Annotated in this window: 65 protein-coding genes, 1 other RNA gene and 1 other annotated feature (1 of these 67 cut by a window edge); of the genes, 25 read left to right on the top strand and 41 right to left on the bottom strand. The window is 54.3% G+C overall.

Annotation, left to right across the window (positions count from 1 at the left end):
- The 5 genes in view from CWM66_RS26360 to CWM66_RS26340 are tightly spaced (at most 45 nt apart) and all read left to right on the top strand, a layout consistent with a single transcriptional unit that may run on beyond the window.
- A protein-coding gene (locus CWM66_RS26360; RefSeq protein ID WP_107147633.1) for a hypothetical protein crosses the window boundary here: on the top strand, nt 1-584 show its 3' portion. Its footprint begins 1 nt before the window's first position; the window shows 584 of its 585 coding nt (coding positions 2-585); its start codon straddles the left edge of the window (only 2 of its three bases are visible, at nt 1-2); it ends in the stop codon at nt 582-584.
- 6 nt (nt 585-590) lie between these two features.
- Nucleotides 591-989 (top strand): hypothetical protein, encoded by a 399-nt coding sequence (locus tag CWM66_RS26355; protein ID WP_107147632.1) that lies wholly within the window; start codon nt 591-593, stop codon nt 987-989.
- Nucleotides 989-3,700: a DUF1983 domain-containing protein gene (locus CWM66_RS26350; RefSeq protein WP_107147631.1), complete on the top strand. Its 2,712-nt coding sequence runs from the start codon at nt 989-991 to the stop codon at nt 3,698-3,700. The genes CWM66_RS26355 and CWM66_RS26350 overlap by 1 nt, the downstream gene beginning before the upstream one ends.
- A 2-nt stretch (nt 3,701-3,702) precedes the next feature.
- Entirely contained in the window at nt 3,703-4,656 is a 954-nt protein-coding gene (locus tag CWM66_RS26345; RefSeq protein WP_233218434.1) for a DUF6453 family protein, read from the top strand.
- A gap of 45 nt (nt 4,657-4,701) precedes the next feature.
- Nucleotides 4,702-5,925 carry a tail fiber domain-containing protein gene (locus CWM66_RS26340; protein WP_107147630.1) on the top strand — a complete coding sequence of 408 codons (1,224 nt, stop codon included), beginning with the start codon at nt 4,702-4,704 and terminating at the stop codon, nt 5,923-5,925.
- Nucleotides 5,926-6,021: 96 nt separating this feature from the next.
- Here CWM66_RS26340 and CWM66_RS26335 read toward each other — a convergent pair whose 3' ends face one another.
- On the bottom strand, nt 6,022-7,185 hold the full coding sequence (locus CWM66_RS26335; protein ID WP_107147629.1) for an acyltransferase: 1,164 nt from the start codon (nt 7,183-7,185) through the stop codon (nt 6,022-6,024).
- 333 nt (nt 7,186-7,518) lie between these two features.
- On the opposite strand from CWM66_RS26335, the gene CWM66_RS26330 reads away from it, so the two are divergent.
- Both CWM66_RS26330 and CWM66_RS26325 read left to right on the top strand, forming a co-directional pair.
- The gene (locus CWM66_RS26330; RefSeq protein ID WP_107147628.1) at nt 7,519-7,758 is read left to right on the top strand and encodes a hypothetical protein; all 240 of its coding nucleotides are present in this window, start codon (nt 7,519-7,521) and stop codon (nt 7,756-7,758) included.
- Nucleotides 7,758-8,141, top strand: a complete 384-nt coding sequence (locus CWM66_RS26325) for a S24 family peptidase (protein ID WP_107147627.1) — start codon at nt 7,758-7,760, stop codon at nt 8,139-8,141. The genes CWM66_RS26330 and CWM66_RS26325 overlap by 1 nt, the downstream gene beginning before the upstream one ends.
- 166 nt (nt 8,142-8,307) lie before the next feature.
- Here CWM66_RS26325 and ssrA read toward each other — a convergent pair.
- Nucleotides 8,308-8,670, bottom strand: a transfer-messenger RNA (tmRNA) gene (gene ssrA / locus CWM66_RS26320).
- 201 nt (nt 8,671-8,871) lie between these two features.
- Nucleotides 8,872-9,354 carry an SsrA-binding protein SmpB gene (smpB, locus tag CWM66_RS26315; protein WP_007370697.1) on the bottom strand — a complete coding sequence of 161 codons (483 nt, stop codon included), beginning with the start codon at nt 9,352-9,354 and terminating at the stop codon, nt 8,872-8,874.
- Between the two features lie 158 nt (nt 9,355-9,512).
- Here smpB and CWM66_RS26310 point away from each other — a divergent pair, with 158 nt between their 5' ends.
- Together CWM66_RS26310 and CWM66_RS26305 are read left to right on the top strand one after the other, a co-directional pair.
- Nucleotides 9,513-9,950: a type II toxin-antitoxin system RatA family toxin gene (locus CWM66_RS26310; protein ID WP_035888475.1), complete on the top strand. Its 438-nt coding sequence runs from the start codon at nt 9,513-9,515 to the stop codon at nt 9,948-9,950.
- Nucleotides 9,940-10,233: an RnfH family protein gene (locus CWM66_RS26305; RefSeq protein ID WP_035888373.1), complete on the top strand. Its 294-nt coding sequence runs from the start codon at nt 9,940-9,942 to the stop codon at nt 10,231-10,233. The genes CWM66_RS26310 and CWM66_RS26305 overlap by 11 nt, the downstream gene beginning before the upstream one ends.
- Before the next feature lie 54 nt (nt 10,234-10,287).
- Here CWM66_RS26305 and bamE read toward each other — a convergent pair whose 3' ends face one another.
- From bamE to nadK, 3 genes are all read right to left on the bottom strand, one after another.
- Nucleotides 10,288-10,629, bottom strand: a complete 342-nt coding sequence (gene bamE, locus CWM66_RS26300) for an outer membrane protein assembly factor BamE (RefSeq protein WP_007370700.1) — start codon at nt 10,627-10,629, stop codon at nt 10,288-10,290.
- Between the two features lie 148 nt (nt 10,630-10,777).
- A complete protein-coding gene (recN, locus tag CWM66_RS26295) occupies nt 10,778-12,439 on the bottom strand; it encodes a DNA repair protein RecN (protein ID WP_107147626.1) in 1,662 nt (553 codons plus the stop codon).
- Between the two features lie 86 nt (nt 12,440-12,525).
- A complete protein-coding gene (gene nadK / locus CWM66_RS26290) occupies nt 12,526-13,416 on the bottom strand; it encodes an NAD(+) kinase (protein ID WP_035888376.1) in 891 nt (296 codons plus the stop codon).
- Between the two features lie 122 nt (nt 13,417-13,538).
- Between nadK and grpE the strand changes: the two genes are divergently transcribed.
- On the top strand, nt 13,539-14,135 hold the full coding sequence (gene grpE / locus CWM66_RS26285) for a nucleotide exchange factor GrpE (RefSeq protein WP_007370704.1): 597 nt from the start codon (nt 13,539-13,541) through the stop codon (nt 14,133-14,135).
- Between the two features lie 41 nt (nt 14,136-14,176).
- Here the strand turns inward: grpE and CWM66_RS26280 are convergent, their stop codons facing one another.
- Complete coding sequence (locus CWM66_RS26280; RefSeq protein WP_035888378.1) at nt 14,177-15,463, bottom strand: HlyC/CorC family transporter; 1,287 nt, start codon at nt 15,461-15,463, stop codon at nt 14,177-14,179.
- Between the two features lie 18 nt (nt 15,464-15,481).
- On the bottom strand, nt 15,482-16,270 hold the full coding sequence (locus CWM66_RS26275; RefSeq protein ID WP_007370706.1) for an inner membrane protein YpjD: 789 nt from the start codon (nt 16,268-16,270) through the stop codon (nt 15,482-15,484).
- Nucleotides 16,271-16,438: 168 nt separating this feature from the next.
- Between CWM66_RS26275 and ffh the strand changes: the two genes are divergently transcribed.
- The 5 genes from ffh (at nt 16,439) to rplS (ending at nt 20,197) form a co-directional block, all read left to right on the top strand.
- The gene (gene ffh, locus CWM66_RS26270) at nt 16,439-17,800 is read left to right on the top strand and encodes a signal recognition particle protein (protein WP_035888381.1); all 1,362 of its coding nucleotides are present in this window, start codon (nt 16,439-16,441) and stop codon (nt 17,798-17,800) included.
- 392 nt (nt 17,801-18,192) lie between these two features.
- Entirely contained in the window at nt 18,193-18,441 is a 249-nt protein-coding gene (gene rpsP, locus CWM66_RS26265; protein WP_007370708.1) for a 30S ribosomal protein S16, read from the top strand.
- Between the two features lie 18 nt (nt 18,442-18,459).
- Complete coding sequence (rimM, locus tag CWM66_RS26260; RefSeq protein ID WP_007370709.1) at nt 18,460-19,008, top strand: ribosome maturation factor RimM; 549 nt, start codon at nt 18,460-18,462, stop codon at nt 19,006-19,008.
- A gap of 30 nt (nt 19,009-19,038) precedes the next feature.
- On the top strand, nt 19,039-19,806 hold the full coding sequence (gene trmD, locus CWM66_RS26255; RefSeq protein WP_007370710.1) for a tRNA (guanosine(37)-N1)-methyltransferase TrmD: 768 nt from the start codon (nt 19,039-19,041) through the stop codon (nt 19,804-19,806).
- Between the two features lie 43 nt (nt 19,807-19,849).
- Nucleotides 19,850-20,197: a 50S ribosomal protein L19 gene (gene rplS / locus CWM66_RS26250; RefSeq protein WP_002914145.1), complete on the top strand. Its 348-nt coding sequence runs from the start codon at nt 19,850-19,852 to the stop codon at nt 20,195-20,197.
- Between the two features lie 155 nt (nt 20,198-20,352).
- On the opposite strand, the gene CWM66_RS26245 is transcribed toward rplS, so the two are convergent.
- The 29 genes from CWM66_RS26245 to CWM66_RS26110 all read right to left on the bottom strand — a co-directional run bounded on the left by CWM66_RS26245 (nt 20,353) and on the right by CWM66_RS26110 (nt 39,217).
- Complete coding sequence (locus CWM66_RS26245) at nt 20,353-20,544, bottom strand: ogr/Delta-like zinc finger family protein (protein ID WP_071531981.1); 192 nt, start codon at nt 20,542-20,544, stop codon at nt 20,353-20,355.
- 74 nt (nt 20,545-20,618) lie between these two features.
- Complete coding sequence (locus CWM66_RS26240) at nt 20,619-21,761, bottom strand: contractile injection system protein, VgrG/Pvc8 family (protein WP_107147625.1); 1,143 nt, start codon at nt 21,759-21,761, stop codon at nt 20,619-20,621.
- A complete protein-coding gene (locus tag CWM66_RS26235; protein ID WP_035888383.1) occupies nt 21,758-22,219 on the bottom strand; it encodes a phage tail protein in 462 nt (153 codons plus the stop codon). Before CWM66_RS26235 ends, CWM66_RS26240 begins: the two co-directional genes overlap by 4 nt.
- Nucleotides 22,216-23,928 carry a phage tail tape measure protein gene (locus tag CWM66_RS26230; protein WP_035888385.1) on the bottom strand — a complete coding sequence of 571 codons (1,713 nt, stop codon included), beginning with the start codon at nt 23,926-23,928 and terminating at the stop codon, nt 22,216-22,218. The genes CWM66_RS26235 and CWM66_RS26230 overlap by 4 nt, the downstream gene beginning before the upstream one ends.
- Nucleotides 23,921-24,040, bottom strand: a complete 120-nt coding sequence (locus tag CWM66_RS26225; RefSeq protein WP_061493592.1) for a GpE family phage tail protein — start codon at nt 24,038-24,040, stop codon at nt 23,921-23,923. The genes CWM66_RS26230 and CWM66_RS26225 overlap by 8 nt, the downstream gene beginning before the upstream one ends.
- 32 nt (nt 24,041-24,072) lie before the next feature.
- On the bottom strand, nt 24,073-24,354 hold the full coding sequence (locus tag CWM66_RS26220; protein WP_035888387.1) for a phage tail assembly protein: 282 nt from the start codon (nt 24,352-24,354) through the stop codon (nt 24,073-24,075).
- 62 nt (nt 24,355-24,416) lie between these two features.
- Entirely contained in the window at nt 24,417-24,935 is a 519-nt protein-coding gene (locus CWM66_RS26215) for a phage major tail tube protein (RefSeq protein WP_007370716.1), read from the bottom strand.
- A 12-nt stretch (nt 24,936-24,947) separates the two neighbouring features.
- Nucleotides 24,948-26,129, bottom strand: coding sequence for a phage tail sheath protein (locus tag CWM66_RS26210; RefSeq protein ID WP_007370717.1), 1,182 nt, complete (start codon nt 26,127-26,129; stop codon nt 24,948-24,950).
- 129 nt (nt 26,130-26,258) lie between these two features.
- The gene (locus tag CWM66_RS26205) at nt 26,259-26,852 is read right to left on the bottom strand and encodes a tail fiber assembly protein (protein WP_007370719.1); all 594 of its coding nucleotides are present in this window, start codon (nt 26,850-26,852) and stop codon (nt 26,259-26,261) included.
- A complete protein-coding gene (locus CWM66_RS26200) occupies nt 26,852-27,931 on the bottom strand; it encodes a phage tail protein (protein ID WP_007370720.1) in 1,080 nt (359 codons plus the stop codon). Before CWM66_RS26200 ends, CWM66_RS26205 begins: the two co-directional genes overlap by 1 nt.
- A gap of 197 nt (nt 27,932-28,128) precedes the next feature.
- Entirely contained in the window at nt 28,129-28,725 is a 597-nt protein-coding gene (locus tag CWM66_RS26195; RefSeq protein ID WP_107147624.1) for a tail fiber assembly protein, read from the bottom strand.
- Complete coding sequence (locus CWM66_RS26190) at nt 28,725-29,783, bottom strand: phage tail protein (RefSeq protein WP_007370722.1); 1,059 nt, start codon at nt 29,781-29,783, stop codon at nt 28,725-28,727. Before CWM66_RS26190 ends, CWM66_RS26195 begins: the two co-directional genes overlap by 1 nt.
- A 154-nt stretch (nt 29,784-29,937) precedes the next feature.
- Nucleotides 29,938-30,888, bottom strand: a complete 951-nt coding sequence (locus CWM66_RS26185) for a phage tail protein (protein WP_007370723.1) — start codon at nt 30,886-30,888, stop codon at nt 29,938-29,940.
- Between the two features lie 154 nt (nt 30,889-31,042).
- Complete coding sequence (locus CWM66_RS26180; protein ID WP_007370724.1) at nt 31,043-31,651, bottom strand: phage tail protein I; 609 nt, start codon at nt 31,649-31,651, stop codon at nt 31,043-31,045.
- Complete coding sequence (locus CWM66_RS26175) at nt 31,644-32,552, bottom strand: baseplate assembly protein (RefSeq protein WP_007370725.1); 909 nt, start codon at nt 32,550-32,552, stop codon at nt 31,644-31,646. Before CWM66_RS26175 ends, CWM66_RS26180 begins: the two co-directional genes overlap by 8 nt.
- A 4-nt stretch (nt 32,553-32,556) precedes the next feature.
- Nucleotides 32,557-32,904, bottom strand: a complete 348-nt coding sequence (locus tag CWM66_RS26170) for a GPW/gp25 family protein (RefSeq protein WP_007370726.1) — start codon at nt 32,902-32,904, stop codon at nt 32,557-32,559.
- Entirely contained in the window at nt 32,901-33,536 is a 636-nt protein-coding gene (locus CWM66_RS26165) for a phage baseplate assembly protein V (RefSeq protein ID WP_035888404.1), read from the bottom strand. Before CWM66_RS26165 ends, CWM66_RS26170 begins: the two co-directional genes overlap by 4 nt.
- An 87-nt stretch (nt 33,537-33,623) precedes the next feature.
- On the bottom strand, nt 33,624-34,091 hold the full coding sequence (locus tag CWM66_RS26160) for a phage tail protein (protein WP_079517515.1): 468 nt from the start codon (nt 34,089-34,091) through the stop codon (nt 33,624-33,626).
- Nucleotides 34,054-34,299: an Rz1-like lysis system protein LysC gene (gene lysC / locus CWM66_RS29365; protein ID WP_233218433.1), complete on the bottom strand. Its 246-nt coding sequence runs from the start codon at nt 34,297-34,299 to the stop codon at nt 34,054-34,056. Before lysC ends, CWM66_RS26160 begins: the two co-directional genes overlap by 38 nt.
- A complete protein-coding gene (lysB, locus tag CWM66_RS26155) occupies nt 34,187-34,612 on the bottom strand; it encodes an Rz-like lysis system protein LysB (protein WP_107147623.1) in 426 nt (141 codons plus the stop codon). The genes lysC and lysB overlap by 113 nt, the downstream gene beginning before the upstream one ends.
- A complete protein-coding gene (locus CWM66_RS26150) occupies nt 34,609-35,118 on the bottom strand; it encodes a lysozyme (protein WP_007370732.1) in 510 nt (169 codons plus the stop codon). The genes lysB and CWM66_RS26150 overlap by 4 nt, the downstream gene beginning before the upstream one ends.
- A complete protein-coding gene (locus CWM66_RS26145) occupies nt 35,102-35,323 on the bottom strand; it encodes an HP1 family phage holin (RefSeq protein WP_007370733.1) in 222 nt (73 codons plus the stop codon). The genes CWM66_RS26150 and CWM66_RS26145 overlap by 17 nt, the downstream gene beginning before the upstream one ends.
- The gene (locus CWM66_RS26140) at nt 35,314-35,517 is read right to left on the bottom strand and encodes a tail protein X (protein ID WP_079517518.1); all 204 of its coding nucleotides are present in this window, start codon (nt 35,515-35,517) and stop codon (nt 35,314-35,316) included. Before CWM66_RS26140 ends, CWM66_RS26145 begins: the two co-directional genes overlap by 10 nt.
- Before the next feature lie 198 nt (nt 35,518-35,715).
- The gene (locus CWM66_RS26135; RefSeq protein ID WP_035888419.1) at nt 35,716-35,901 is read right to left on the bottom strand and encodes a hypothetical protein; all 186 of its coding nucleotides are present in this window, start codon (nt 35,899-35,901) and stop codon (nt 35,716-35,718) included.
- 71 nt (nt 35,902-35,972) lie between these two features.
- Nucleotides 35,973-37,946, bottom strand: a complete 1,974-nt coding sequence (locus tag CWM66_RS26130; protein WP_107147622.1) for a replication endonuclease — start codon at nt 37,944-37,946, stop codon at nt 35,973-35,975.
- Complete coding sequence (locus CWM66_RS26125; protein ID WP_007370737.1) at nt 37,947-38,168, bottom strand: TraR/DksA family transcriptional regulator; 222 nt, start codon at nt 38,166-38,168, stop codon at nt 37,947-37,949.
- Complete coding sequence (locus CWM66_RS26120) at nt 38,168-38,395, bottom strand: DUF2732 family protein (protein ID WP_007370738.1); 228 nt, start codon at nt 38,393-38,395, stop codon at nt 38,168-38,170. Before CWM66_RS26120 ends, CWM66_RS26125 begins: the two co-directional genes overlap by 1 nt.
- Nucleotides 38,396-38,462: 67 nt before the next feature.
- Nucleotides 38,463-38,801 carry a DUF5347 family protein gene (locus CWM66_RS26115; RefSeq protein WP_007370739.1) on the bottom strand — a complete coding sequence of 113 codons (339 nt, stop codon included), beginning with the start codon at nt 38,799-38,801 and terminating at the stop codon, nt 38,463-38,465.
- 38 nt (nt 38,802-38,839) lie between these two features.
- Nucleotides 38,840-39,217: a hypothetical protein gene (locus CWM66_RS26110; RefSeq protein ID WP_007370740.1), complete on the bottom strand. Its 378-nt coding sequence runs from the start codon at nt 39,215-39,217 to the stop codon at nt 38,840-38,842.
- A gap of 115 nt (nt 39,218-39,332) precedes the next feature.
- Here CWM66_RS26110 and CWM66_RS26105 point away from each other — a divergent pair, with 115 nt between their 5' ends.
- From CWM66_RS26105 to CWM66_RS26075, 7 genes are all read left to right on the top strand, one after another.
- The gene (locus tag CWM66_RS26105) at nt 39,333-40,181 is read left to right on the top strand and encodes a phage repressor protein CI (RefSeq protein WP_007370742.1); all 849 of its coding nucleotides are present in this window, start codon (nt 39,333-39,335) and stop codon (nt 40,179-40,181) included.
- 6 nt (nt 40,182-40,187) lie between these two features.
- Entirely contained in the window at nt 40,188-41,237 is a 1,050-nt protein-coding gene (locus CWM66_RS26100) for a site-specific integrase (RefSeq protein WP_107147621.1), read from the top strand.
- A gap of 188 nt (nt 41,238-41,425) precedes the next feature.
- Nucleotides 41,426-41,836, top strand: coding sequence for a DUF2946 domain-containing protein (locus CWM66_RS26095; RefSeq protein ID WP_035888430.1), 411 nt, complete (start codon nt 41,426-41,428; stop codon nt 41,834-41,836).
- Nucleotides 41,837-41,898: 62 nt separating this feature from the next.
- Nucleotides 41,899-43,263 (top strand): PepSY domain-containing protein, encoded by a 1,365-nt coding sequence (locus CWM66_RS26090; RefSeq protein ID WP_107147620.1) that lies wholly within the window; start codon nt 41,899-41,901, stop codon nt 43,261-43,263.
- A 180-nt stretch (nt 43,264-43,443) separates the two neighbouring features.
- On the top strand, nt 43,444-44,514 hold the full coding sequence (aroF, locus tag CWM66_RS26085; RefSeq protein WP_007370746.1) for a 3-deoxy-7-phosphoheptulonate synthase AroF: 1,071 nt from the start codon (nt 43,444-43,446) through the stop codon (nt 44,512-44,514).
- Between the two features lie 9 nt (nt 44,515-44,523).
- The gene (tyrA, locus tag CWM66_RS26080; RefSeq protein WP_007370747.1) at nt 44,524-45,645 is read left to right on the top strand and encodes a bifunctional chorismate mutase/prephenate dehydrogenase; all 1,122 of its coding nucleotides are present in this window, start codon (nt 44,524-44,526) and stop codon (nt 45,643-45,645) included.
- A gap of 66 nt (nt 45,646-45,711) precedes the next feature.
- A complete protein-coding gene (locus CWM66_RS26075; RefSeq protein ID WP_107147619.1) occupies nt 45,712-46,584 on the top strand; it encodes an SMP-30/gluconolactonase/LRE family protein in 873 nt (290 codons plus the stop codon).
- Here the strand turns inward: CWM66_RS26075 and pheA are convergent.
- From pheA to bamD, 4 genes are all read right to left on the bottom strand, one after another.
- Nucleotides 46,581-47,741, bottom strand: a complete 1,161-nt coding sequence (pheA, locus tag CWM66_RS26070) for a bifunctional chorismate mutase/prephenate dehydratase (RefSeq protein WP_071921202.1) — start codon at nt 47,739-47,741, stop codon at nt 46,581-46,583. The two genes, CWM66_RS26075 and pheA, sit on opposite strands and share 4 nt — an antisense overlap.
- 19 nt (nt 47,742-47,760) lie before the next feature.
- Nucleotides 47,761-47,886, bottom strand: a sequence feature (Phe leader region).
- Nucleotides 47,835-47,885 (bottom strand): pheA operon leader peptide PheL, encoded by a 51-nt coding sequence (gene pheL, locus CWM66_RS29135; RefSeq protein ID WP_194138581.1) that lies wholly within the window; start codon nt 47,883-47,885, stop codon nt 47,835-47,837. (Overlaps the previous feature by 51 nt.)
- Before the next feature lie 102 nt (nt 47,887-47,988).
- Nucleotides 47,989-48,327, bottom strand: a complete 339-nt coding sequence (gene raiA, locus CWM66_RS26065) for a ribosome-associated translation inhibitor RaiA (protein ID WP_007370750.1) — start codon at nt 48,325-48,327, stop codon at nt 47,989-47,991.
- 265 nt (nt 48,328-48,592) lie between these two features.
- Nucleotides 48,593-49,330, bottom strand: a complete 738-nt coding sequence (gene bamD, locus CWM66_RS26060) for an outer membrane protein assembly factor BamD (RefSeq protein WP_007370751.1) — start codon at nt 49,328-49,330, stop codon at nt 48,593-48,595.
- Nucleotides 49,331-49,461: 131 nt separating this feature from the next.
- On the opposite strand from bamD, the gene rluD reads away from it, so the two are divergent.
- From rluD to clpB, 3 genes are all read left to right on the top strand, one after another.
- Nucleotides 49,462-50,442, top strand: coding sequence for a 23S rRNA pseudouridine(1911/1915/1917) synthase RluD (gene rluD / locus CWM66_RS26055; RefSeq protein WP_007370752.1), 981 nt, complete (start codon nt 49,462-49,464; stop codon nt 50,440-50,442).
- Nucleotides 50,439-51,170 carry a purine nucleoside phosphorylase YfiH gene (gene yfiH / locus CWM66_RS26050; RefSeq protein ID WP_035888442.1) on the top strand — a complete coding sequence of 244 codons (732 nt, stop codon included), beginning with the start codon at nt 50,439-50,441 and terminating at the stop codon, nt 51,168-51,170. Before rluD ends, yfiH begins: the two co-directional genes overlap by 4 nt.
- 129 nt (nt 51,171-51,299) lie before the next feature.
- Nucleotides 51,300-53,873, top strand: coding sequence for an ATP-dependent chaperone ClpB (gene clpB / locus CWM66_RS26045; RefSeq protein WP_071921201.1), 2,574 nt, complete (start codon nt 51,300-51,302; stop codon nt 53,871-53,873).
- The last annotated feature ends 410 nt before the right edge of the window (nt 53,874-54,283 follow it).

Genomic DNA, 54,283 nt, shown 5'->3' with positions numbered 1-54,283 from the left:
TGCTCTATTCCCCGTTTTCTGATGCGATGGTGGACTGGCTGTCACGCGACAGGGTGACGGCGCTGATCGCCGCTAATATTCAGTTTGAATCCGGCACCGTCTATGTGCATTCAGGCACCGGCCAGATTGTGCTTAACGGCTTTGTTTATTACGGCATGGGTAAGATGGGCGCGGTTGATGATGTGGGGGAAACCAACTCGACAAGCCCGTCGCAACTGAAACTGACGCTTTCAGGCCTGGATCTTTCCCTTTTCGCCACCACGCTGAATGAGCGCTGTGTGGGGCGCCAGGCAAATATTTACCTGGTTGTGATGGATGATGGCGGCGTGGTGCGCGCGGCGGATCTGATCTTTCAGGGGAAAGTCTCCAGCACCGGCGCGACCGCCGGGGAAACGAATGCCCTGCAATATACGGTCAGCAATATCTTTGAGGACTGGCAGAGGCCTTTCCCCGATCGCTATACCGATGAATCCCATCAGGCCGCGCAGCCCGGCGATCGCATCTTCCGCTATGTGGCGCAAATGGCCGAGCGCTCAATCTACTGGGGAAGCAAGAAAGATGCTCCCGGTTTTACTTATTCGTGAGGAAGCATGAAGCATCCGGACTGGCATAACCGATTAATTGCCGTGATGAAGGCCGCTGAAAAGCGGCCTTTTTTATGGGGCCAGCATGACTGCTGCCTGTTTGCGGCGGACTGCGCTGAAGCCATGACCGGGGAAAACTTTGCCACCGGCTGGCGCGGAACCTACGACAGCGAAACGGGCGCGAAAAAAGCGCTGTTACGTGGCGGCGGCTCGCTCGAAAAGGTCCTCGCGAAATACCTTGATGAGGTTCCGGTGAAACTGGCCCAGCGCGGGGATATTGCCATCGTGGAAAACAACGGCGCGCGGTGCGCTGGTGTCGTTTATTCCGGCATGGTGTGGGTGCCGGGGAACACCGGCCTTGTCAGCCTGCGTGTGAAGCCGTTAAGTGTATGGAGGGTGCGATAATGCCCGCTGCGATCCCGATCGTTGCAACCATTGCCGCAGGCGTTGCGGCATCACAGGGCGCTTATGCCATTGCTATTGCCATCACGGTGGCCGCCCAGGTGGCAACCCAGCTGATGACAAAGAAGCCCTCGCTGGATGCCTACCGTGATACGTCCGAGCGCAAACAGGTACTGCGTGCTGCCGCCAGCCCAAAGACCGTTATCTATGGCCGTACTATGTCCGCCGGTACGCTTTTCTTTTCCGAAGAGCAGGCCGGTGAGCAGACCGATGGCGAATGGCTGCATATGGCGATTACGCTGGCCGGGCATCCTGTTTCAGGCATCGGTGCGATTTATCTCTCTGATGACGATATCGGCACATTCGGCGACAGCGTCAGCTATGAAGTGCATATCGATCGCCAGACTGCCGACCCGTTTATGCTGGCTAACTGCCCGTCATGGAAACCGGACATGATCGGCAAGGGCATTTCGTGGTTGCGTATCTCCATGAAATTCAATGCCGAAAAATTCCCGGCCGGGATACCCAATATCAAGGTCGAAAAGCTGGGGCGGAAGGTCTACGACCCGCGTACCGGGCAGACGGTTTACAGCAATAATGCCGCGCTGTGCATTCTCGATTATTACCGCAATTACCTCAAAGTGGCTGACGCTGAAATCAACTGGGATCAGTTTCAGGAGGCCGCAAATATCTCCGATGAAGTCGTTATCAACGGCGACAGCACATCCGAAAAGCGTTACACGCTCAACGGTGAATTTGATCTCAGCGAGAATAAAGCCAGTATCCTCGAAGCCATGCTGGCCTGTTGCGCCGGTGAGCCCACCTACACAGCCGGGAAGCATGGCATTCTGGTCGGTGCCTATTACGGCCCGGCGACGGAGGTTATCACTGAGGATCAGATTGCCGGTGATATCGAAATCATGCCGGAGGTCGCGCAGGCCGATCGGGTGAATACCATCAAAGGTACTTTCATCGATCCGCTGCAGGGCTATTCTGAGGTCGATTTCCCGTCGGTGTCAGTGGCTGAATGGGTGGCGGAAGACGGTGTGGAAATATCGCAGGATATGTCCCTGCGCTTTGTCACGTCCGAATTTCAGGCCCAGCGCCTGGCCGATATCAGGCTGAAGCGTACCCGCATTTCCCGCACGATGAATATTCCGCTTAACCTGAGCGGGTACCGCTATCGGCCGGGCATGTATGTGAAAGTTAATTTACCTTCCCTCGGTATCAACAACGTTGAAATGCGCGAGACGGACTGGAAATTCGGTCTCAATAATGGCGTTCAGCTCACGCTCAAGCAGGAAACCGCAGACGTGTGGAGTGACGCTGTTGGCAAACCCATCGAACGGCCGCCCTTCACGCAGCTCCCTGTTGGCGGCGTGGCGCAGCCGCAAAACCTGCAATATACGGTCGAGGAAATCGGGCAGGTGGTGCAGGGCGTGCTGTCCTGGCAGAACGTCGGGCAGTTTGCCTATAACAAAGTGATTATCCGGCAGGGCGGGACGATGGTACTTTCCGTGCAGGTGCCCGGTTCATTTACCCGGCTGACAGGCCTGCCGCGAAACACCTACACCGCGCATGTGATTGCCGTTAACCAGATGGGCGCACAGTCGCCGGAAGCGTACCTGGAGTTTAACATTCAGGCACCGCCGCCGCCGTCACGCGTGGATGTTGAACAGGGTTTCTTTGCCATCACGCTTATCCCGCGCCTGGCTGAACTGGTCAACGTTTCCACTCAGTTTGATTTCTGGACGTCCGGGGAAATACCACTACCAGATGCCAGTGAGGCGACGGTGGAAAATGGTGCCACGCGCGCCGGTATCGGCACCACATGGACGAGTAACGGATTAAAGGTCGGGCATACCTATTACTGGTATATTCGCACCATCAACGCGTTTGGTACCTCTGCTTTTTTGACCGTTGCGGCTGAATGCTCCATGGATACCGGAAGCCTGATCGATATTATCGATGAAGGGATCCAGAACTCTGACGCGTTCAAACTGATCCAGGATGGCGTCAATACCAGTCTTGAAGGAGTCATGCAGAATGCGCTGGCCGCACACGGCGCCGTTGAGCATCAGTTTCAGCAATTTGGCGAAGTCAGGGCTGATGTGCTCACCGTCAGGGAGACCGTTGCCGATCTGGATGGTGCCTATGCTGCCCTGTCTGATTATGTCCAGGCGCAGATCGGGCCTGACGGGAGCCTCGTTGCTGCGGTTAATCAGAAGATGACCGCCGAAGTTAGCATCGACGGGACCGCGAAAGCCTCCTACGTGACTAACCTCGGCATTGTCCGCAATGGCGTGAAGTACAGCACCGGTTTCGGTATGTCGATAGAGCCGGATGGCAGCACCTACAAATCCACGGTAGTTGTCGCCGCCGATCAGTTCGGTGTGTATTCCGGTAATAACCCCGGCAACTGGCAGGCGGCCTTTTTTGTCTATAACGGCCAGGTGTTTATTCGCAGCGTACTGATTCAGGACGCGTCGATAGACTTCGCCAAAATCACCGACACGCTACAGTCCTCAAATTATGTGGCGGGAGTGAGCGGCTGGAAACTGGGCAAATCCGGTGATGCTGAATTTCACGGAAGGGTATACGCGACCAGCGGGCAGTTCTCTTTCAACGGCACAAACAACACCGTGGTGCTCGATGATAACGGCGTGACCGTTAATCTGAGTGGCGGCGGTATGATCCGTCTGGGGAAATGGTGATTATGCCGCAGGGTTTACTTATCGATCTCAACGATGGCGGCCCGCGCATGGAAATTACCGCCGGGCTTCGCTGTCCTTCGTTTGGCATGGTGATCCCTGAACAATGGGACGTGAATCAGTACCAGATACCGAACTACGTTTCCGGAAGCCAGGTGGTGCTGATGCCGCGTAACACCGTTTTTATGATGTATAGGGGGACGAACCTTATCCCGACCATCGGCATGCTGTCCGGGTACTCGGTTTCCGGCAGCACCATCACGCTGAATACCTGGTGGAGCGATGGCTGGGACAGGCTCCGGTCTTTCAATTCTGCCGTCTGGCAAATTCTGCCCGCTTCCCAGGGCGCCGGGCTTTTAATCCAGAACAGCACCGACTTTCTCTCGATCACCGACGCCAGCATGGTGGGTGCCTGCATCTGGCGCGGCACAGTCACTTTTACCGGAAGCTGGTCAACGCCGGTTACCGGCGTCTCGCGCGATCAGTATCTCGTATTTGCGAAATGGAGCGCAGACGGTGTCACCATTGATTTTGACGGTCAGACTGTCACGGCATACCAGGAAAGGGACGCTGACGATATTGCAGCGACGGTGACGATGCAGATCGCTATTTTTGCGTCCGGCGTGAATCCCGTTCCCGGTCCCGGCCTGAATATCTTTAAAAACGGCACCTGCGTCTTTTCAACAACGAAGCGGCCATTTGTTTACCGTAATGCCACATTCACGCCGTCATGGAACTGGACCGATATTGGCGACAGCATGATTATGCTGGGCCGGTACGGTTATGACAGCAGAACAGCAGGCGGCTGGGATTTTCTGAAGTGGGCAGGCCTTATCCGCAGCGGGAACAGTGTCCGGTGCGGTCGCGGTAAAACCACTGCAAGATGGACAGATCAATACCCTGTCACCGGGCAACGGCTGACATCGATTGCCATCCCCTGCATCCCGTCAATGTATTAACGGTACCCGGCCACTGCGCCGGGTTTTTTATTGTCCGGAGCCAATATGTCAGCAGGAACAATCACACTAACTCATAATTCCACAGCAGTAGTCGGTAACGGAACGTCGTTTCTTACAGAACTGGCCGCCGGGGATCATATTGTTACTACTGCCGGGGGGCTGGCGTATACCTTACCAATCCTCTCCGTAAACAGTAACACGTCAATAACATTAGTGGATTTCTTTACAGGGGCAACTCAGGCTGGGGCGGGCTGGTACGCACTGCCAAGGATCGCAATGAGTCTGGTCAACGCCGCGATGGTGGTACAGAACACAGAGGCATTGCGTGGGCTTAACTTCGATAAACAGAACTGGCAACAGCTTTTTAGCGGTACTGGTACTATCACAGTAACTTTACCTGACGGTAGCACGTTTACAGGGCCAGCGTGGAATTCATTCACAACTCAACTGAATTCATTATCTACTCAGGTTAATGCTAAAGCCGCGAAGGGCGCGAACAGCGACATTACCAGCCTGAGCGGGCTGACGACGCCATTATCAAAAGCGCAGGGCGGTACCGGATTAAATAGCCCATTTGGAACCATTGCCGGCTCTTTTTGCGAAGGTAGTGATAGCAGGCTTATGACGGTTGCCGGTAAAACAGGTGGTGAAATATCTTCTGCTATCTCTGCCATCGGCAACATTTCAGGTCGCCGAAAAACAGCAACTGAGCCGACAAACTCAGGCACGCAGTTAACTGGTTATCCGATTGAGTCCATCCATGCCATTGCGGGTGTGGATCGTGCTATTGCCAGTCTGGTAGGTAACTACACGTGGGGACAGACAAACGCCTTTGGCACGTTGAATGTCGGGTTATACACGGCATCCGGATCTTTTCTGAGGGGTTCCACTTATACATTTGACGGTGGCGGTTCTGCAACTGCTCCAGGACAATGGGTAAACAACTCGGATGAACGCATTAAAACCAATATTCAGCGCATAACTGATCCGCTGGATAAAATGATGCGATTGCGGGGCGTATCGTGGGATCGTCTCGACGGTTATGCTGGTGGTCTTGGCTTTATCGCTCAGGATGTGCAGAAGGTTTTTCCCGGTAGCGTTTATGTGGGGCAGGACAGGACATTAACTGATGGCACTGTCGTCGAAGGCGTTCTTGGCGTGGACACTTCAGGTGTCGCGGCTGCATTGCATCATGAGGCAATTCTTGCGCTTATGTCCCGCATTGATGAGCTCGAAAAGAAAATTGATATACTTCAGTTAGGTTCATGAGCTAAAGGACTGAACCATTAACAATGGGGGGAGACTCCCCCATTTATTACATTTTGCTATGTCTCCAACCATTTTTCATCATGCAGGTAAATTATTTTATCTCTCAATGTGTGAACATATCTTTTTCCCTAATTTAATAAATGGTTGTTCAATAAACTTATGCAAAATCGCTGAAATATAAATAGCTAAAATCATCATGCTTATAAATTTAACAAAACCATTGCTTAATGGAATTGCCATTAATTGGACCTGCAGTTGCATCTGCATTTTACCAATTATTATTTGTAATGGTATATGAACAATATAAAGGGAATAAGAGATAGCGCCGAAGTAGTAAACCCAAGATGGCAACGTTAATTTCTTATACTTATCAATATATAATAAACCGAAGAAAAGGAAAGTAGAAACCCCTCCTGACAATATTCCTTTACTCCAGAATAAACCATGTCCAGCACCATAAGTCGATAACCATGAATTTATTGAGAATATAACCATTCCTATTGCTATATAATAAATAGAAGTTACATTCCAAAAATCATCTTTAACTTTATAATAAAATTCACCAATTATAACTCCGACGATGAAATCTAAAACAATAGGATTTGAAATGAATAGTATGTTGCTAAAAATATTTGTTTTTTTGTACATGGCATCATACGGGAAAACAGATATATTATCCTTGAGTACGTATTGAGTTATTATACAAATAGAAAGTATAACTATTATGCAGATGATACTTCTGTATCTTACTGAAATCAACATTGATATACCAAATATAATATAGAAATATATCTCATAGCTTAAAGTCCAGGCTGTCTGAACAAGGCTGTATCCATAAAACGGAGCTTGAGCAGTGATATCAAGAGGTATCAAAAGAAAGGATTTAATAACTGTGGAAAAACTAGCGATACTACCGAAAAAAGATAATGATCCATAATCAATATAATATAATAAAATTGTAAGTGATAAAACGACGTAATATACAGGATAGATTCTAAATATTCTTTTAACAAAAAAATCCAGCACTGGTCTTTTAAGAACTCGGTTAGTTGAGTAGACCATTATAAATCCACTAATAATAAAAAAAACGTCAACGCTAAAAGAAGCATTAGGAAATAATTTTGGTCCTATATTTGGGTCAGAGTAGACATCATTGAGATATCCACAATAATGACCGAATACAACCATCAGGGCAGCAACTCCACGAAGTAACTGGATAGTTCCCAGCTTATTGCTTTCCTTAACTGAAATATCATGCATTGTAGTTTTTTACCAATATGTGAAAATAAAGGATAATTGTTACACAATACAAAATACTGATTATTTTCACAATAACACAATGATTTTTCTTTAGAAAAAAGTGCTATTTAACATCTCAATGTAACGTTAAAATTCCACTTTGTTGTTATTTTACTCATTCCAAGTGGTGGTGCAGTATTGATTGATCCATCCGAAACATATCGGCTTAATAGCTTTAACATCATAAAAATCAGCTAATTATAAAACTGGCAAAGTTTAGCTCCAGTCAGACACTTGATCGACCTGATAATCAATTGTACTGTATGTATAACCAGTGTCATTGAGACGTAAATCATGCCGCGCAAACCCGATATTTACCACGCCTTTACGCTTGCCGTGCAGAAAAACCCTAAGGGATATCAGTGCCTGCATACCAATGACTTCATCAGGGAACTCGGAAAGCTCAACTGGCACTTTAGCCAGGCCGACGCGAACGAGTGGATCAAGCGCTATCAGCCTGACTTCATCGACAAGACGCCAGACTTCAGCGAGAACCGCCTGTGGATGCTTCGTAACATGGGGAGGGTTCACTGATGGGTTTTCCTTCGCCAGCACAGGACTACATCGAAGACCGGATTTCTCTCGATAAGCAGTTTATCGCGCATCCGCACGCCACCTATTTTATGCGTGCTGGTAACACATACTGGCGCGCCGGTATCACACAGGGGGCGTTGCTCATTATCGATTGTTCGCTGACACCGTGTGATGGATCGGTGGTGGTGTGCAGCCTGGCAGGTGAATTCCACCTGCGCAGATTCCGGCTGCATCCTTACCGGCATTTTGAACGGCTGGATGACGGCCGCGCGGAGAGAATAGATCCGGAAACTGCCGATGAGAACGACGGGATTTTTGGTGTGGTCACGCACGCGGTAAACGATATGCGAACGCTGGAATTTGATGACTGCCCGGTGATGTAAAACGTGGAGATATAAAAAAGCCCGCATTAGCGGGCCTTTTCATGTTTATGGAGCCGCGGCTCCTTTACGTATCCTTTTTTGTCCCTTTGGTGTCCGGTCACCGTCCGGGATAAGTGGCTAACTTACTGTTTTTTAAAACTCTGTCCTGCCACTGTCCATGTATATTTGGTGGAGCTGGCGGGAGTTGAACCCGCGTCCGAAATTCCTACATCCTCGGTACTACATGCTTAGTCCAGTCTTTACATTCGCTTGCCAGCTGCGGACGGACACGCCACTAACAAACTAGCCTGATTAGATTTAACGCTTCAACCCCAGGCAGGGCATCCACGCGATCTCTTTTGGGTTTGACCTCTCTTGATCCCCGTCCTAAGAGCGGAGGCTAGGGAGAGAGGGCTCTCAGCAGGTTATTAAGCTGCTAAAGCGTAGTTTTCGTCGTTTGCGACTATTTTTTGCGGCTTTTTACGAGGCCAACCGCCCCTCGGCATGCACCTTGGGTTTCGCAAATCCCGTCGAATCCAGAATCAGCCCCAAAAGTGTTCGCTGAGTATAACAGATTTATGACGCAGCATACCAGTCCATATCGCGGCAAACGGCCTGATAATGCGAGTTGAGGATATTCTGAGCGGCATTTGTTCTATCGAAGCGTTATTCGAGGAAAAAATTTAGTGGGATAAACAAGAGAAGCCGGAAAGCCGTGTTGCCCTCTCCCGGTGTGAGAGGGCTGTGCGGGTTAGCGCCCGGCGTTTTTCATGATGCGGGCTTTATCCAACTGCCATTCGCGCTCTTTCAGATCGGAGCGTTTATCGTGCTGTTTTTTACCCTTCGCTACGCCAATTTTCACTTTGCACCAGGCGTTTTTCCAGTACAGCGACAGCGCGACGACGGTGTAGCCTTCACGGTTGATGCGGCCGTAGAGGGAATCCAGTTCGCGCTGATTCAGCAGTAACTTACGGGTACGTGTGGGGTCACACACATAGTGGCTGGAGGCAACGGTTAATGGCGTAAAGTTTGCGCCAAACAGAAACGCCTCGCCGTCTTTCAGAATAACGTAGCTGTCGCCAATGTTAGCTTTACCTGCGCGTAAGGATTTTACTTCCCAGCCTTGCAGTGACAGCCCGGCCTCAAATTCTTCTTCGATAAAGTATTCATGGCGGGCGCGCTTATTCAGCGCAATGGTGGCTGAACCTGGTTTATGTGCTTTTTTCTTCGTCATAATGTCGTGAAGCCATCCGGTAATCTGATATCTGAAACTGACCTCATTGCGTCCTGTGAGGTTTAACGCGTTATCTTAGCATGAGTTCCGGCTTAGCGTTTTCCTTTCATCCGACGGAAATGGTATTATTTGACGATTGTGTGAACGCGGAAAACCTTATGCCTCAGATTAGCCGTACTGCGCTGGTGCCTTACAGCGCGGAACAGATGTATCAGTTAGTGAACGATGTGAAATCTTATCCTAAGTTTTTGCCTGGCTGCACCGGCAGCCGGGTGCTGGAAGCCGGGCCGACGCAGATGACGGCGGCGGTCGATGTTTCCAAAGCCGGGATCAGCAAAACGTTTACCACGCGCAATACGCTGGCTGCTAACCAAAGCATTTTGATGCATCTGGTCGATGGACCTTTTAAATCATTGATGGGCGGCTGGAAATTTACGCCGCTCAGTGCCGATGCCTGTCGCATTGAGTTTCAGCTTGATTTTGAATTTACCAATAAGCTGATTGAGCTAGCCTTTGGTCGCATCTTTAAAGAGCTGGCGGCCAATATGGTGCAGGCGTTTACTCTTCGCGCGAAAGAGGTTTACCGTGTCGGGTAAAATTGCCGTCGAAGTGGCTTATGCACTGCCGGAAAAGCAGTATCTGCAACGGGTGACGCTGGAAGAGGGCGCGACCGTTGAGCAGGCGATTCGCCAGTCAGGCCTGCTGGAGTTGCGCAGTGATATCGATCTGAAGGTCAATAAAGTGGGCATCTACAGCCGTCCGGCAAAACTGCATGATGTGGTACATGAGGGAGACCGCGTGGAGATTTACCGTCCACTGATTGCCGATCCGAAAGAGCTGCGTCGCCAGCGGGCAGAAAAAGCGGCGAACAAGTCGTAATGTGCTGTTAACAAAAAAGGTGCTCACTGAGCACCTTTTTGCGTTTCTGCGATCTTAGCTTTTGGTCAGAGCAGGTTTGTTATCCATATTGGTTAACACACCATTGCTGTTGAAGGTCAGCGTCAGCGTCTGCTGTGTGACATCTTCGTGGCCCGGCTGCTGGCGGAACACATAGAACCAGGTGTTGGTGCCAAATGGGTCTTTCATCATTGGCGTACCCAGTGCATAAGCAACCTGCTGTTGCGTCATACCTACGCGGATTTTGGAAACATCGTTTGGTGTCAGGTAGTTCCCCTGATTGATATCAGGGCGGTAAACCACGCGTTCTAAGGTAGAGCAACCAGCGGTCAACATCAGGAGAACCGCTGCGGCAGCAGTCAGCATTTTACAGCGCATAGTGATTTGATTCCTTTTCGGGCCCGAACAATACGTGGCTCATATGTAATATGCCGATGATAATAGACCTTTAGCCAGTTTAAAACCTCTGCGGGCTGGTCTGTTGTCGATTTTGTCGAGAACTCAGACCGTCATATTACCGAAAAGTTTACGCAGCCAGCAGCTCTTTGGCGTTTGCCAGCGCATTGCGCGTCACCTCGCTGCCGCCGAGCAGGCGGGCCAGCTCCTGCAGACGGGCGCGTTTATCCAGCGGTTGCATATGTGTTTCGGTCATCGCGCCGTCGGTCTCTTTGCTGACAAAAAAGTGATGATGGCCACAACCGGCAACCTGCGGCAGGTGCGTAACGCACATTACCTGAGTCGATTCGCCCAGTTGACGCAGCAGCTTGCCGACCACGGCCGCCGTTGGCCCGCTGATACCGACATCCACTTCATCGAAGATCAGCGCCGGGGTTTCCATCTTCCGTGCGGTGATCACCTGAATCGCCAGTGCAATGCGTGACAGCTCGCCGCCGGAGGCAACTTTAGCGATCGGTTGCAGCGGCTGCCCGGGGTTAGTGGTGACGCGAAATTCAATACGATCTGCGCCTTCTGCCGTCAGCGAACGATCGTCAAAATCGACATCAATGACAAACACGCCATGCGGCATGGAAAGTGCGTGCATACTCTCGGTGATCAGTTCGCTCAGTTCCTGAGCATATTTCACGCGCTGGGTATGCAGGGCCTGCGCGCTGGACAGCGCCAGTTGGTGGTGCTGCGTTACCGCCAGCGCCAGCGTCTCCTGGGAGTCGGCCTGATCGTCCAGTAACTGCTGTTCATCGAGTAGAGACTGGTGGAACTGCGGCAGTTCTTCTGGGGAGATATGGTGCTTACGCGCCAGCGAGATCTGCCGGGAGATTCGCTGTTCCAGTTCGTACAGACGATTGGGATCGAGATCTAAGCGGTCGCAGTAATGGCGCAGCTCATCGCTGGCTTCACTGATTTGAATAGCCGCTTCTTCCAGCATATCCAGCACGCCGGAAAGGCGCGAATCCATACCTGCCAGCTCCGTTAAAAGCTGGCGGGCGTTATAGAGTTGGCTTTGCAGGTTGACCTCTTCGCCATCGGCCAGCACGTTCAGCGCGTGCTGGCTGGTGGAAAGCAGCTGGCCACTGTTGGCGAGACGTTTGTATTCTTCGTCGATCTGCTCAAATTCACCCGGCTGCGGGTGGAATTCATTCAGTTCTTTCAGTTGGTAGTGCAGTAGTTCGGCACGGGCGGCGCGCTCCTGGCTTTGCTGCTGATGCTGAGCCAGTTCGCGGCAGCTCTGGTGCCAGGTGCGGTAATGTTCAGCCATTTGCTGAGTGAGCGCATACTCACCGGCATAGCCATCGAGCAGGCTCTTCTGGTGTTCTGATTTGGTTAACAGCTGGTGCGCGTGCTGACCATGGATCTGTATGAGCAGTTGGCCAAGTTCACGGAGCTGAGAAAGCGGTACCGCCGTTCCGTTGATAAAACCACGGGAACGCCCGTCGCTGCTGATGACGCGGCGAAGTAAACACTCACGTCCATCTTCCAGTTGATTCTCTTCCAGCCAGCGCTGCGCTGCGGGTGTGTCTTTCAGTGCAAAGCGGGCACACAGGTCGGCGCGCGGAGCACCTGCGCGCACCATGTCGGCTTCAGCACGACCGCCGAGGCACAGCCCAAGCGCGTCAATGGCAATGGATTTACCCGCCCCGGTTTCGCCGGTAATAGCCGTCATCCCGCTGTGAAAATCGATCTCAAGCTCACGAACGATAGCAAAATTACTGATGGTCAGTTGTGCCAACATGGTTGCTTTCCTGTATGAAAAACCATAACTGTGTTTTCATACAGTATAAACTGGTTTTATATACAGTAAAGCCCTGACGGTGAATTTCAGAACAATTTTTTCGACCAGCCAAGTTTTGAGCTTAATGTATTGAAATAACTGTAATCTTTAGGGTGAACCAGATTCAGGTAATAGTCGCTGCGGCGGATCAGCACATCTTCGCCATCCTGGATCGGCAGCGCAATTTGGCTGTCACAACTGATCTCCAGGTCGCTGCGACGGTTGGAAAAGCGCAAGCGAATGGTACTGCTGCTGTTAATTACCAGCGGGCGGGCCGACAAGGTATGCGGGAACATGGGCACCAGCGTAATTGCATCCAGCGACGGCGTCAGAATTGGCCCGCCGGCAGAGAGTGAATAAGCGGTCGATCCAGTGGGTGTGGAGATGATCAGCCCATCGGAACGCTGAGAGAACGCGAAGATTTCATCGATATATACTTCGAATTCAATCATATGGGCAACTTTTCCCGGGTGTAGCACCACTTCGTTGATAGCGGTGCTGATCCGTTTTTGGCACTCTGGCAGGGAACTCTGCTGGCAGACCTGTACTTCCAGCAAGAAGCGTTTTTCGGCGATATAATGCCCTTCCAGTACATCGGCCAACTGCTGTTGGGCGTTGTCTGGATCGAGATCGGTAAGAAAACCGAGATTACCGCGGTTGATGCCGATCACCTGAATATCATAGCGCGCCAGCGTACGCGCCGCGCCCAGCATATTGCCGTCGCCGCCGACCACCACAGCCAGGTCGGCCTGCTGACCAATGTCCGCCAGTGTGCCGGTCCTCACATTCGTGAGCTGCAATTCCTGGGCAATCTGTTGTTCGACAATGACGTCATAACCTTTTTCGTGAAGCCAGCGGTAGAGCATTTCATGTGTGGTCAGCGCGGTAGGGTGCCGTGGATGCCCGACAATACCAATACACTTGAAATGGAGGGTCATGTTCTGGTGGTCCTTGTGGCGAATGAATGATGACAATCTGTCACGTTCCCTTGAATCCCGGAAACTGATCCCCATAATAAGCCAGGTTAGCGAGATGAATGCAAAAAAACGCGGAGAAATTCATGAGTAGTAAAGAACAGAAAACGCCTGACGGGCAAGCCCCGGAAGAAATTATCATGGAACAGCACGACGAAGTTGAGGCAGTTGTTGAGTCTGACGATTCTGCTGAGCAGGTGGATCCGCGCGATGAGAAAATTGCGAACCTTGAAGCGCAGTTAACCGAAGCGCAAAACCGCGAGCGTGAAACTGTTCTGCGCATGAAAGCGGAAATGGAAAACCTGCGTCGCCGCACCGAACAGGACGTTGAAAAAGCGCATAAGTTCGCGCTGGAAAAATTCATCAACGAACTGCTGCCGGTAGTGGATAGCCTGGATCGCGCGCTCGAAGTCGCAGACAGGAACAACGCCGAAATGGCGCCGATGGTTGAAGGTATCGAACTGACGCTGAAATCGATGCTGGATGTAGTGAAGAAATTCGGCGTTGAAGTGGTTGCTGATACCGATGTTCCGCTGGATCCGAACGTCCATCAGGCGATTGCGATGGTGGAATCCGACGAGATCGCCGCTGGCAACGTGCTGGGCGTGATGCAGAAAGGGTATACCTTAAACGGTCGTACTATTCGCGCGGCCATGGTTACCGTCGCCAAAGCTAAGGGTTAATCCCGTCTGAAACCCTCTCCGCCCGGAGAGGGTTTTTCATTTTATTCGGCCACGCTTTCGCGCAGCGTTTTCACCGGGATCACTTTTACCTGCTTAATCATGTTGTCCTGCACATCGAGAATATCGATGTCGTACTGCTCAATGCGTACGCGCGTGCCAACGGCCGGGATCTCTTCCAGCTCTTCCAGCAGCATGCCGTTAATGGTGCGGGCTTCATCTTCCGGCAAGTGCCAGTTAAAGGCTTTATTCAGTTCGCGCACGCTGGCGCTGCCATCGATTATCACCGAGCCGTCGTTTTGCGGCGTGGCTTCGTCGGCCAGCGCAGGCGACATAGAGGTGGTGAAATCGCCGACAATCTCTTCAAGAATATCTTCTACCGTCACCAGCCCCTGAATATCGCCATACTCATCGACCACCAGCCCGACTTTCTTTTTATTGCGCTGGAATTTCACCAGCTGAACGCTGAGCGGCGTCCCTTCAGGCACATAGTAGATTTCATCGGCAGCGCGCAGCATCACCTCTTTGGTGAACTCGTTCTTTTCGGTCATCAGGCGATAGGCTTCGCGCACGCGCAACATGCTGATGGCGTCATCCAGCGAATCGCGGTACAGCACAATGCGCCCGTGCGGCGAGTGAGTGAGCTGGCGAACAATCGCTTTCCAGTCATCGTTAATATCGATCCCGACAATTTCGTTGCGCGGCACCATGATGTCATCAACGCTCACCTTTTCCAGATCGAGAATCGACAGCAGCATGTCCTGGTTACGGCGCGAGATTTGTGAGCGCGATTCGTTAACAATAGTGCGTAATTCATCTTTGCTGAGCGCACCGCTGACCACCACATCGGCTTTGATGCCAACCATGCGCATCAGCACGCGGGTGACGCCGTTAAGCAGCCACACCAGCGGCAGCATAATCACCTGCAATGGCGCCAGCAGAAAGCTGCTGGGAAAGGCGACTTTTTCCGGGTAGAGCGCGGCAATGGTTTTCGGCAATACTTCGGCGAACACCAGCACCACAAATGTTAGCACGCCGGTGGCAATCGCTACACCTGCGTTACCGTACAGGCGCATCCCGACGATAGTACCTATCGCCGAGGCAAGAATATTGACGAGGTTGTTGCCGATCAGCACCAGGCTAATCAGGCGATCGGGCTTGCGCAGCAGCTTTTCGACGCGCCTGGCCGCGCGGTTACCCTGCTTGGCCAGGTGACGCAGGCGATAGCGGTTCAGCGTCATCATCCCGGTTTCAGAACCGGAGAAATAGGCTGAGACCACGACCATGATAATCAGGGTAATGATCAGCGTCGTGGTAGAGATGTGTTCCAGGGGGAACTCCTTTTGGCGTTAACTCACAAACTGTTGCAGGATACGGCTGCCAAAGTAGGCCAGCGTTAAAATACCCGCGCCCGCAACGTTGAACCAGACAACCCGGCGACCGCGCCAGCCTTCATGGTAATGGCCCCACAGCAGGACGATATAGACAAACCAGGCAATAATAGAGAGCACGGCTTTGTCGATATTTTCCATGCTAAACAGGTTCTTCATATAGAACAGGCCGGTACAGAGCGTCAGCGTCAGCAGTACTACGCCGACCTGGGTGATGTGGAACATCTTGCGCTCAATGACCATTAATGGCGGCATTTCGCTACTGAAAGCCAGCCGTTTGTTCTTCAACTGATAGTCGATCCAGGCCAGTTGCAGGGCATACATCGCTGCAATAATCAGTGTGGCATAAGAGAAGAGCGACAGGCCGATATGCACCAGCATGCCGGGCGTCGCTTCCAGGTGAGTGATGTACTCATTCGGCACGAAAATCGCGAAGGCGAGGTTGATCAGCGCGAAGGTATATACAATCGGCAGCAGCAGCCAGCCGCGGTTTTTCGAGGCGACAATGGTCATCACCGTACAGATCATCAGACTGACCAGCGAACCGACATTCAGCAAGCTGAGGTTTTGCCCGCCGTCGTCCGGAAACAGCCGTTCTTTCAGCCCGAAACCGTGAAAAATAAGCGCGATCACCGCCGAAAGAATAGCCATTTTCCGCCAGCCGCTGTTTTTCTGCAGCAAACCGGGGATGATCAGCGCGATACTGATTGAGTAGGCAACAAGAGCGATCAGAGCAAAAACGGGCATAGGGATGTCGGCAGTTGACTGAAGAAGAAAGAAAAGCAGTATAACGTCAGGCGACGTTGGCTCCAACAGTTGCATCACATACAGGAGCAATGTCTTCATGTTATACTCCGGCAAATTTCTGTAATGCGTCGCCCTGGCGGCCAACCGTATCACCTCAGGCGAGAGACAATGTTTGATAATTTAACCGATCGTTTGTCGCGCACGCTGCGCAATATCAGTGGCCGTGGACGCCTCACTGAAGACAACATCAAAGATACCCTGCGCGAAGTGCGCATGGCGCTGCTGGAAGCGGATGTTGCGCTGCCGGTAGTGCGTGACTTTATCAACCGCGTAAAAGAGAAAGCGGTTGGTCATGAAGTTAACAAAAGCCTGACGCCGGGTCAGGAATTCGTCAAAATCGTCCGTAACGAACTGGTTGCGGCGATGGGTGAAGAGAACCAGAGCCTGAACCTCGCCGCGCAGCCGCCGGCGGTAGTGCTGATGGCTGGCCTGCAAGGTGCTGGTAAAACTACCAGCGTCGGTAAGCTCGGTAAGTTCCTGCGCGAAAAGCACAAGAAGAAAGTGCTGGTCGTTTCGGCGGACGTTTATCGCCCGGCGGCGATCAAACAGCTGGAAACGCTGGCGCAGCAGGTTGAAGTCGATTTCTTCCCGTCTGACGTCGCGCAAAAGCCGGTCGATATCGTTAACGCGGCGCTGAAAGAAGCGAAGCTGAAATTCTACGACGTGCTGCTGGTGGATACCGCCGGTCGTCTGCACGTTGATGAAGCGATGATGGACGAAATCAAACAGGTTCATGCCGCGATTAACCCGGTGGAAACGCTGTTTGTTGTCGATGCTATGACCGGTCAGGATGCGGCGAACACGGCGAAAGCCTTTAATGAAGCGCTGCCGCTTACCGGCGTAGTGCTGACCAAAGTGGACGGCGACGCCCGCGGCGGTGCGGCGCTGTCGATTCGACACATCACCGGCAAACCGATTAAGTTCCTCGGCGTCGGCGAGAAAACCGAAGCGCTGGAGCCGTTCCATCCGGATCGTATTGCCTCGCGCATTCTCGGTATGGGCGACGTGCTGTCGCTGATTGAAGATATCGAGAGCAAGGTTGACCGTGCGCAGGCTGAGAAGCTGGCGAACAAGCTGAAAAAAGGCGACGGCTTCGATCTGACCGATTTCCTTGAACAACTGCGCCAGATGAAAAACATGGGCGGTATGGCAAGTCTGATGGGCAAGCTGCCGGGCATGGGGCAGATCCCGGACAACGTCAAAGCGCAAATGGATGACAAAGTGCTGGTGCGGATGGAAGCGATCATTAACTCGATGACGCTGAAAGAGCGCGCCAATCCGGACATTATCAAAGGCTCCCGTAAACGCCGTATCGCAGCAGGCTGCGGTATGCAGGTGCAGGATGTGAACCGTCTGCTTAAACAATTCGACGACATGCAGCGCATGATGAAGAAAATGAAGAAGGGCGGGATGGCGAAGATGATGCGCGGGATGAAGGGGATGATGCCGCCAGGCTTCCCTGGGCGCTAATAAACGGCCTGGCTTTTTTGCTATTTTATTTTGGTGCCGGGGGTTGCTCGTCATCCTCACGTACTGCGTGCAAAACAAGGATATAAGGCTATCTTGTTTGCCATTTTAGCTCCGGGGTGTGCCCGACAAAACACGAACGTGTTTTGAACGCCCTTTAGGGCGGCCCCGGAGGGCGAGCGGAGCGAGTAAATGCTCACGCACTCCGTGTACGCTCCGCTTTCTGCGCACACGCCGGAACTAAACTGGTTGCACCGATATATGCCTTATTCTCCTTGTTTACTTTATCCTGATTGCAATTTCCCCAAAAATCAGTAAAATTTTCGGGCTTTTAATATGACGCCGGGCTCCGTTCCTCGATGGGGCCTGGTGTTTTATTCACACAAGAGGATGTTATGGTAACTATTCGTTTAGCACGTCACGGCGCTAAAAAGCGTCCGTTCTACCAGGTTGTTGTGACTGACAGCCGTAATGCACGCAACGGTCGCTTCATTGAGCGCGTTGGCTTCTTCAACCCGATCGCTTCCGAGAAAGAAGAAGGCACCCGCCTGGATCTGGATCGTATTCAGCATTGGGTTGGCCAGGGCGCTACCGTTTCCGATCGCGTTTCCGCGCTGATCAAAGAAGCACAGAAAGCAGCTTAATCTGTCACGGTGGTCATGATGAGCAAGCAACAAACCGCAGCGGTCCCTGCTGAGCCAATTATTGTCGGCAAACTGGGGTCTTCTTACGGAATTCGTGGTTGGCTCAGAGTGTTTTCCTCCACCGAAGACGCCGAAAGCATTTTTGACTATCAGCCCTGGTTTATCCAGAAGGCGGGTCAGTGGCAGAGCATTGAGCTGGAAAGCTGGCGCTACCACAATCAGGACATCGTCATCAAACTGAAAGGTATTGATGACAGAGATGCAGCGAATTTGCTGACGAATTGCGAAATCGTCGTAGATTCCTCGCAGTTGCCGGAACTGGAAGAGGGTGACTACTACTGGAAAGACCTGATGGGCTGCCAGGTAGTGACTACTGAAGGTTACAGCCTCGGTAAAGTCGTCGATATGATGGAAACCGGGTCTAATGACGTTCTCGTCATCAAGGCAAACCTGAAAGATGCATTTGGTATCAAGGAGCGGTTGGTTCCGTTCCTCGATGGGCAGGTTATCAAGAAAGTCGATCTCACTACTCAAACCATTGAAGTAGATTGGGATCCTGGTTTTTAAACCTCCGGATATACGGTAAAAGACGGCGCTATGTGGATTGGCATAATTAGCCTGTTTCCTGAAATGTTCCGCGCGATTACCGACTACGGGGTAACTGGCCGGGCAGTAAAAAATGGCCTGCTGAGCATCCAGAGCTGGAGTCCGCGTGATTTCGCTCATGACCGGCACCGTACCGTGGACGATCGTCCTTACGGCGGCGGACCGGGGATGTTAATGATGGTGAACCCGTTGCGGGACGCCATTCATGCAGCAAAAGCCGCGGCGGGTGAAGGCGCCAAAGTGATTTATCTGTCACCTCAGGGACGCAAGCTTGATCAAGCGGGCGTTAGCGAGCTGGCTACCAATCAGAAGTTGATTCTGGTGTGTGGTCGCTATGAAGGGATAGATGAGCGCGTAATTCAAACCGAGATTGACGAAGAATGGTCTATCGGCGATTACGTTCTCAGTGGTGGTGAGTTACCAGCAATGACGCTGATTGACTCGGTTTCCCGGTTTATTCCGGGGGTACTGGGGCACGAAGCATCGGCAACGGAAGATTCCTTTGCTGACGGGTTGCTGGATTGTCCACACTACACCCGACCTGAAGTGTTAGAAGGGATGGAAGTACCGGCGGTATTACTGTCGGGGAACCATGCTGAGATACGTCGCTGGCGTTTGAAGCAGTCGCTGGGCCGTACCTGGCTTAGAAGACCTGAACTTCTGGAAAACCTGGCTCTGACTGAAGAGCAAGCAAGGTTGCTGGCGGAGTTCCAACGAGAGCACGCGCAACAGCAACACAAACATGATGGGCTGGTGTAATACACCCCCGAATATCAGTTTACCCAGGATAAGAGATTAAATTATGAGCAACATTATTAAGCAACTTGAACAAGAGCAGATGAAGCAGGACGTACCTTCCTTCCGTCCGGGTGATACCGTGGAAGTGAAAGTATGGGTTGTTGAAGGTTCCAAAAAACGTCTGCAGGCATTCGAGGGCGTGGTTATCGCTATTCGTAACCGCGGTCTGCACTCTGCATTCACTGTTCGTAAAATTTCCAACGGCGAAGGCGTTGAGCGTGTCTTCCAGACTCACTCTCCGGTAGTTGACAGCATTGCTGTTAAACGTCGTGGTGCTGTACGTAAAGCTAAACTGTACTACCTGCGTGAGCGTACCGGTAAGTCTGCTCGTATTAAAGAGCGTCTTAACTGATAAAACGCACGCGCAACATCCAAAGCGTGTTATAGAACAAGGGGTTAGCGTAATGCTAACCCCTTTTTTATTGGCGATGGCGGCAGAATGGCGGCAGCGGATTGCCGTGGCGACAGGCAAAAAAAAGCCTGCTGGCGCAGGCTGAGGAAAAGCAATTATCGCGTTGAATGGGGAGAGGCTTCTGTCACCGGCGGTCGGACAATGTAGCGCGCCAGCGACTCGTGGGTGACAAATGTGCAGCCACACTGGATGTTCTGACACTGATGGTAGCGCTCTTTGGTTTCGGAACTCAGGTAGCGGCTTGAGCGCGCATGCGCCGCTTGCTGGCATACCGGGCAATGCATCATGGTGGGTTCTCCCTCGTTAACATGCTGCAATAATAAACTTATAACTTGCAAATGCAAACTTTAAATCGCATTTGCTATTTATTCTGCACATCATATTGTCCCTCCTTGATTTTGACCTCCAAATCAAGCTTGCTGACAAACCCATTGTTATCCAGGCTGTGCGTCACTTTTTTAATCGTCCATGCCGTATCGTCAATGACCGTCTTAAAGCCAGAGACCCGCACCGGCGTTTCCGGGGTGATGTCGGTACGTCCCCGCGCCAGCGTGAGGGAAAAGGTGGCCGTATTACGTTGAATGTAATGCCACAGCCCATCAGCTGCCCTTTTCGCTTCCTCTTTGCTGGCATAGACGGTCGACATGCCATAGACGTTATCGGCACTCCCGGCAACGTAAACCGGCTTTTCGCTTTGCTCTGCCGCAGGTGTCACCGCCTGGGGATGCTCTGTACTGGCAGGGGGTTGCGCAGTGGTTTTACGTTGTAACTGCACTTTTTGCGTCTGATTTTTTGGCTTTTTGGTATCAAGCCAGCGCGCCGTCACGCCGGTGTAACTTGAGCGGTCGGCAATATTAAAACTGTGTTTATCACCGTCGCTGCGCTGAATGACAACCTGCGGGAACGCTTCGCCCTTTGCATTCAATCCCCGTCCTGGTTTAATCAGCATCAGTTTGTTCCATTTCACCGTCAGTTCGGCACCGTTACGCACCGCCAGGCGGTGCAGGAAACTGGCGTCCGATTCCATCGACTGGTCGATATGCGCAATCTTAATCCTCTTCAGTGATTCGGCAACGCTGGCTTCCAGCCCGCAGCGTTTAGCAATCTCCTCAACAATGGCGCCCAGCGTGGTGTCATGCCACGACTGCTCATGTTCTTTGTTGAGTTTGCCGTTGAAATCCGCACTGCGTCCGATCACCGTCACCTTATCCGGCGCACCATCATGCTTAACCTGATCGATAACAAACTCACCCAGCCCGACCAGCGCATAGCCCTTTTCGCCGATAAATACGCGGATTTTCGTGTCGCGCTGCGGCAACTGAATATCGCCATCGGCGTCACTCAGCACCAGTGTCAGCGTATCAGCGGTGAAACCACGGTTATCTTCGATAGTCAGGCTGATAAGCCGGGGGGCAATATTTTCGGTGATATCTTTACCGTCCAGCATCAGTAAATAAGCAGGGCTGCTGACCTGCGCCAGCCCATTGGTCAGCGCATCGATCATAGGTCGATCCCCAGCGTTTTTCTTGCCCTGGAATAGAGCTCTTCGCCCTGCTGGCGAATATCGCCGAACATGGCGGCCAGCGACTCATCCACCCGCTTTAAGCTCAGTGTGAAGGAAATTTTGCGGGGCGAACCGTCGCTGTAGTACTCGGAGCCGTTGTCCTTCAGGCTTTCGATAGCAAACATGCCGTAAATGGTTCCCGTTCCGTCAATCAGCGGCCACGCTTTCCCCTGTTCGGCCATTGTGCGCACGACATCCAGCGACTGCAGGCCGCCGGTCAGCTCCGGATAGAGGTCACCGCCAAGAACGATGGTCTCTTCGCCCGGGCCAAGGTACTGAAATGCCGCGCGTTTACCGACGCGGCTATTGGAGGCCCAGTTATATCCGGCCGTGCGGTTCATGGTGGTATAGGGCAGTGTCTGCCGCATAAATACAAAAAGTCCCAGCGCCAGCATCATGGTGCATAACCTCCTAACGCGTTGAATTGCGAGAGCGCATTGTCGCGCTTATTGTTTTCGTACTGTTCGAGCAGCTCCATCAGGTGGCGGCTGTTATCGCTGCCCGGTGAAACATCGCCCTGTAGCGTCACGTTGATATCCGTTCTGCTCTGGTCAACGTAGGAACCACCGCCAGCCGGTTTCGCTGCCTGATAATTGTTAAAGCCAGGCATTGCACTGGTTGGCTGAATGTAGCTCTGGCTGCCGCTGGCATCTGTCGGCGGTTTCGGTACCTCGAGCACCGGTTTTTTGTCGATAATCCCGAGTTTTTCCAGTACCCAATTCAGGCCGCTGCCCAATATTTTTACGCTCTCAATCACCAGCGCGATGGAGCCAGAGAGCATCTGGCCGAAATAGAAACCCGCTTTTGCGCACTGGTTCAGCGTTTCCTGGCTGGCCTGAACGGGGGTAATCAGATCGCTGAAGAGTTGTTTGATGTTCTGCAAGCCGTTGCCGATGAGATCAAACAGCGGTTGTAGCGGCGCAAACAGTCCGGCGAGCGGAGCGAACGCGGCGCCAATCCCGGCCATTACACCGCTAAAGAAAGCGCTGATTGGCTGCCACCAGGTGTAAATGGCCAGCGCGGCGGCGGCAACAATGGCAATCACGCCGACAATCGGCAGCGTGAGCGAACCAAGCACCGCCATAATCCCGCCGCAGACGGTAGTAAAGACGCTGCCAAAAGTGGTCGCAATGGTGATCAGCGTGCTGATACCCGTAAAGACCGGCGCGATAACGCCCGCGACGGTGCCAATCGCCCCGGCAACGCCGACCACGACAGTGGCAATCATGCCGAAGGTTTGCACCAGCCCCTGGTTGTTCTGCACCCACTGTTGCAACTGCCCCAGATAAACCGTTGCCGTTTGCACCAGCTGGCGCAGGGAGGATTCTTGCGTACTGAAAATATCCACGCTCAGCGACTGATAAGCACTTTGCAGTGCCTGTAAATCGGTACCGAGATTGCCCGCCTGCGCGCTTACCGCACTTGCCGGGTTACTTACTTCGCTTTCAGACTGCGCCGGCGCGCTATTTTTCAGCGATTGCTCATAGCCCGGCTGCAGGAGTTTTTTGCCGATGTTGAAGCCAGAAGTGGCGACGGCCATTCCGGTTTTGCCCACCGCGGAGACTTTCCCGGCGATGCCCTGAATCGTTTGCTGGCCCGCCTGGATTTTTTCCGCGCGTTTTTGCCGGGTCTTCTGTTTCAGCGCCTGCTGCTGCGTGACAAGCTGCGCGCGATGATCGCTGATCTGGCTTTGCAGTTGCAGTTTCGCCGCCGCCGGTGCATTCGGCTCAATGCCTGCGCGCAGCAGCGTTAAACGGTGGTCGATCACCGCTCCGCGTGCCGTTTCGTGCTGTTGCGAAAGCGCGGTTGCACGCTCCTGCGTGAAGTTTAGAATGCTGGCGTGGCTGCGCGTCGGCGGGCCTTGCTCCGTCAGCTTTTGCGCGCGCAACTGCACGGTTTGCAGGCGCAGGCTGAGTGCCGAAAGGGATTTTTCGGCCTGCGTTAAACCCTCAACCTGGGCAAGCTGGCTGTACAACCCGCGCAGATTTTTCTCCGTCTCTTTGATACCCGCAGCAAGCGAAACATTCGCCGTTTGCAGGTTTTTAAACGGGCGCGTCGCCTGGTCAACAGCCGTGAGCAGTGCGTCAATATTTGTGCTGTTACTCATGTGTGTTTCCGCTTCGCTGAAGCGCCTTTTCGCGCCATGTGATGAGTTCGCTCAGACTCAGGGGGTAGAGTTCTGATGGCGGCCAGTGAAAAATCACCGCGATATCCGCCATCAAATCGTCAACCGACAGGTTGGCCGGAAAACTTACTGTACCGAAACCGGCGACAAAAAACCGACCACCTTGCCTGCCAGCGCGACCATATCCGCCAGATCCAGCGCCGCCACTTCCTGTTCGGTCAGGGAAGGCGAGGTGATACGCGGCAGCACTTTAATCAGCGCATCCACTTCAGCATTCGCCACTGCCGCCAGGCTCAAACCGCGCAGGGTGCCGGCATTCGGTTTCATCAGGGTAACGGCGTTGATAAGCTGTTCGCCGCGTTTGATCGGCGTTTCCAGGGTAACGACGTTATCAGTTTCGTTGCTCATAAAATCCTCGTGATTGCGTTAGCGAAGGGAAGTCCCGGCCAGACTGGCTGACCGGGCAGGGGTTACAGGCCGATATTGCGGCGGTGCTGTTCGAGACGATCGACGCCGTTCACTTTTTCGATCATGTTGATGGTGTCGATTTCCACCAGTTCCTTGCCATCCATCGTCAGTTTGAAATAAGTACAGACGACAGAGATTTTGGACTCGGTATCTTCGCCCGGCTTGTTCTCGCCGGTGTCGATCTCTTTCTGACGACCGCGCATCACCACTTCAACGGCGACCGTTTCACCGGTGTCATCGCGCTGGTAGGAACCAGCAAAGCGGATCGGCACCGCATCGGCGCTGGTTGCGCCATACAGTTCCCAGATAGCCTCATCCGGGAAGCCGCCCAGCGACCACTCCATTGCCATGGCGTCGTCATCAAGACCCATATCAATCGGCGCGATACCGTTCATGCCTGCGCCACGGTAGTTCTCCAGCTTGCGGGTCAGTTTCGGCAGCGTGATGGATTTTGCGATCCCCTGATAGCTGTAGCCATTGAGGAACACGTTCATATATTTCAGTTTTCGCGGCATTGCCATTTATCAGGCTCCTTAATTGCTGTTGACCGAGGAGACCAGATTCGCCAGATATTTATCGGTGATGCGCTGGCGTAAGGTCAGGTTTTCCAGTGGCGGCACCGGCGTATAGTCGTAATCGATATACAGTTTCCCGGCTTTCAGGGTCTCGGCGTCATTGGCGCTCTCGTCGAACCAGCAGGTGGCATCAACGATGTAACCGTTGCTTTTCAGTTCGCGGAACTTGGCGTTGATACCGTCGATGATGTCGCGGATAAGCGTCGCGGTGATCGGTTTGTCGACCGCCCACATATGCGCGTCTGCCATGGTGTCGGCGATAACCTGCGCGGTGCGGGTATAGTTTTCAAACAGGAACAGCGGATCGTCGGAGCAGGTACGGTTGCCCCAGAAGCGGAAGCCATCTTTGCGAATCAGCGTCGTCACACCCGCTTCGTTCAGCAGGTCGGCATCGGTACCGGATTCCTGCAAATCCCAGAAGACCGGGGTGCTGATGCCGGTGACGCCATTCACGCCAACGTTGGACAGCGTTTTGTGCCAGCCGACAGACTGGTCGATATACGCACGCAGGCCAAGTGCGCGGGCGGTAGCGTAGGCGGTTGCCGTCGCGTTCGCCACCGTATCCCAGGCGAGAAAATCCGGCCAAATCACCATCAGCTCGCGCTGGCTGAAGTTCTCGCGATACTTGATGGCATCAGAAATGGTTTTGCAGCCCCAGGCGCTGACATAACCGAAGGCGCGCAGCTTCTGGCAGACTGGCGCCAGTGCGGTGGCGACTTCCTGCGTGTCATAACCCGGCACGCCCAGAATACGCGGTTTCACGCCGGTGACGGCTTCGGCGGTCAGCAGCGCTTTCAGGCCGGTGTATTTACCGTTTTCATCGGTGGTGCCGATGATGTTGGAAATCGTCTGCGCCTGCGCATCATCGCCGCTGCCTTCAGCGACGCGCACAACGACGATAACCGGTTTCGCCTGGTCGGCAATGGCTTGCAGCGAAGAGGCCAGCGTACCTTTGGTACCCGCTTTGGCGATGGCGCTTTGCACGCTGGTGACAAGCACCGGTTCATTCAGTGGAAAGGTTGCCGCATCGGCATCGCTGGCAGTACATACCATGCCGACAATGGCGGTTGAGACAGTGGAAATGACGCGCGTGCCGTCGTTGATTTCGACGACCTGAACGCCATGATGATAGTCACTCATCCGTTTAACTCCGTGGTGTTGGGGTGAGTGCTATTCTCCAGGCCGCAGCGGCGCAGCGCTATTTATCGGGGTTGGGGCGAGGATGAAACAACAGCGGGCGATAAAAAAAACGGGCCGTAGCCCGTTGAATTATGCTGGTTGAGTGGGCCAGGTGATATTGGGCGCACTGGAGAGGTCAATGGCGTTTATGGCATCGATATAATCCAGAACCTGGTCGAGCCGGTTTTTTTCTTCGTCATTCAACGTCCTGCCCGCCTGCAACTTAAGCTGGATAATGCTGATTGATGACATCGCCGTATCGATATGTTGTTGACGAAGTGCCTGCGCATCCTGAACCGCGGCTACGTGTTGCGCTTCGGCGTCCGTAATCCATGCACTTCCGTTCCACTTGTCATAGGGCGTTGCGGGCTCAATGGCAACAAATCCGTCTTTAAGCGGGCCGATATAATCCACTGTTGAGGCGCTAAGATCGGCCGTGGAATAGACGGTTTTTCCCCGATGATCTTCTTTCTGCTCCCACTCACTCCCCGTAAAGACAGCCACACATCCCTCAGCAACGGCACCGGGAGTAATGTCTGTTGAACCGGCGGGAAGACCAACGCCGATCGCTAAAAACTCTTCGCTGGAACCCGTAAATTCGCCGGTTTGCGCAGAAAAGCTGTAAGCCGTGATGTTTCCTGCTGTGGTGGCGATTTTTGCTTTATCCAATACTGCTGATGTCATTATGCAGCCCTCACAATGTAGTTAAAGGCGATGTTGCGCGGACGAGTTTCAGAACCACCATAAGAGGACATGATACTTCCAAGCCCAACCATTACTGCTGAAGTTACTCCGCCGAAGTGAGTAGACCCTGGGGTTTCAGGAAATAACGCACGATAGGTTAGAGAGTGCGTGTGGGATTCAACTAAAAAATCTTGAGAACTCATCATACTGCGTCCTGGGTCAATGCCTCTCCCATCATCCCAGCCACGAATAAATTCCCCTCGTAAATCAGGTAATACAAGGTTTGGATAAGCCACAGCCAGCTTCGGGTATTGCGCTGCGGCGAATGCCGCGCCGTTACATTTCAGCCAGCCTGCCGGTGGTGTCGCCGATGACCAGGGAATGGGCACACCAATCGGCAGCGCTGAACCGTCACCCAGGTTCAGCGTTGATATTGCTGCTTTAACAAAAGCGGTGGTGGCCAGTTGCGTATCGTTTGCCGTTTGCGCTGCAGTGGGGGCTTTGGGTGTTCCGGTCAGTGTGGGGCTGGCAATCGGCGCATACTGCGTGTGCGGGTTGCTGGCTGCAATATGCTGGCTCAGCAGAGCATCAGAATATGCTTTTACCTCGATAACCTTGTCATCGACATACTTGCGTGTCGCCAGCACTACTGACGGATCAATTTTTAGTGTGATGGCTGAGGTAGAAGAAACAATCAGCGCCATACGAATCGTCTGCGTGCGTCCGCTACCTTCACCTAACAGCGGTTTGTAGGTTTCCGGGCAGTTGGCGACGGCAATCAGTATGCCATCGTCGTCAAAAAGACCCAGCTCGCGGATCCAGTATCCCCCTTCGTTTTCCGGGATTACCTGCTCGGCAATAATTTGATTGGCATCCTCGGCATCGACAGTCAGTGTGTTTACTGCGCCGATGCGTTTCTGATTAACCAACTGGGTTTGTGCCGGGTCTGGCGTGGGCAGGCTGCCGTTGCCATCGCCAACGGCCATTTGCGTAATATGGATTTGGGTGCCCAGCGCGGTGGCGTTCGCCAGCTTCGCCGCGCCCTGATTGGTCAGGATGGCAAAATATTTTACAGTCATGCGTTCACTCTCAGGTTATCGATTGAGTAAACGGTATTGTCCGGGGCGCAGTGGGCCGGGGCCTATCAGTTAGGGTTGGTTGTCGGGCGATACAACCCTGAGGAGAATGGCCTGCTGGCGGGCAGGCCTGTGGGGGAACAGTAGGTCGGGTAAGCGCAGCGCCAACCCGACAAAAAACGGGCCGCGGCCCGTTGCTCTTATTGTGGCTGTTCAGGCCAGCGGATATCAGGTGCGCTTGTGGTATCGACAGCCTGCACGCCCTTGATGTACTCCAGCCATTTCACCAGGCTGGCTTTGTCGTCGTCGCTAATAATGCCGAGTTGCAGCTCGGTCTGCCATACGCTGATACTCTCTTTCGCCTCTTTCAACCGCTGCGTTTTGCTCTGTTCAGCTTCCGCTATCAGCGCGGTTTTTTGCGCGCTTTCATCTGTGACCCATGCGCTGCCATTCCAGACGTCATAAGGCGTAGCCGGAACAAGCGTGGTGACATTCGCCGGGTAATCGCCCAGTTCGGTTATCTGTTTTTGTTCGCCGCTGGCGGTGTCATATACCGTTTCACCACGTGAGTCGTGAATGTATTCCCAGGTCTGCCCGGTAGCGTTGCGGCAGATGGCAAATCCCGCTTTCGCCGAAAGAGGCGCATCAAGCGCTGCGTTTGCCGGAATACCGACACCCACGGCGAGATATTCAACGGATGTAGAGAGGTATTCGCGGCTGGTCGCGTCATAGTTGTAAACGGTCACTTCCCCGGCACGAGTGGCTAAGCGGTTTTCATCCAGAATTGCGGTCAACATTATTGAGCCCTCACGATGTAGTTAAATGCAATGTTATGTGGACGGGTTTCCGCACCACCTGTGTTTTCCATGTAGATATAGGTATGGCAGCGGTTACCTGTTTGCCCGGTGATATCCACTTTTTCACTGTTTTCATCGGTAAAGGCGATAATTTTCCCGGTGGGCGTGCCGTATTCATTAATAAATCGGTGGTTATGCGATCTCAACTCATCAGCCTGCGCTGAAAGCAGTGCTCGCCCGGCGTCCAGCCCGCGTCCATCATCCAGCCCGCGAATAAACTCGCCGCGCAGATCCGGCAGAACACCGGCCGGGTAGGCGGCTGCCAGCCGTGGAAACTGGGTTTTATCAAAGGACGCGCCGTTGCATTTAAACCAGCCACCAGGCGGAGTGGCTTGCGGCCAGGCGACGGGCGAACCCACCGGTAAAATGCCGTCGTAGTCAGCAATAACATCGCGCACATATTTGGTGTTGGCGATCTGCTGTCCGTAGTTGCCAATATGCGTATCCGGCACCGTCGGCGTGCCGATAAACACCGGGCTGGCCAGCGGTGCGTACTGCGCATGCGGGTTAGCGGCTTTAACATGGTTGTTCATCAGGTCGTCGGCATACTGCCGCGTCGCCAGTACCACCGACGGGTCGATTTTCAACGTGACGGCAGCCGTTGATGAGACGGTAAGCACCATGCGGATGGTCTGCGTGCGTCCGCTCCCTTCCTGCATTTGCGGTTTATACGTTTCCGGGCAGTTGGCGACCGCAATCAATACGCCTTCGTCATCATAGAGGCCAATTTCGCGGATCCAGAAACCGCCTTCCGTTTCCGGAATAACCTGCTCGGCAATAATCTGGCTGCTGTTATTAGGATCGACCGACAGCCGGTTCAGCGGCGCAATACGCTGCTGGTTAATCAGTTTTGTCTGCGTTGGGTCTGGCATCGGTAGTACGCCGTTGGCATCGCCAACCGCCATCTGCGTGAGATTAAGTTTTGTGCCGAGCGATGCGGCGTTTGCCAGCCTCGCAGCGCCCTGATTTGTCAGAATGGCAAAATATTTGGCAGTCATGCGTTAACTCTCAGGTTGTTTGGTGAAGAATGAACGGTGACGCTATTTTCCGTTCAGCCACAGGCGAACACCATTGATCGGCGTTGGTTGCCTGCTGACACAACGAGCGTGATGAAAAAAACGGGCCGCAGCCCGTGGCAAGCTAACGAAGCGGTTAAAAACCGATCGCCAGAATGTCGATGCCGTTGCCCGCGCCGCTGTAGGAACGGATGGTGATGTTCTGTAAGGATCGGGCTACAACAAAGATGGGCACCGTGATATCGGTGAAGGGTGATGATCCTTCGGTATAGGTGACTTGCGTATTCAGGCAGGCGTTCGGAAAGGCTATTGGCCATGTGAAGACGGAGTTCTCACCGTTGTTCACACTGGTCGTTACCTTCATCCATTGAATAATCAGTGCCTGTTTACCGCCATTCAAGATACCCGGGATCTGAAAATAACCGGCGGTGGCCAGCAGGCCACTTGCGGTTCCTGCCTGCACAAGCGAACTCAAGCCAAGATTGCTCTGCACACTGCTGACAAGCCCGGCATTCGCCATCTCTTTCAGCGCATTAGCGATAAGAGGGTATTGCGCATGCGGATTGCCCGCTGCGACGTGTTGGCTCATCAGGTTGTCTGCATAGGTGCGCACCTCAATCGCTTTATCGTCAACATACTTACGCGTCGCCAGCACCACTGCCGGGTCGATTTTTAGCGTCACCGCGGCGGTTGATGAAACAGTGATCACCATGCGAATCGTCTGCGTGCGGCCGCTCCCTTCCTGCATCAATGGCTTGTAAGTTTCCGGGCAGTTGGCAACAGCAATCAGTACGCCTTCATCGTCGTAGAGACCGAGTTCGCGGATCCAGTAACCCCCTTCGTTTTCGGGGATTATCTGTTCGGCGATAATCTGGCTGGTGTTGGTGGGATCGATCGACAGGGCATTCAGCGGCGCAATTCGCTTTTGATTCACCAGCCGGGTTTGCGTTGCGTCGGGCGTCGGCAGTACGCCATTACCGTCGCCGATGGCGATTTGCGTCAGATTGAGCGAGGTGCCGATAGCGGTGGCATTCGCCAGCCTTGCGGCGCCCTGATTGGTCAGAATGGCAAAATATTTGGCAGTCATGCATATGCTCTCTGGTTGTTGGATAGTGAATGAACGGCGGAGCTATTTTCCGTTCAGCCACAGGCAGACGCTAATCAGCGGCGTTGTCGGTCCGCTGATACAACGAGGGAGATAAAACAAAACGGGCCGTAGCCCGTTTCAGCAGTGTGGCGGGTTATGAAATATAAACATCATCGATAAGATGGATGGCAGAAGCGGGGTAATACTCGCCGCCGACCACAATCTCTTCCGGCATGTAAGGATAAACCGTTAGCTCTTCACCGAGGTAACAACTGGCGCCAACATAAAACTCGCCGCTGGTGCTCAGGCTAATGTTCAGTTCCGACAGATGGCGGCTCGCCGGTTTGGCATCATTGATAAGCCGCTCCAGCTCCTGGTACATCTGCTCGGTAATGCCATTCTCCTGCACGCCAATCACCAGCCGGAACGTGCCGGGTTCGGCATTCTCCTGCCACCATTCGCGTAGCTCAATCAGGTAGCCGAGTGGTTCAACAACGCGTCGTAATGAGCTAATGGTTCCCTTGTGTTGATGAACAAAAAAAGCAGAGGCGATAATTTTACGTTTGGTGGCCTCGGGCCAGCTGTAATCCCAGCGATCGACGGAGAGCGCCCACGCTAGGTAAGGCAGCAGCTCTGCCGGGCAGGTCAGCGGATCCCATAATGTGCGCAGCGGCACCGGTACGCGTTCGATTTGTGCCGCTGCCTCTGCCGTTGCCACCTCCAGAACTGAGGAGCCAACGGGCAACAGGCGGTCATCACTCATCGGTGCCTCCTGTATTAATGCTCCAGGCTGTGCAGTACGAAGCCTGGTTTTTCTCCAGCACCAGATCGCTTTGCGGCGAGCTCAGCTCCACGCGTTGTACACCTTCAACGTGCAGCGCAGCGTAAATGGCCGACTGGCGGATATCGCGGCCCAGTCGGCGCTGTGCGGAGATATAGGTCTTGAGTTGCTGTTCGGCGGCCTGACGAATCGGTTCCGATTCCGGCCCCGGGTAAAAATAGAGCGTGGCGTCAATCTGGTAGGGCACAATTTCCGCGCTTTGTACCGTTACGCGGTCGCCAACCGGGCGGACATCTTCTGCGTTCAGCGCCTTTTCAACGATGGCGATCAGTTCGTCGCTGGCACTGCCGTCGCCTTCGCGTGAGAGCACTGAGATGGTGATATACGCCGGGTTCGGGCTGATCACGGAGATATCGGCAACGCGACCATCGGCGCTGCGGCCGTGATATTCATAAGCGCCTTCCGGCCCGGCCACACTTAAGCCTTCAAAGGCCTGCTGCGCACGCAGTCGCAGGTCTTTATCTGATTCCATCACTGCGGCAGTCGGCGGGATGGTGCTGTCATCGGCAGGGGTGATCACCAGTCGCGCGGTATTGCTGTTAGCGGCAATCACATCAAGATCGTTACCGGCGGCGTACGCCAGCATCACCGCGCGGGCGGCTTCATTGACGCGCTGGCGCCACAGCACTTCGCGATAAGCGTTCTCTTCAAGAAACTTGGTCAGCGGCTCGGACTCCAGCGCCAGCGTACGGGCGATGGCCTCCTGCTCGTCGGCAGGAAACAGGGAAATGAGTGTCGCCTTGCGTTCGGCAAGAAGACCCTCGTAATCAAGTTCCTCAACCACATTGGGCGCGGGCAACTGGCTCAGATCGATAATCGGCATGGTTTTAACTCACTGGAAGGGTTAACGAAAGGGATTCGCCGGTACTGGCGAGCTGGCCGGTCAGATTGACAATCATCGTGCCGTCGAACTGACGTTCGGTTGTCACTGCGCTCAGCGTGATGCGCGGTTCCCATTTCAGCAGCGCCATATAGCAGGCGGCCTGAATCTGCAGCGCCAGCGCCGGGGTTTGTGGCTGGTCGATCATCTCAAACAGCAGTGAGCCGTAATCACGGCGCATGACCCGTGAACCAACAGGCGTGCGCAGAATATCGCTGATGCTCTGGCGGATATGTTCGGTGTCGGTCAGGCGCTGGCCGGTGGTGCGGTCAAAACCGCTGTATTGCACTGTCATAGAGGCGCTCCTGTTGTACCGCCGCTGTCGCCGGGGTGTTGATGGGTATGCAGTACTTTGCCGTTAGAGGACAACGAACCGCCGCTGTGCGAGATATTGCCGCTCATCGTGCCGCCTTTTTGCACCTCCAGCGTGCTGGTAATGAGCTTGTTGGTACAGACTACTTCCGGGGTATCAAGCGTGATGCGGGTGGAGGCGACAACCTTCACTTCCGGCACACTGACGGTTACGGATTGGGAGGCGGTGATATCGGCGGTTTTAATGCCGCTGACTTTCAACGCGCTGTTTTGTGGTTCGTATTCGAACACCGCCCCATCGGGGAAGGCGACATGCCAGGCGTCCGCCGAAACGGAAGGCGCCGGGTTGTCGTCAGAAAAAATGCCCGGTAGCACAAAGGCGGTGTCGAGCTCGCCGCCGACCGCCAGCAGTAAAACCTGCTCGCCGACCGAGGGCGCCCACCACGTACGTGAATGTCCGGCGCGGTGGGTTAACCACTGCAACCACTGAGTGACGATGCCGCCTGTCTGCACTCGACAACGCCCGGAAGTCAGGTCGATGTCGACGATAATCCCGGTACGGATCATATTGCGCAGCGCGCGGGCCATTTCCTGGAGCGAGAGTTGTGTGTTCATAGCGGAAATGATGCTATGCGGCCCCGGCTTTGAAAAACGGACAAGGCTGTCCGGCTTTTGGCACAACGCGGGGCGCATTTGCGGGCGTTATGAAGCCCAGCGGCTCACCAGTTCGCCGTTGATATAGAGCTCAACCGGGCGGGTAACCAGCGCCGGCGGCAGCGGCTCCGGCAACGTCTCGGCGTGCAGCGCGCCATCCACTTCCGTCACTTTGGTGCGCTCGGTCAGTTGCAGGATAATCAGCAGATCCTGGGTGCCATCGCTGTTGGTCGTCAGCGACCAGCTAAAGCAGCCGCGCTGACCCGCTTCGACGGTGAGAATATCCGGCTGGTTGTCGCGCAGCCAGGCCATGATCGGCACAAAAATCGTATCGATATCGCCGGAAAAAGCGCTGACTTCGACGTTGAGGTTGAACTGTTTTTCAAACGACAGCGAAGGGGCAAACGTGGCGGTATTGCTGCCTTTGTCCACCCACAGCCGCAGCGTATCGGGGTTGTCGTGCAGCGCCGGGACAGCATCAGTCAGGGCTTTGCGCAGCGTGTCGGGTTTTAGCATTTATCTCATCCTGGCAGTGTTTAACGGTTTCGACTTGTAGCGCGCAGCTCTCCAGTGCGCGCTCAAGTTGACGAATATCGGCGCTTAAATCGCCGTTAGTTTGTGGATCGCTGCCCGGCATCGGACACAGGCTGACCTGCGGGCAGCGGTTGTAAACAGTGACTGGCAGAGGGGCAGGCGGGGCGCTGGTGCACCCGGCGCACAGCATCAGGCAACTGAGTGTTATACCAGCGGCGGAAGGCGTCATTTTCATGGAGTAACCTTGTGATGGTTTGTTCGCGGCGCACGGCCTGTTCGCTGGCGGCATTGAGCTGCTGACGCAGCGCCACCTGCGCCTGCTCGTTGTTGGCCGCCAGCGCATCAGCGGTGGCGCGCTGTGCTTTCAGTTGCGCGATGGTGTTGTTCTGCTCGCGCGTAAGCTGGGTGGATTGCGAAAGCGCGCTGCGCAGCACGTGGTTTTGCTGCACCAGCCATATTACGCCCAGCGCTGCGAGCAGCAGGGCAATCAGTCGGGCGGTCATTTCACCCCCTTCAGGCACCAGGCGCGTTCGCGTTCGCGGCGGTTTTCCAGCCCGCGATTGCGATCGCCGTTGATAAACACCCAGCGCGGCAGCTGATTGCAGGCCTGTTGCCACTGTTTGTGGTTGATAAACCACACCAGCGTCGAACGGCAGGCGGCAGCGGTGCCGACGTTAAAGGCAAAACTAACCACCGCGTCATAAACCTGTGATGGCATAGCAACCGGCGCGCAGGCTGCCAGACGTCGCTCAACGTGCAGTACATCGGCGACCAGATTCACCGCCGCCTCTTTTTCGCTGATATCCCGCGTTGGCGCGACGCCAGCGGTGTGGCCAATGCCGGATGTCCAGACGCCAGCGCTGCACTGGTATGGACGCAGACGACAGCCTTCCAGATCGGCAATCAGCGCCAGCCCCGGCTGCGAGGTGTGCAGTAAATGGAAATCCGGTACCAGCACCGCCAGTGCCAGCACCGCCGCAGCGCTGCAACGTTTAACGGGTAAGCCCATTCATCACCTCCTGGCTCGTGGCGCAGGATTTCAGGAACAGATAGCTTTTGCGGCGGTAATACCAGTTCACGGCGACGGTGATGGCAACGCCCAGCGCGCCGAACCAGGCTGCGAAATCCTGTGGCGTCATCGCGCCGAAAAAGGTCAGCGCGACGCTTATCCAGTAGGCCAGCGACGAAGTGACTTTTTCGATAGTCAGGCCCATAGATTCACCGTTTCTGTCTGCGTCGGCGCCTGCGCTTCCGGCAGGTTTACCGGAGTGCCGTAAGGCAGAATCACGCCCAGATCGGCAAGGCCTGGATTGGCTGCCAGCACCGTTTCAACCACACCCTGGGTGTAGCCGTAATAGCGCATGCAAAGGAGATCGAGCGTATCGCCCTGTTGTGTGATTACATTCATCGTTTCGCGTCTCTTACCGTCGGGAAGGATTTTTCCCACCGTTAAGTCTCCAGACCGGAGCAGGCGGACGCTATCTGTCGCCGCTGGCTGTACGCTGACACAACAGGGCGAAAGCAATGTGAAGTGGGGAGGGGCGGCCTGAAACAGTGCAGGTATGATCTGGCGCGCAGGCCGCCGTAACCGGCGGGTTTCCGGCGGCTATTCTGCCTGGTAAAAGATGTCTCTTTCCTGCGCAGTCGCGCTTTCGCTTTCCGCCATATCGGCAATCAGCCACAGTGCCATTTCCAGCTCTTCCTTTTTGCAATGGTGGAGCAGAGACAACTCGGCAATAAACCTTACGCACGCCCATTTCCGCTGGGCGCGTTCATTCCGTTCAGACACCATGAATCCCCTCATGAGTTCTTTACTGTATATTTGTACAGTATCATAGGCCGTTTATTGATGGGAAGCGAAAATTATTTCACCGCATCACTATGTTGCTGAAAGAGAAAACCATTATTCTGCTTCGCCCACGCTTTTAGTGCGGTTTGTCTCGTCGATTCCGGGTTATCGGGCGGTGGATCGCTACAGCGGCTGGTGGGCCAGCGCGTACAGTTATTGACAGAACTCCAAGAGGGCGCAGGCGCGCCCTGAAGGTCAACCCCCGTTCGCTTCGGCACAATTTTCCATTTTTTCAGCCGCGTCAGCACCGGCGAACCGGCACCGACCTGGGTGTCATACACTCCGCGAATACGTACCGTGGTTTCGCCGTACTGGTTAAATTCGTCATCCGGCGCATACAGCGTGCGCACCTGCAAATCATCGCGACGAACAAACGGCCCGCCCTGAGCATTGACGTAGCCTGCCCAGTCCCCGGCATCGGCGGCATCGTGAACCAGTGCGAATTCCACGCTTAAGCCGCGAGCTGTTTCGCCATCGGCCATTTTTCTCAGCTCGCGATACACCGTCACCGGCGCGCCGCCAACAAACTGAAACTGGCGTATCCGCCAGCGTGCCGCCCAGGCGGAAACAGCGCAGGCCGTCTCCTGCAACGGTGCGCCGCTCTCATTATCGCGCTCGCCTTCCAGCGCATACCCGTCAATATTCTTGGCGATATACTTCGCCACATAACCGGTGGCGCTGCCTTTTTGCGCATCGATCGCCTCGGCGTGAAAACGTGCGCGTTTCGCCTTATCGCTGCGCAGCTCGTGGTGATCCTCTTCGCGGGCATAGTCGCCGAGAATTTCGCGCACGTGGCTGACATCCTGCGGCTGCATAAACAGCAGCAGATGCCAGTGCGGCGTGCCATCGTGATGCGGCTCAGCCACACGAATGCCGAAAATACGCAGCCCGTTACGATGCAGCCTGGCGCGGATCCTTGCCCACAGCCGGGTGAAATAGCCCTGCGTTTGCGCCGGGCTGGCACCGTTCCACTTATGATTTCGATAACCGGCGCGGGTGGTGGCGTGCCAGGCTGACGGCGCGGTCAGGGTATAAAACTCGCCGACATAACCCAGCGACTGACAAATCGTTTCAAAGCCGCGAATGCGCGTCATCAGCTCGCAGCGGCGAATCGCCGGGTTGGCGACCGAGCCGTCATGCTTATCAATCAGGCTGATACGGTTTCCTTCCTCATCTTCCAGCTCCATGCTGTTGAGAAACTCGCGGTTACGGCGTTTCTGCTCGCGCCAGGCGCTGACGCAATCGTCGCTGGCATAGGGCCGTTTTTTCTTGCTGACGTTACCGAGTGCAATTTGCAAATGTTCGCGCCACTGGGCGGCGATGCGACGCAGATGGCCGCGCCACCAGACCTCACTGAACAGGCGGATCACCGCCGGGGCAATCTCATCAGCGCAGGCAACTTTACGGGTGACACGCTGCCAGTGCGGCGGCGTGACGTTAAATTGCAGCGCAATCATTCCGGCGTGCAGATACCAGCGGTGCAGGGTTTTCAGCTCTGCCGCTTCCGCGCTGTCGATGTTTGCCAGTTCGCCGCGAATAAAATGCGCGATGTCGGTCGCCAGCCGGTCAATCGCGCTTTTCGCCAGATCCGGTAGTTGGTTATAGCGGGCCAGCAGCGCCACCAGACGGCTCGCCAGATCCTGCTGGATGGTGGTATCAAAATGGCCATTGAACACGGCTCTGGAGAGGCGCGGGCTAAGCGGTTTGTGTTGGTAGCGCTGCGTCACCGCGTTTAGCCGTGGGATAGCGCGGTGAAAAAAGTGGCAGAGAAAGGCGTTGGCCCGCGCCGTACCGTGCGCCTGTTCCAGCACATCGATACGGCGGGTGATCGGAAAGCGGATGCACTCCGGTTGCAGCGCCAGCGCGTGGCGCGCCTGCTGCACCGCCGCAAAATGCTGGTTGCGACGGTGCAGTTCCGCGTGGGTGAGATACGGGCTGGCGATCGCTGAACGCGGCGCGTTCCACGGATAAGCCCACGAGACCGCCAATTAGCGCCTCCGGTAATGTTTATCTTTCAGTTCGGCGAGCTGCTGGCAACTGACACAGCAGGTCACGCCGGGCAACGCCATCCGCCGGGCCTGGGGAATCGGCGCATCGCAGCATTCGCAGGTAAGGCGTGAGGGCAACAGCAGGCGGTTACGCGCCTGGCGGATATAGCGCTCGCGATCGTCCAGCTCACGCTGCTGAACGAGATCCATTTCATCGGCCATCAGTGCAGCTCCTGTGCCTGGGTATCGATATGGCTGGCTTCCTGGCGCAGCAGTTCGGCGACGTCGCACCACTCAAGACGCCGGGTGGCGATAAACGCGGCCAGCGCCTCCAGCCGCCCGGAAATAATGCCGGCACAGCGCAGGCGTTCGTTGTTGCGGGCTTCTGCCAGCAGCAGCGCGATCTCTTCATGGCTGCGTACTGGATGGGGGGTAACATTTTTACGCATGGTATTTCTCCTGAAATTCGGGCAAAGGGAGGCCCGACGGGTTGACGTCATAGGTATGAAAAAGGGGTTACAGCGGCATGGTGAGCCGTTTCGGAAACAGGCTTACTACCACGCGGAAATGGTTCATCGCGGCAATCAGCGCCCGCTTCTCCTCAAGCGTCAGCGCATCCGGATGAAGCGCCTGACGCGCCGTGGGTACTCTGGCGAGAAAGAAGATCGCCGCCAGCGCCCGGCTGTTCTCTTCAAAGTGTTCATCCCGCTTGTCACACAGCTCGTCGATAAAGCGCGCCACCTCGCGCCAGCTATCGCCCCAGAAGCGGCCGCGGATTTCCGCGATATGGTTCAGCCCGCTCAGGCGTTCTCCGGCGTTGAGCGGAAGCGTTGCGGTGGGTGAAGTGATCGCCATATTGCCTCCTGTTTGATTCTGAGTTTGCAAAAGCAAATTCAGCTAAACGAGGTGCCGGAACGACGGTCGAGATAACGACAGTCGATCGCCTGCTGGGTTAATTTGTCGCGCCAGGCCTGCACGTTGATCAGCGTGCGGCTGCGTTTACCGGCGTTTTCCGCGCTCGAATAGTCGCGGGTTGGTGCTTTCAGCAGAATGCCTTCGTCGAGCCATTGCCAGACCAGACGCTCGCTAATACCGCGCATGGCAGCGAAATCCCGCACCGTCATGGCATCGGACATCGCCGAGCGGATCAGGGTTTGTAATGTCGGGAGCAGGGCGGAGACCAGCTCATCCATCTGCCCATGGGTGAAATTCCTGGATTGCATTTGAGAGCCAGATAACGGATGCGACGGCGTTGATTTTGCATCTGACATATCGCATTATCTCCTGTTGTTTGAAATGTACTGCACTGCTGTGCATTTTGGTCGATGCACAGCAATATAAATCGCAAATGCGATTGTGTAAATCGCTTTTTTGATGTTGGTGAACATGAGTGATAACAAAATGAGTGTTCAGGATGTGATCGAGCGTATTGCTGCGTCCTATTCTGTCTCCAGCCAGAAAGCGCTTGCCGAAGCACTGGATGTCCCGGCGAACAATATCAGTAGCTGGATCCAGCGCGACAGCGTGCCCTATAAGGCAGTGGTCAAATGCGCGCTGGATACCGGCGCAGATTTGCACTGGCTGGTAAACGGTGAATTTGCAAATGCAAAATCAGCGGATAAGCCGCTGCCGAAAGGCAAGGCACTGTACGATGAGATTTTATCGACCGGCGGGCGGCCGGTGCTGCGCCGCATCCTCGATGCGTATGGTTTCCAGATGCAAAAAGATCTCGGCGACCTGCTTGATATCTCCTCCGGAACTATCAGCACCTGGGTGCGGCGTGAGTTTTTTCCCGGCGATGTGGTGGTGACCTGCGCGCTGGATACCGGCGTCTCGCTGAACTGGCTGGCGACCGGGAAAGGTGAAATGTACCCGGCTCCGGCTCCTGCGGCGTCAAATGATGCTGTGCTGAGCATTCCGAAATTCCGTCTGGAATCCGGCGAGCTGAAAGAAGTGGGCGTCTGGGCGCTGGATCGCAGCCTTGCGCCGTCATCGACGGAAGGGCTGAATTTTATCGAGGGGCTGAATGCGGCCTGGCTGGTGGATACCTCGGCGCAGAAAATTGGTAACGGGCGCTGGTTTATCAGTATCGACGATGCGCTGGATGTGTTTGATGTGGTGCGGCTGCCGGGCGGCAAAGTACGTCTGACGAATAATGCGGTCGATTTCGAATGCGGCGTGACAGAGATTGCGCCGTTCGGCGTGGTGATTTTTACGCTGGAAAAACATGTGTAAGCGGCAATGACGGTCAGCAAACAGAAAAACGGCAAGTGGCTGTGCGAATTGTACCCGCAAGGGCGGGAAGGGCGGCGTATTCGTCGGCAGTTTAATACCAAAGGCGAGGCCGAAGCGTTTGAATCCTGGACGAAACAGGAGGCGCAGGAGAAGCCGTGGCTGGGCGAAAAAGAGGATCGCCGACGTTTAAGCGAGCTGATTGCGCTGTGGTTCAAGCTGCATGGCCAGTCGCTGGCGGCGGGCAAGTCGCGGATGGCGAAGCTGGAGATTGTCTGTCGCGGGCTGGGCGATCCGGTCGCCTCGCGTCTGACCGCCAAAGCCTGGGCGCACTATCGCGACCAGCGTCTGAGCGGAGAAATCGATAACGGTTACACGCCGGACAAAGCAAAGTGGAAGGTGAAGCCAGTCACGGTCAACCGCGAGCAGCAATATCTGAGCGCGGTGTTTAACGAACTGCGGCGGCTGGGGGAATGGTCGCTGCCGAACCCGATTGAAAACGTGCGCATTTTTCGCGAAAAAGAGCGGGAAATGACCTGGCTGACGCAGCCGCAAATCATCACCCTGCTGGCGGCCTGCGAACGCTACGGGCATGCCGATTTAACGCGAGTGGTGAAAATTTGCCTCGCCACCGGCGCGCGCTGGCGCGAGGCGGAAAACCTCAATCGCGCGCAGCTTGCGGCGAATAAAATCACCTTTATCAAAACCAAAGGCGGGCGCAACCGGACGGTGCCTATTCCGCCGTGGCTTTTTGACGAGCTGTCGCCGCTGCAAGGGCAGATGTTTCAGCCGTGCTATGGGGAATTCAGCAAAATGCTGGCCACCACCGATATCGCGCTGGCCGAAGGGCAGAAAACCCACGTTCTGCGCCACACTTTCGCTGCGCATTTCATGACCAATGGCGGCAATATCCTTGTGCTGCAACGCATTCTTGGTCATGCCAATATCCGTGAAACCATGCGTTACGCCCACTTTGCGCCCGATCATCTTGAAGATGCGGTGATGCTCAACCCGCTGTCGCAACTTAATGGCGGCAAAATGGCGGCGGAGGTTGCATAACGCTGCAATTCGCTGCATGAAAAAAGGTTTTATGCGCTGATAAGCAAGGATGAATCGTTGAATGCTGTGAGTGGAAGAAAAAGCGTCTTAACTAACTTTTTTGCTGCGTTTACCTTTTCTTTTTCGAAATAATTTAACCTGCCGGTGATGATTAATTTACAATGCCGCCTCGATCGGGAGGAGATGCGGTGAAGAACGTTTTTCATCAATGGGCAGCAAAACGCTCAGCCACATGGCTGGCGCTGTTTGCGATCCTGCTGATCGTCGTCGCCCCGCTGATTTCCGTCTCCCTGCAACAAGATCCAATGAGTGCCATGCCGGGTATGCATCACGAGATGAGCATGCCGATGCATCATGAGATGTCATCTCAGCCGGAAACGCCCCCACAAACTTCCCTGCCTGTGGATCACGCTGAAGCCTGCGGTTACTGCGTCTTGCTGGCGCATGTGCCTGGCCTGATCCTGCTGGTTGCGCTGCTGCTGATGGGGCGTGCATTGCGCATTCGCCTGAAGCCTGCTCGCCCGCTGGTCAGACAGTGGCACTTCTTCCCCTGGCTGTACCCTGATACTCGCGCGCCGCCGCTTTTCTGCTTTTCCTGACATTTATAAAAGGCCGTTCGCCCCTGCGTAACGGCATGCTTTGACTATTCCTGAGGAAAAGTATGACTTCCTGCACCCCGCGTGCGGCGTGGCTGAATTTGCTGCGGCGCCTGCATTTTTATATTGGCCTGTTTGTCGGGCCTTTTATCTTCATCGCGGCCCTGAGCGGCACGCTGTATGTGGCGACGCCACAACTGGAAAATCTCCTCTACAGCGATGCGCTGTATGGTGTGTCCTCCGGTATTCGCCAGCCGCTTGCTGAGCAGATTGCTGTTGCTGAGCAGGTGACCGGCGGCCATCTGCGTCTGCATGCTGTGCGGCCAGGCCTTGCCGACAGCGCCACGACGCGCGTGATGTTTGCCGATCCGCAACTTGGCGTGTCGGAAAACCGCGCCATCTTTATCGATCCCGTAACGTTACAGGTGAAGGGCGATATGACGGTGTACGGTACCAGCGGTATTTTGCCGCTGCGCCAGTGGATCGACTATTTTCACCGCTCGCTGCTGCTGGGCGATGCAGGCCGTCTCTACAGTGAGCTTGCCGCTTCATGGATGTGGGTGGCGGCGCTGGGTGGTATTGCGCTGTGGTTTTTCACGCGTCCGAAACGGCGGATAAATAACGCGGTGCAAAACCATCGCCGCCTGCATGTGGTGCTCGGCTGGAGCCTGCTGGCCGGTATGCTGCTGTTTTCCGCCACCGGCCTGACGTGGTCGCAGTGGGCGGGCGGCAATGTCGATAGCCTGAGGGCGGCTTTTGGCTGGATGACGCCGCAGGTCAACACGCAGCTTGATGGCGCAACGATGGCGACCGATCCCCATGCGGAACATCATCTGCATCATGCGGGTATGAACATGCCGGAAATGGCGCTGGATTTGGTGCAATTCGATGATGTGTTGCAGGTTGCCCGGCGGGCCGGAATTGCTGCCAGCAAGCTGGAGATCCGTCCGCCGCGCAGCATGGATAAAGCGTGGACGGTGACAGAAATCGATCGCGGCTGGCCAACGCAGGTTGATGCGGTAGCGATTAATGGCAGCACACTGGCGGTGGTTGATCGCACGCGGTTTGCCGACTTCCCGCTGATGGCGAAACTGACGCGCTGGGGCGTCGATTTTCATATGGGTGTGTTGTTCGGTCTTGCGAACCAGTTATTACTGATCCTCTTTGGCGCAGCACTGTGCGTGATGATCGTGGTTGTCTATCGCTTGTGGTGGATTCGCCGACCGGCAGGCGCTGCGGTTAATCCGGCTGCAACCTTGCTTTCTTGCTGGCTGAGTTTAAGCCGGGCAGGTCGCGTTAGCACGCTGGTTATTGCGCTGCTGCTGGGGCTCATGTTGCCGGTGATGGGCGGCAGTCTGCTGCTGTTTATACTGATTGATGCACTGCGCTGGAAACGTGCCGTGCAGCGTTCAGCCAGCGCGCAGGCATAAGCAAAAGGCGCTGAATGTAAATATATAATTACACTCGGCGCCGTAATCAGGCGGAATAAATTGCCAATGTAAATAAATCGGTACGTTTTGTGGATTGAAATCTTTACCGTATGTGGTATGGTTACGCCATCCTCTGCGGAGGAACCCTTATCGCAAAACGAGTCATACAGGATCGCCATCATGCAAAAAGACGCGCTGAACAACGTACATATCACCGACGAACAGGTTTTAATTACCCCGGAACAATTGAAAGCGGCTTTCCCGCTGACCATTGAGCAGGAAGCGCAAATCGCGCAGTCCCGCCAGACCATCTCCAACATCATTGCCGGAAAAGATCCGCGCCTGCTGGTGGTGTGTGGCCCTTGCTCGATTCACGATCCTGAAGCCGCGATTGAATATGCTCGTCGATTTAAAGCCCTTGCCGCAGAGGTCAGCGATAGCCTCTATCTGGTGATGCGCGTCTATTTTGAAAAACCCCGTACCACCGTTGGCTGGAAGGGGCTGATTAACGATCCGCACATGGATGGCTCGTTTGATGTGGAAGCTGGCCTGAAGATTGCGCGTCGTCTGCTGGTGGAACTGGTGAGTATGGGCCTGCCGCTGGCGACCGAAGCGCTGGATCCGAACAGCCCGCAGTTCCTCGGCGACTTGTTTAGCTGGTCGGCAATTGGTGCGCGCACCACCGAATCCCAGACGCACCGCGAAATGGCGTCCGGCCTGTCGATGCCGGTCGGTTTCAAAAACGGCACCGACGGTAGCCTGGCTACGGCAATCAATGCCATGCGAGCAGCGGCAATGCCACACCGCTTTGTCGGCATCAACCAGGCCGGTCAGGTTTGCCTGCTGCAAACCCAGGGTAATCCGGATGGGCATGTGATCCTGCGCGGCGGCAAAGCGCCAAACTACAGCCCGGCGGATGTTGCGCAGTGTGAAAAAGAGATGGAACAGGCGGGACTGAAACCGTCGCTGATGGTAGATTGCAGCCATGGTAATTCCAACAAAGATTACCGTCGCCAGCCTGCCGTTGCCGAATCTGTGGTGGCACAGATCAAAGATGGCAACCGTTCGATTACCGGTCTGATGATTGAAAGCAATATTCATGAAGGCAATCAATCTTCTGAGCAGCCGCGCAGCGCCATGAAGTATGGCGTTTCCGTGACGGATGCCTGCATTAGCTGGGAATCGACCGAAGCGCTGCTGCGTGAGATCGATAAAGATCTGCGCAATAGTCTGGCGGCGCGTTTCGCTTAAGAGGTTGTTATGGTTGCTGAATTGACCGCGCTGCGCGATCAAATTGATGAAGTGGATAAGGCGCTGCTGGGGCTGCTGGCGCGCCGTCTGGAGCTGGTGGCCGAAGTTGGTGAAGTAAAAAGCAAATATGGTTTGCCGATCTACGTGCCGGAACGTGAAGCCTCAATGCTGGCTTCTCGCCGCAAAGAGGCCGAATTGCTCGGCGTTCCGCCGGATCTGATTGAAGATGTGCTGCGCCGCGTGATGCGCGAATCCTACTCCAGCGAAAATGACAAAGGTTTTAAAACCCTGTGTCCTGAAATGCGGCCGGTGGTGATTGTTGGCGGCGCGGGTCAGATGGGGCAACTGTTTGCCAAAATGTTGACGCTGTCGGGTTATCAGGTGCGCATTCTGGAGAAAGAGGACTGGGCACAGGCGGGTGAGCTGCTGGCCGATGCCGGTATGGTGATTGTCAGTGTGCCGATCCACGTGACCGAACAGGTGATAGGCCAACTGCCGCCGCTGCCGGATGACTGTATTCTGGTCGATCTGGCGTCGGTGAAAAGTGGTCCGTTGCAGGCGATGTTGTCGGCGCATAAAGGCCCGGTGCTGGGTCTGCACCCTATGTTTGGCCCGGACAGCGGCAGCCTTGCCAAGCAGGTGGTGGTCTGGTGCGACGGACGTCAGCCTGAGGCGTACCAATGGTTCCTCGAACAGATTCAGGTCTGGGGCGCGCGTCTGCATCGCATCAGCGCTGTCGAACACGACCAGAATATGGCGTTTATTCAGGCGCTGCGCCACTTCGCGACGTTCGCTTACGGGTTGCATCTGGCCGAAGAGAATGTGCAGCTTGAGCAGTTGCTGGCACTCTCATCGCCGATTTATCGTCTGGAGCTGGCAATGGTTGGGCGCCTGTTCGCCCAGGATCCGCAGCTTTACGCAGACATTATTATGTCGTCGTCGAACAATCTGGCGCTGATCAAGCGTTACTACCAGCGCTTCGGCGAAGCCATCGGGTTGCTGGAGCAGGGCGACAAACAGGCCTTTATCGACAGCTTCCGCAAAGTGGAGCACTGGTTTGGCGATTACGCTCAGCGTTTTCAGAACGAAAGCCGCGTATTGCTGCGCCAGGCGAACGACAGCCGCCAGTAAAAGAAAAGCCGTTTATACTGAAAAGCCAGTGGTTACCGCTGGCTTTTTTCATTTAAGGGATGCGCAATGGCGGAGTTACAGAAGCTGTTTGATTACACCGGCCATCTGCCGGAGTGCCCGACCTGGAGCGAAGCTGAACAGGCGCTTTACTGGGCGGATATTCTGGAAGGTGAAATTCATCGTTACCATCTGGCATCTGGCGAACATCGGGTGCTCTCCTTCCCGGAAGAGGTCGGCTGTTTTGCGTTGCGCGAGAAGGGCGGATTTATCGTGGCAATGCGTAACGCCATCTGGCTGACGGATGCGCACGGCCTGCTGCGACAGAAAGTGTGCGACAACCCATCGAACCCGCAACTGGCGCGCTTTAACGATGGCGGCACCGATCAGCGGGGGCGCTTTTACGCCGGGACGTTCTGGGGGCCGGGCGATTACAACGGTGCTTTGTTGCTGCGCGTGGATAACGATCTGACGCCGAAAGTGGTGCAGTGCGATATTCACGGTGCGAATGGTCTGGCGTTCAGCCAGGATCAGCAATGGATGTTTACCTCCGACACGCCCAACGGTGTGATTTATCGTACGCCGCTGGATGCGCAGGGCGAACCGGGGCGTCGGGAAGTGTTCCGCCGGTTTACTGCCGGGGAAGGTATCCCGGATGGCGCAGCGGTGGATGTGGAAGGCTGCTACTGGAGCGCGATGTTCGACGGCTGGCGCGTGGCGCGCTTCTCACCGCAGGGCGAACAGCTTGCGGAGTACCGTTTACCGGTACGTTGCCCGACAATGGTCTGCTTTGGCGGCGATGACATGAAAACGCTGTTTATCACTACCACGCGGGAAAATATGGAGGAAGAAGAGCTGGCGCGTTATCCACTTTCTGGCGCTATCTTCACCCTGCCGGTGAATGTGGCAGGGATGAAGAAACCGCTGTTCAGAGAGGGTTAAACCGGATCAACCGGCACAACGTTTTCGCTGGGATAGCAGCCAAGCACTTTCAGCGAACGGGTGATATCGCCCAGTTCGCGCAGTGCTTTTTGCATTTCTGCTGAGTGGAGATTGGCCTGCACATCAAGATAGAACATCTCTTCCCACGGATTGCCATGAATCGGACGCGACTCCAGTTTGGTCATGATCAGGTTGTGATTGCGCAGCACCAGCAGCGCTTCAACCAGCGCACCAGCCTGTTGGCCTGTCGCCATCAGTAGCGTGGTTTTCGCCGGAACCTGCTCTGATACATCAATGGCTTTACGCGCCAGCACGATAAAGCGGGTGATGTTCTGTGTCTGGTTCGCCAGATTCCGCTCCAGCACCTGTAAACCGTACAGTGCGCCGCCCGCTTCGCTGCCCAGCGCAGCAACGTGCGGTGAGCTCGCCTGCGCCACTTTCTCCATCGCAGCCGAGGTGCTTTCGCAATATTCGATTTTCCACTGCGGGTAGCGGTTCAGGAACTGGCTGCACTGCTGGAAAGGTTGCGGATGGCTGTAAACCGTCTGGATCTGCCCAAGATCTGTCGAGCCGGAAACCAACACACAGTGATCGATAGGCACAGTCAGTTCACCAACAATCGACAAGCTGGTGTGCTGAAGTAAATCGTACACGTCGTTGATAGCACCAGAGCTGGTATTTTCCAGCGGCACCACGGCGTAATCCGCCTGGCCGGTTTCGACCTGGTTAAAAATATCGTGAAACTTCAGGCAACCGCTCTCGATAAATTGCTCAAAATGGCGGGCGGCGTACTGACGCGCCGCGAGGTGCGAATAAGAGCCTTTCGGCCCCAGAAAAGCGATGCGCGCTGAGTGCGGATTGATCTTGTTGAGGTGCTGCTGGAGCAGAGCTTGCTGAGTCAGGACGGAATCTTCAATGATCAGCTGGAACAGGCGGGTGATGTAATGTGCATCGAGGTGATGCGCTTTGCCTAGTTGGATCAGGCGCTCCAGTAAATCCCGCTCGCGGTCGATATCGCGCACCGGGCGGTGTGAGTCGAGCTTGGCTTTGCCGACTTCAACGGAGAGCTGGCGGCGCTCGGCCAGCAGGGTCAGCAACTGCTCATCCAGTGCACTGATCTTTACGCGTAAATCCAGTAAGGGGTTTTCAGCCGTCATGTTGTTGCCTTTTATTATTAAAAAAAAAGCCTCCCGGAGTGGGAGGCCTTATTGTTCGTCTTCGCATTCTTTATCACAAAACGAATCGCCTCCCTATTTGGGGAAGGTAAAAAAGAATGCGAAGAAGAACGGTACAAGTTTCATGTAAATTTCCTGTGAGCGACCGAAGTACAGTACCCGCACTGTTTTCGCTCTGTCAATAAAAAACGCGCCCGCAGGCGCGTTGGATATGGACTCAATGTAGAGACTACTCTTCTTCTTCCTCAACGAAGCTTGTGTCTTTCACCGATGTTGCGGCGCGACGTGCTTCACCTTTGTGTTGCACTTTATTGAGCTGCCGTTCCAGCTTGTTAATCAATTCGTTGATAGCGGTGTACATATCTTCATGCCGCGCGCTGGCCACCAGATGTCCATTCGGTGTGTTGATCGTGGCATCAGCGATAAAGCCCTGCGGCTCTTTGGAGAGAATGATATGTGGATTAATCAGATGTGTTTGCCATTTATCCAGTTTGGCGAGACGGTCTGCGACATGCTGGCGGATTGCCGGAGTAATTTCCATTTGTTTACTGGTAATGTTCATTGTCATAAATTTTACCTCTTGTCTTTCCGTCTTGGTGATTTCAGCATACCGTGCTTAATGTCAAAAAGCGTGATTTAAATCACATTATTTTGTCGGTTTTTGTCAAAGGAAAGGTTTTGTGAGGCAGGACAGGAAGAGGGGAAAATTACCTTGTGGAACTCTCCATTAGCGGTCATAGTTGATTGGATGAATTGCGGCTAAACCGCTTCAGCTATTGGTGAAATGAATAAAAAAACGGCAGCCACTGGCTGCCGTTTTGTGTTTCAGAGACTTATGTATTGCTGCTGTTGGCCGCGATAATTTTCGCAACCTTGTCTGCCTGCGCGTTCATTTGCATCTCGCGGTAGGCTTTTTCCATTTTCGGCAGCGCATCACGTGTCGCCTGCGTATCCGGATAATCACGCAGCATGCCTTCTACGCGGTTGACAACCGCAACCCAGGCACCGCGATCGGTGTAGTAGTTCACCACCGACAGCTCATATTTCGACAGACGATCTTTCAGGAACACCAGACGCTTGGTGGCATCGGTAACGTACTGGCTCTGCGGATAGCCGCGTACCAGTTTGCTGAAGTCATTGAACGCCTCACGCGCATGAGCCGGGTCACGATCGCTGCGATCCACGCCGAAGAACCCTTGCAGAGCACTGTCGTCCAGCGCCATGTTGGTCAGCCCACGCATATACATCACATAATCGATGTTCGGATGGGTTGGGTTCAGACGAATAAAACGGTCAATCGCGGCTTGCGCCAGCGGTAAATCGGCGTTTTTGTAGTAGGCGTAGATCAGATCCAACTGCACTTGCTGTGAGTACGGACCAAACGGATAACGATTATCCAGTGCTTCCAGTTGCGTTATTGCCGCCTTCCAGTTACCGTCTTGCAGTTTTTGCTGGGCAGTCGCGTAGATTTCATTTGGTGGATTATCAGGCACCTCTTCCTTTGAACCGGAGCAACCCGCCAAAGCCAGACTCAACGTGGCGGCTGCCACCAGATATTTCAAGCGCGTCATGACGTTTAGACTTTCCTCAGAATGTTTATGCGGGAGATTCTTTATTCCTGCTCCCGACTAAGACCAGCTACAATAGCACACTATATTAAACGGCGAAGCCGTAAAACCCAACGTTAACGAAGAAGCTGTATATGGCACAACGAGTACAACTCACCGCAACGGTGTCCGAAAACCAACTCGGTCAACGCTTAGATCAGGCTTTGGCCGAATTGTTCCCGGATTATTCACGTTCGCGAATAAAAGAATGGATCCTCGACCAGCACGTGCAGGTCAACGGCAGTATTTGCGACAAACCGAAAGAGAAAGTGTTGGGTGGAGAACGCATCACTATTGATGTGGAAATTGAAGAAGAAGCGCGCTTCGAACCGCAGGATATCCCACTGAACATCGTCTATGAAGATGATGACATTATCGTGATCAATAAACCGCGCGACCTCGTCGTTCACCCGGGTGCAGGTAACCCGGACGGTACGGTGCTGAATGCATTGCTGCACTATTATCCGCCGATTGCCGATGTTCCGCGCGCGGGGATCGTGCACCGTCTGGACAAAGATACCACCGGCTTGATGGTGGTAGCGAAAACGATCCCGGCGCAAACGCGGCTGGTCGAGTCGCTGCAGCTGCGCGAAATCACGCGTGAATATGAAGCGGTAGCGATTGGGCATATGACGTCAGGTGGTACGGTTGAAGAACCCATCAGTCGCCACCCGACCAAGCGTACTCATATGTCGGTGCACCCGATGGGTAAACCGGCGGTAACGCACTACCGCATTATGGAGCACTTCCGTGTGCACACGCGTCTGCGCCTGCGTCTGGAAACCGGCCGCACCCACCAGATCCGCGTGCATATGGCGCATATCACTCATCCGCTGGTTGGCGATCAGCTTTATGGTGGCCGTCCGCGTCCGCCGAAAGGCGCTTCCGACGAATTTATCGATGTGCTGCGCAAGTTTGATCGTCAGGCTCTGCACGCTACGATGCTGCGTCTTTACCACCCCATCAGCGGCATTGAGATGGAGTGGCACGCGCCTATTCCGCAGGACATGGTGGATTTGATTGCTGCCATGCGCGCGGATTTTGAAACCCATAAGGATGATGTCGCCTGGTTATGACCAAACTGATCCTCCCTGAGTGGCCGCAGCCGAAAGGCGTGGCGTCATGCAGTTCAACCCGTATCGGTGGTGTGAGCTTGTCACCTTATCACTCGCTAAACCTCGGCGCCCACTGTGGCGACGATGCGGAGCATGTGGAAGAGAATCGCAAACGAATGTTTGCCGGGGGAGGGCTGCCTTCAAAACCGGTATGGCTTGAGCAGGTACACGGTACCGACGTACTGCTGCTCGATGGTGGGCCTTATACCTCTAAACGGGCGGATGCGTCATACAGCAACACGCCCGGTGCGGTTTGCGCGGTGATGACCGCCGACTGCCTGCCGGTGCTGTTTTGCAATCGTGATGGAACCGAAGTCGCTGCTGCTCATGCCGGTTGGCGCGGGTTATGTGCGGGCGTGCTGGAAAAGACGGTTGCCTGTTTTACCGACCAGCCGGAAAACCTGCTCGCCTGGTTAGGCCCAGCGATTGGGCCGCAGGCGTTTGAAGTCGGCGCAGAAGTGCGTGAGGCATTTATGGCGCATGATGTCGAGGCCGATCGGGCTTTTCGTCCGCACGGTGAGAAATATTTCGCTGATATCTACCAGCTCGCGCGCCAGCGTCTGGCGTCGGTGGGCGTCCAGCAAGTATTCGGTGGTGAGCACTGCACCTTCAGTCAAAAGGATGATTTTTTCTCATACCGCCGGGACAAGATAACCGGCCGTATGGCAAGTTTTATTTGGCTGATATAACCTAAAGAATCAAGACGATCCAGTTCGCATATGCTTTCTTTTGCATAATTCAGGTCACTCACCTTGAATAATTGAGGGATGACCTCATTTAATCTCCAGTAGCAATTTTGACCTGTTATGGGAGGAGTTATGCGTCTGGATCGTCTTACCAATAAATTCCAGCTTGCTCTTGCCGATGCCCAGTCTCTCGCGCTGGGGCACGACAACCAATTTATCGAACCCCTTCATTTAATGAGCGCCCTGCTGAAGCAGGAAGGCGGTTCGGTTTTTCCTTTATTAACCTCTGCTGGCGTTAATGCTGGCTCGCTACGTACAGCCGTTGAAGAGGCATTGAGCCGTTTACCGCAGGTGGAAGGCACCGGCGGCGATGTGCAGCCTTCTCAGGATTTAGTACGTGTGCTCAATCTTTGCGACAAGCTGGCGCAAAAACGGGGTGACAACTTTATTTCGTCAGAACTTTTTGTTCTGGCGGCGCTGGAGTCTCGCGGTACGCTGACCGATTTACTGAAATCGGCGGGCGCAACTACGGCGAATGTGACTCAGGCCATTGAACAAATGCGTGGGGGTGAAAACGTGAACGATCAAGGGGCTGAAGACCAACGTCAGGCCTTGAAGAAATTCACCGTCGATCTGACCGAGCGTGCCGAACAAGGCAAGCTCGATCCGGTTATCGGCCGTGACGAAGAGATCCGCCGTACCATTCAGGTACTGCAACGCCGGACTAAAAACAACCCGGTGCTGATTGGTGAGCCGGGGGTGGGTAAAACCGCTATCGTTGAAGGACTGGCGCAGCGCATTGTTAATGGTGAAGTGCCGGAAGGGCTGAAAGGTCGGCGCGTTCTGGCGCTGGACATGGGCGCGCTGGTGGCCGGGGCGAAATACCGCGGTGAGTTTGAAGAGCGCCTGAAAGGTGTGCTGAACGATCTCTCTAAACAGGAAGGCAATGTCATTCTGTTTATCGACGAACTGCATACCATGGTTGGCGCCGGGAAAGCCGATGGTGCGATGGATGCGGGTAATATGCTGAAGCCAGCACTGGCGCGTGGCGAACTGCATTGCGTTGGTGCCACCACGCTGGATGAGTATCGTCAGTATATAGAGAAAGATGCTGCGCTGGAGCGTCGTTTCCAGAAAGTGTTTGTTGCTGAGCCGACAGTGGAAGACACCATTGCGATTCTGCGTGGCCTGAAAGAACGTTATGAGCTGCACCACCATGTGCAGATTACCGACCCGGCGATCGTCGCGGCGGCAACGTTGTCGCATCGCTATATTTCCGATCGTCAGTTGCCGGATAAGGCTATCGACCTGATCGATGAAGCTGCATCCAGCATTCGTATGCAGATTGACTCTAAACCGGAAGAGCTTGACCGTCTTGATCGCCGTATTATCCAGCTCAAGCTGGAACAGCGCGCGCTGATGAAAGAGTCTGACGAAGCGAGTAAAAAACGCCTCGAAATGCTTAACGAAGAGCTGGAAGATAAAGAGCGTCAGTATTCGGCATTAGAAGAAGAGTGGAAAGCTGAGAAAGCTTCTCTCTCCGGCACCCAGACCATTAAGGCTGAACTGGAACAGGCGAAAATCGCGATGGAACAGGCGCGGCGTAATGGCGATCTTGGACGGATGTCGGAGTTGCAGTACGGGAAAATACCCGAACTGGAAAAACAGCTGGAAGCGGCAACCCAGGCTGAAGGCAAAACGATGCGTCTGTTGCGTAATCGCGTGACGGATATTGAGATCGCCGAAGTGCTGGCGCGCTGGACCGGTATTCCGGTGTCGCGGATGATGGAAGGCGAACGTGAAAAACTGTTGCGCATGGAGCATGACCTGCATCATCGCGTGATTGGTCAGGATGAAGCGGTAGAAGCGGTATCGAACGCCATTCGCCGTAGCCGTGCGGGTCTGTCAGATCCGAATCGCCCGATCGGTTCGTTCCTGTTCCTTGGGCCAACCGGGGTAGGGAAAACCGAGCTGTGTAAATCGCTGGCGAACTTTATGTTCGATAGCGACGATGCAATGGTGCGTATCGACATGTCTGAGTTTATGGAAAAACACTCCGTTTCTCGGCTGGTGGGTGCACCTCCGGGATATGTCGGTTATGAAGAAGGTGGCTATCTGACAGAAGCGGTTCGTCGTCGCCCCTATTCCGTCATCCTGCTAGATGAAGTGGAAAAAGCGCATCCGGATGTATTCAACATCTTGTTGCAGGTGCTTGACGATGGTCGTCTGACGGATGGACAGGGCAGGACGGTGGATTTCCGTAATACTGTCGTGATCATGACTTCGAACCTCGGTTCCGATCTGATTCAGGAACGTTTCGGCGATCTGGATTATGGTCATATGAAGGAATTGGTTATGGGAGTGGTAAGTCAAAGCTTCCGTCCGGAGTTTATCAACCGTATTGATGAAGTGGTTGTCTTCCATCCGCTGGGTGAGAAACATATTGCTGCTATTGCGCAGATCCAGTTGCAGCGTTTGTACAAACGTCTGGAAGAGCGTGGCTATGCGGTGACTATCTCTGACGAAGCCCTGAAGCTATTGAGCGCGAATGGTTACGATCCGGTGTATGGTGCGCGTCCGTTGAAACGTGCTATCCAACAGCAGATCGAAAACCCGCTGGCGCAGCAGATATTGTCTGGTGAGCTTATTCCAGGCAAAACGGTGCAGCTTGTCGTAAAAGACGATCGTATTGTGGCAGTGCAGTAAGTCACAAAATAAAGAAAACGGGCCCTCAGGGGCTCGTTTTTGTATAAAAACCAGGCAAAAATTACCTTTCAGAGGTCGGTTTGCCTGGAAAGTAATCAAACGATAATTTTTTTGAATTTTATACTTGTCAGCCAGAATTATCTCCCTATAATGCGCCTCCACTGACACGGCACAACGGCATACACACCGGCCTGTCAGGTGAAGAAATCTGAAAATAATCAGTTGACTTCACAGCGGGAAAGCGTAATATGCACACCCCGCGCCGCAGCGAAAACACAGCGGCACTGCTCTTTAACAATTTATCAGACAATCTGTGTGGGCACTCAGGTGACTGGATTCTTGATGTCTTCGGACAAAAAATGAATACCAAGTCTCACGGGTGAACACGTAATTCATTACGAAGTTTAATT

The sequence above is a fragment of the Kosakonia sp. H7A genome (assembly GCF_003028445.1).
GTDB classification, from domain to species: domain Bacteria; phylum Pseudomonadota; class Gammaproteobacteria; order Enterobacterales; family Enterobacteriaceae; genus Kosakonia; species Kosakonia radicincitans.
This window is presented reverse-complemented; position numbering and strand designations above follow the sequence as displayed.

Excerpts from the sequence above, each read along its gene's own strand:
- CWM66_RS26355 (WP_107147632.1), top strand. The coding sequence starts at position 591 with ATGAAGCATCCGGACTGGCATAACCGATTAATTGCCGTGATGAAGGCC.
- CWM66_RS26350 (WP_107147631.1), top strand. The coding sequence starts at position 989 with ATGCCCGCTGCGATCCCGATCGTTGCAACCATTGCCGCAGGCGTTGCG.
- CWM66_RS26345 (WP_233218434.1), top strand. The coding sequence starts at position 3,703 with ATGCCGCAGGGTTTACTTATCGATCTCAACGATGGCGGCCCGCGCATG.
- CWM66_RS26340 (WP_107147630.1), top strand. The coding sequence starts at position 4,702 with ATGTCAGCAGGAACAATCACACTAACTCATAATTCCACAGCAGTAGTC.
- CWM66_RS26335 (WP_107147629.1), bottom strand. The coding sequence starts at position 7,185 with ATGCATGATATTTCAGTTAAGGAAAGCAATAAGCTGGGAACTATCCAG.
- CWM66_RS26330 (WP_107147628.1), top strand. The coding sequence starts at position 7,519 with ATGCCGCGCAAACCCGATATTTACCACGCCTTTACGCTTGCCGTGCAG.
- CWM66_RS26325 (WP_107147627.1), top strand. The coding sequence starts at position 7,758 with ATGGGTTTTCCTTCGCCAGCACAGGACTACATCGAAGACCGGATTTCT.
- smpB (WP_007370697.1), bottom strand. The coding sequence starts at position 9,354 with ATGACGAAGAAAAAAGCACATAAACCAGGTTCAGCCACCATTGCGCTG.
- CWM66_RS26310 (WP_035888475.1), top strand. The coding sequence starts at position 9,513 with ATGCCTCAGATTAGCCGTACTGCGCTGGTGCCTTACAGCGCGGAACAG.
- bamE (WP_007370700.1), bottom strand. The coding sequence starts at position 10,629 with ATGCGCTGTAAAATGCTGACTGCTGCCGCAGCGGTTCTCCTGATGTTG.
- recN (WP_107147626.1), bottom strand. The coding sequence starts at position 12,439 with ATGTTGGCACAACTGACCATCAGTAATTTTGCTATCGTTCGTGAGCTT.
- nadK (WP_035888376.1), bottom strand. The coding sequence starts at position 13,416 with ATGACCCTCCATTTCAAGTGTATTGGTATTGTCGGGCATCCACGGCAC.
- grpE (WP_007370704.1), top strand. The coding sequence starts at position 13,539 with ATGAGTAGTAAAGAACAGAAAACGCCTGACGGGCAAGCCCCGGAAGAA.
- CWM66_RS26275 (WP_007370706.1), bottom strand. The coding sequence starts at position 16,270 with ATGCCCGTTTTTGCTCTGATCGCTCTTGTTGCCTACTCAATCAGTATC.
- ffh (WP_035888381.1), top strand. The coding sequence starts at position 16,439 with ATGTTTGATAATTTAACCGATCGTTTGTCGCGCACGCTGCGCAATATC.
- rpsP (WP_007370708.1), top strand. The coding sequence starts at position 18,193 with ATGGTAACTATTCGTTTAGCACGTCACGGCGCTAAAAAGCGTCCGTTC.
- rimM (WP_007370709.1), top strand. The coding sequence starts at position 18,460 with ATGAGCAAGCAACAAACCGCAGCGGTCCCTGCTGAGCCAATTATTGTC.
- trmD (WP_007370710.1), top strand. The coding sequence starts at position 19,039 with ATGTGGATTGGCATAATTAGCCTGTTTCCTGAAATGTTCCGCGCGATT.
- rplS (WP_002914145.1), top strand. The coding sequence starts at position 19,850 with ATGAGCAACATTATTAAGCAACTTGAACAAGAGCAGATGAAGCAGGAC.
- CWM66_RS26245 (WP_071531981.1), bottom strand. The coding sequence starts at position 20,544 with ATGATGCATTGCCCGGTATGCCAGCAAGCGGCGCATGCGCGCTCAAGC.
- CWM66_RS26240 (WP_107147625.1), bottom strand. The coding sequence starts at position 21,761 with ATGATCGATGCGCTGACCAATGGGCTGGCGCAGGTCAGCAGCCCTGCT.
- CWM66_RS26235 (WP_035888383.1), bottom strand. The coding sequence starts at position 22,219 with ATGATGCTGGCGCTGGGACTTTTTGTATTTATGCGGCAGACACTGCCC.
- CWM66_RS26230 (WP_035888385.1), bottom strand. The coding sequence starts at position 23,928 with ATGAGTAACAGCACAAATATTGACGCACTGCTCACGGCTGTTGACCAG.
- CWM66_RS26225 (WP_061493592.1), bottom strand. The coding sequence starts at position 24,040 with ATGGCGGATATCGCGGTGATTTTTCACTGGCCGCCATCAGAACTCTAC.
- CWM66_RS26220 (WP_035888387.1), bottom strand. The coding sequence starts at position 24,354 with ATGAGCAACGAAACTGATAACGTCGTTACCCTGGAAACGCCGATCAAA.
- CWM66_RS26215 (WP_007370716.1), bottom strand. The coding sequence starts at position 24,935 with ATGGCAATGCCGCGAAAACTGAAATATATGAACGTGTTCCTCAATGGC.
- CWM66_RS26210 (WP_007370717.1), bottom strand. The coding sequence starts at position 26,129 with ATGAGTGACTATCATCATGGCGTTCAGGTCGTCGAAATCAACGACGGC.
- CWM66_RS26205 (WP_007370719.1), bottom strand. The coding sequence starts at position 26,852 with ATGACATCAGCAGTATTGGATAAAGCAAAAATCGCCACCACAGCAGGA.
- CWM66_RS26200 (WP_007370720.1), bottom strand. The coding sequence starts at position 27,931 with ATGACTGTAAAATATTTTGCCATCCTGACCAATCAGGGCGCGGCGAAG.
- CWM66_RS26195 (WP_107147624.1), bottom strand. The coding sequence starts at position 28,725 with ATGTTGACCGCAATTCTGGATGAAAACCGCTTAGCCACTCGTGCCGGG.
- CWM66_RS26190 (WP_007370722.1), bottom strand. The coding sequence starts at position 29,783 with ATGACTGCCAAATATTTTGCCATTCTGACAAATCAGGGCGCTGCGAGG.
- CWM66_RS26185 (WP_007370723.1), bottom strand. The coding sequence starts at position 30,888 with ATGACTGCCAAATATTTTGCCATTCTGACCAATCAGGGCGCCGCAAGG.
- CWM66_RS26180 (WP_007370724.1), bottom strand. The coding sequence starts at position 31,651 with ATGAGTGATGACCGCCTGTTGCCCGTTGGCTCCTCAGTTCTGGAGGTG.
- CWM66_RS26175 (WP_007370725.1), bottom strand. The coding sequence starts at position 32,552 with ATGCCGATTATCGATCTGAGCCAGTTGCCCGCGCCCAATGTGGTTGAG.
- CWM66_RS26170 (WP_007370726.1), bottom strand. The coding sequence starts at position 32,904 with ATGACAGTGCAATACAGCGGTTTTGACCGCACCACCGGCCAGCGCCTG.
- CWM66_RS26165 (WP_035888404.1), bottom strand. The coding sequence starts at position 33,536 with ATGAACACACAACTCTCGCTCCAGGAAATGGCCCGCGCGCTGCGCAAT.
- CWM66_RS26160 (WP_079517515.1), bottom strand. The coding sequence starts at position 34,091 with ATGCTAAAACCCGACACGCTGCGCAAAGCCCTGACTGATGCTGTCCCG.
- lysC (WP_233218433.1), bottom strand. The coding sequence starts at position 34,299 with ATGCTGTGCGCCGGGTGCACCAGCGCCCCGCCTGCCCCTCTGCCAGTC.
- lysB (WP_107147623.1), bottom strand. The coding sequence starts at position 34,612 with ATGACCGCCCGACTGATTGCCCTGCTGCTCGCAGCGCTGGGCGTAATA.
- CWM66_RS26150 (WP_007370732.1), bottom strand. The coding sequence starts at position 35,118 with ATGGGCTTACCCGTTAAACGTTGCAGCGCTGCGGCGGTGCTGGCACTG.
- CWM66_RS26145 (WP_007370733.1), bottom strand. The coding sequence starts at position 35,323 with ATGGGCCTGACTATCGAAAAAGTCACTTCGTCGCTGGCCTACTGGATA.
- CWM66_RS26140 (WP_079517518.1), bottom strand. The coding sequence starts at position 35,517 with ATGAATGTAATCACACAACAGGGCGATACGCTCGATCTCCTTTGCATG.
- CWM66_RS26135 (WP_035888419.1), bottom strand. The coding sequence starts at position 35,901 with ATGGTGTCTGAACGGAATGAACGCGCCCAGCGGAAATGGGCGTGCGTA.
- CWM66_RS26125 (WP_007370737.1), bottom strand. The coding sequence starts at position 38,168 with ATGGCCGATGAAATGGATCTCGTTCAGCAGCGTGAGCTGGACGATCGC.
- CWM66_RS26120 (WP_007370738.1), bottom strand. The coding sequence starts at position 38,395 with ATGCGTAAAAATGTTACCCCCCATCCAGTACGCAGCCATGAAGAGATC.
- CWM66_RS26115 (WP_007370739.1), bottom strand. The coding sequence starts at position 38,801 with ATGGCGATCACTTCACCCACCGCAACGCTTCCGCTCAACGCCGGAGAA.
- CWM66_RS26110 (WP_007370740.1), bottom strand. The coding sequence starts at position 39,217 with ATGTCAGATGCAAAATCAACGCCGTCGCATCCGTTATCTGGCTCTCAA.
- CWM66_RS26105 (WP_007370742.1), top strand. The coding sequence starts at position 39,333 with ATGAGTGATAACAAAATGAGTGTTCAGGATGTGATCGAGCGTATTGCT.
- CWM66_RS26100 (WP_107147621.1), top strand. The coding sequence starts at position 40,188 with ATGACGGTCAGCAAACAGAAAAACGGCAAGTGGCTGTGCGAATTGTAC.
- CWM66_RS26090 (WP_107147620.1), top strand. The coding sequence starts at position 41,899 with ATGACTTCCTGCACCCCGCGTGCGGCGTGGCTGAATTTGCTGCGGCGC.
- aroF (WP_007370746.1), top strand. The coding sequence starts at position 43,444 with ATGCAAAAAGACGCGCTGAACAACGTACATATCACCGACGAACAGGTT.
- tyrA (WP_007370747.1), top strand. The coding sequence starts at position 44,524 with ATGGTTGCTGAATTGACCGCGCTGCGCGATCAAATTGATGAAGTGGAT.
- CWM66_RS26075 (WP_107147619.1), top strand. The coding sequence starts at position 45,712 with ATGGCGGAGTTACAGAAGCTGTTTGATTACACCGGCCATCTGCCGGAG.
- pheA (WP_071921202.1), bottom strand. The coding sequence starts at position 47,741 with ATGACGGCTGAAAACCCCTTACTGGATTTACGCGTAAAGATCAGTGCA.
- raiA (WP_007370750.1), bottom strand. The coding sequence starts at position 48,327 with ATGACAATGAACATTACCAGTAAACAAATGGAAATTACTCCGGCAATC.
- bamD (WP_007370751.1), bottom strand. The coding sequence starts at position 49,330 with ATGACGCGCTTGAAATATCTGGTGGCAGCCGCCACGTTGAGTCTGGCT.
- rluD (WP_007370752.1), top strand. The coding sequence starts at position 49,462 with ATGGCACAACGAGTACAACTCACCGCAACGGTGTCCGAAAACCAACTC.
- yfiH (WP_035888442.1), top strand. The coding sequence starts at position 50,439 with ATGACCAAACTGATCCTCCCTGAGTGGCCGCAGCCGAAAGGCGTGGCG.
- clpB (WP_071921201.1), top strand. The coding sequence starts at position 51,300 with ATGCGTCTGGATCGTCTTACCAATAAATTCCAGCTTGCTCTTGCCGAT.